The organism is Desulfovibrio fairfieldensis (genome assembly GCF_001553605.1).
Classification (GTDB): Bacteria; Desulfobacterota; Desulfovibrionia; order Desulfovibrionales; family Desulfovibrionaceae; genus Desulfovibrio; species Desulfovibrio fairfieldensis.
In genome coordinates this window covers 2,204,292-2,261,962 of the sequence record NZ_CP014229.1, presented here as the reverse complement: position 1 = coordinate 2,261,962, position 57,671 = coordinate 2,204,292, and the positions used below count along the sequence as shown (strand labels likewise).

At 57.5% G+C, this 57,671-nt stretch carries 42 protein-coding genes and 1 tRNA gene (2 of these 43 cut by a window edge); 30 read left to right on the top strand and 13 right to left on the bottom strand.

Annotated elements, in window-relative coordinates; genetic code table 11:
* A protein-coding gene (locus AXF13_RS09595) for a glycosyltransferase (protein ID WP_062252908.1) crosses the window boundary here: on the top strand, nt 1-158 show its end. Its footprint begins 1,090 nt before the window's first position; the window shows 158 of its 1,248 coding nt (coding positions 1,091-1,248); its start codon lies beyond the left edge, outside the window; its stop codon occupies nt 156-158.
* Between the two features lie 119 nt (nt 159-277).
* On the opposite strand, the gene AXF13_RS09590 is transcribed toward AXF13_RS09595, so the two are convergent.
* From AXF13_RS09590 to AXF13_RS09580, 3 genes are all read right to left on the bottom strand, one after another.
* A complete protein-coding gene (locus AXF13_RS09590) occupies nt 278-3,169 on the bottom strand; it encodes an EAL domain-containing protein (protein WP_062252906.1) in 2,892 nt (963 codons plus the stop codon).
* A gap of 69 nt (nt 3,170-3,238) precedes the next feature.
* The gene (locus tag AXF13_RS09585; protein WP_062252904.1) at nt 3,239-5,278 is read right to left on the bottom strand and encodes an HD domain-containing phosphohydrolase; all 2,040 of its coding nucleotides are present in this window, start codon (nt 5,276-5,278) and stop codon (nt 3,239-3,241) included.
* A gap of 7 nt (nt 5,279-5,285) precedes the next feature.
* The gene (locus AXF13_RS09580; protein ID WP_062252902.1) at nt 5,286-7,487 is read right to left on the bottom strand and encodes a CHASE2 domain-containing protein; all 2,202 of its coding nucleotides are present in this window, start codon (nt 7,485-7,487) and stop codon (nt 5,286-5,288) included.
* Nucleotides 7,488-7,882: 395 nt separating this feature from the next.
* Here AXF13_RS09580 and AXF13_RS09575 point away from each other — a divergent pair, with 395 nt between their 5' ends.
* Nucleotides 7,883-8,230, top strand: a complete 348-nt coding sequence (locus AXF13_RS09575; RefSeq protein WP_062252900.1) for a hypothetical protein — start codon at nt 7,883-7,885, stop codon at nt 8,228-8,230.
* Between the two features lie 178 nt (nt 8,231-8,408).
* On the opposite strand, the gene AXF13_RS09570 is transcribed toward AXF13_RS09575, so the two are convergent.
* The 4 genes from AXF13_RS09570 to AXF13_RS09555 form a co-directional block, all read right to left on the bottom strand.
* Nucleotides 8,409-9,755, bottom strand: coding sequence for a tetratricopeptide repeat protein (locus AXF13_RS09570; protein WP_062252898.1), 1,347 nt, complete (start codon nt 9,753-9,755; stop codon nt 8,409-8,411).
* Nucleotides 9,756-9,771: 16 nt separating this feature from the next.
* Nucleotides 9,772-11,163, bottom strand: a complete 1,392-nt coding sequence (locus tag AXF13_RS09565) for a FecR family protein (protein ID WP_062252897.1) — start codon at nt 11,161-11,163, stop codon at nt 9,772-9,774.
* A 441-nt stretch (nt 11,164-11,604) separates the two neighbouring features.
* Entirely contained in the window at nt 11,605-13,344 is a 1,740-nt protein-coding gene (locus AXF13_RS09560; protein WP_062252895.1) for a HAMP domain-containing methyl-accepting chemotaxis protein, read from the bottom strand.
* A gap of 457 nt (nt 13,345-13,801) precedes the next feature.
* A tRNA-Sec gene (locus tag AXF13_RS09555) sits at nt 13,802-13,895 on the bottom strand.
* A gap of 264 nt (nt 13,896-14,159) precedes the next feature.
* Between AXF13_RS09555 and ftsH the strand changes: the two genes are divergently transcribed.
* The 14 genes from ftsH (at nt 14,160) to AXF13_RS09490 (ending at nt 33,517) form a co-directional block, all read left to right on the top strand.
* Nucleotides 14,160-16,229 carry an ATP-dependent zinc metalloprotease FtsH gene (ftsH, locus tag AXF13_RS09550; protein ID WP_062252893.1) on the top strand — a complete coding sequence of 690 codons (2,070 nt, stop codon included), beginning with the start codon at nt 14,160-14,162 and terminating at the stop codon, nt 16,227-16,229.
* A complete protein-coding gene (gene folP / locus AXF13_RS09545) occupies nt 16,207-17,109 on the top strand; it encodes a dihydropteroate synthase (protein WP_062252891.1) in 903 nt (300 codons plus the stop codon). Before ftsH ends, folP begins: the two co-directional genes overlap by 23 nt.
* Before the next feature lie 10 nt (nt 17,110-17,119).
* Nucleotides 17,120-18,451 carry a sensor domain-containing diguanylate cyclase gene (locus AXF13_RS09540; protein WP_062252889.1) on the top strand — a complete coding sequence of 444 codons (1,332 nt, stop codon included), beginning with the start codon at nt 17,120-17,122 and terminating at the stop codon, nt 18,449-18,451.
* A 30-nt stretch (nt 18,452-18,481) separates the two neighbouring features.
* Nucleotides 18,482-19,216: a diadenylate cyclase CdaA gene (gene cdaA, locus AXF13_RS09535; RefSeq protein WP_008685170.1), complete on the top strand. Its 735-nt coding sequence runs from the start codon at nt 18,482-18,484 to the stop codon at nt 19,214-19,216.
* The gene (locus AXF13_RS09530) at nt 19,203-20,144 is read left to right on the top strand and encodes a CdaR family protein (protein ID WP_008685169.1); all 942 of its coding nucleotides are present in this window, start codon (nt 19,203-19,205) and stop codon (nt 20,142-20,144) included. The genes cdaA and AXF13_RS09530 overlap by 14 nt, the downstream gene beginning before the upstream one ends.
* A gap of 71 nt (nt 20,145-20,215) precedes the next feature.
* Nucleotides 20,216-21,568, top strand: a complete 1,353-nt coding sequence (glmM, locus tag AXF13_RS09525) for a phosphoglucosamine mutase (RefSeq protein WP_062252887.1) — start codon at nt 20,216-20,218, stop codon at nt 21,566-21,568.
* Between the two features lie 645 nt (nt 21,569-22,213).
* A complete protein-coding gene (gene galU, locus AXF13_RS09520) occupies nt 22,214-23,086 on the top strand; it encodes a UTP--glucose-1-phosphate uridylyltransferase GalU (RefSeq protein WP_008685167.1) in 873 nt (290 codons plus the stop codon).
* 273 nt (nt 23,087-23,359) lie between these two features.
* Nucleotides 23,360-25,729: a replication restart helicase PriA gene (gene priA, locus AXF13_RS09515; protein WP_062252885.1), complete on the top strand. Its 2,370-nt coding sequence runs from the start codon at nt 23,360-23,362 to the stop codon at nt 25,727-25,729.
* A 147-nt stretch (nt 25,730-25,876) separates the two neighbouring features.
* Nucleotides 25,877-27,163, top strand: a complete 1,287-nt coding sequence (locus AXF13_RS09510; protein ID WP_062252883.1) for an OmpP1/FadL family transporter — start codon at nt 25,877-25,879, stop codon at nt 27,161-27,163.
* Between the two features lie 271 nt (nt 27,164-27,434).
* Complete coding sequence (locus tag AXF13_RS09505; protein WP_009302178.1) at nt 27,435-28,112, top strand: outer membrane protein; 678 nt, start codon at nt 27,435-27,437, stop codon at nt 28,110-28,112.
* A gap of 232 nt (nt 28,113-28,344) precedes the next feature.
* The gene (locus AXF13_RS09500) at nt 28,345-29,004 is read left to right on the top strand and encodes an outer membrane protein (RefSeq protein ID WP_062252881.1); all 660 of its coding nucleotides are present in this window, start codon (nt 28,345-28,347) and stop codon (nt 29,002-29,004) included.
* Between the two features lie 599 nt (nt 29,005-29,603).
* Nucleotides 29,604-30,989: a DnaA ATPase domain-containing protein gene (locus AXF13_RS09495; RefSeq protein WP_062254818.1), complete on the top strand. Its 1,386-nt coding sequence runs from the start codon at nt 29,604-29,606 to the stop codon at nt 30,987-30,989.
* Between the two features lie 147 nt (nt 30,990-31,136).
* Entirely contained in the window at nt 31,137-31,370 is a 234-nt protein-coding gene (locus tag AXF13_RS16770) for a hypothetical protein (protein ID WP_150116146.1), read from the top strand.
* Nucleotides 31,371-31,417: 47 nt separating this feature from the next.
* Nucleotides 31,418-33,517: a sensor domain-containing protein gene (locus AXF13_RS09490; protein WP_062252879.1), complete on the top strand. Its 2,100-nt coding sequence runs from the start codon at nt 31,418-31,420 to the stop codon at nt 33,515-33,517.
* 149 nt (nt 33,518-33,666) lie between these two features.
* On the opposite strand, the gene AXF13_RS09485 is transcribed toward AXF13_RS09490, so the two are convergent.
* Nucleotides 33,667-35,730 carry an elongation factor G gene (locus AXF13_RS09485; RefSeq protein WP_062252877.1) on the bottom strand — a complete coding sequence of 688 codons (2,064 nt, stop codon included), beginning with the start codon at nt 35,728-35,730 and terminating at the stop codon, nt 33,667-33,669.
* Between the two features lie 264 nt (nt 35,731-35,994).
* On the opposite strand from AXF13_RS09485, the gene AXF13_RS09480 reads away from it, so the two are divergent.
* The gene (locus tag AXF13_RS09480; RefSeq protein WP_223299898.1) at nt 35,995-36,504 is read left to right on the top strand and encodes a translation initiation factor IF-2; all 510 of its coding nucleotides are present in this window, start codon (nt 35,995-35,997) and stop codon (nt 36,502-36,504) included.
* A 158-nt stretch (nt 36,505-36,662) separates the two neighbouring features.
* On the opposite strand, the gene AXF13_RS09475 is transcribed toward AXF13_RS09480, so the two are convergent.
* Nucleotides 36,663-37,889, bottom strand: coding sequence for an NAD(P)-dependent oxidoreductase (locus AXF13_RS09475; RefSeq protein WP_062252874.1), 1,227 nt, complete (start codon nt 37,887-37,889; stop codon nt 36,663-36,665).
* Nucleotides 37,890-38,114: 225 nt separating this feature from the next.
* Complete coding sequence (locus tag AXF13_RS09470) at nt 38,115-38,537, bottom strand: acyl-CoA thioesterase (RefSeq protein ID WP_035060645.1); 423 nt, start codon at nt 38,535-38,537, stop codon at nt 38,115-38,117.
* On the opposite strand from AXF13_RS09470, the gene AXF13_RS09465 reads away from it, so the two are divergent.
* Both AXF13_RS09465 and AXF13_RS09460 read left to right on the top strand, forming a co-directional pair.
* Nucleotides 38,532-39,713, top strand: a complete 1,182-nt coding sequence (locus AXF13_RS09465) for an MltA domain-containing protein (protein WP_223299897.1) — start codon at nt 38,532-38,534, stop codon at nt 39,711-39,713. The genes AXF13_RS09470 and AXF13_RS09465 overlap by 6 nt on opposite strands.
* A 247-nt stretch (nt 39,714-39,960) precedes the next feature.
* Complete coding sequence (locus AXF13_RS09460) at nt 39,961-41,508, top strand: helicase HerA-like domain-containing protein (protein WP_062252871.1); 1,548 nt, start codon at nt 39,961-39,963, stop codon at nt 41,506-41,508.
* Nucleotides 41,509-41,515: 7 nt separating this feature from the next.
* On the opposite strand, the gene AXF13_RS09455 is transcribed toward AXF13_RS09460, so the two are convergent.
* Nucleotides 41,516-43,540 carry an acyltransferase family protein gene (locus tag AXF13_RS09455; protein WP_062252870.1) on the bottom strand — a complete coding sequence of 675 codons (2,025 nt, stop codon included), beginning with the start codon at nt 43,538-43,540 and terminating at the stop codon, nt 41,516-41,518.
* A 160-nt stretch (nt 43,541-43,700) separates the two neighbouring features.
* Here AXF13_RS09455 and AXF13_RS09450 point away from each other — a divergent pair, with 160 nt between their 5' ends.
* The gene (locus AXF13_RS09450; protein WP_062252868.1) at nt 43,701-43,934 is read left to right on the top strand and encodes a helix-turn-helix domain-containing protein; all 234 of its coding nucleotides are present in this window, start codon (nt 43,701-43,703) and stop codon (nt 43,932-43,934) included.
* A gap of 130 nt (nt 43,935-44,064) precedes the next feature.
* Nucleotides 44,065-44,739: a TetR/AcrR family transcriptional regulator gene (locus tag AXF13_RS09445; protein WP_062252867.1), complete on the top strand. Its 675-nt coding sequence runs from the start codon at nt 44,065-44,067 to the stop codon at nt 44,737-44,739.
* Here AXF13_RS09445 and AXF13_RS09440 read toward each other — a convergent pair.
* Together AXF13_RS09440 and AXF13_RS09435 are read right to left on the bottom strand one after the other, a co-directional pair.
* The gene (locus AXF13_RS09440) at nt 44,707-46,215 is read right to left on the bottom strand and encodes a DHA2 family efflux MFS transporter permease subunit (RefSeq protein ID WP_083522058.1); all 1,509 of its coding nucleotides are present in this window, start codon (nt 46,213-46,215) and stop codon (nt 44,707-44,709) included. The genes AXF13_RS09445 and AXF13_RS09440 overlap by 33 nt on opposite strands.
* Nucleotides 46,212-47,456 carry an HlyD/EmrA/EmrK family protein gene (locus tag AXF13_RS09435; protein WP_083522057.1) on the bottom strand — a complete coding sequence of 415 codons (1,245 nt, stop codon included), beginning with the start codon at nt 47,454-47,456 and terminating at the stop codon, nt 46,212-46,214. The genes AXF13_RS09440 and AXF13_RS09435 overlap by 4 nt, the downstream gene beginning before the upstream one ends.
* Before the next feature lie 795 nt (nt 47,457-48,251).
* Between AXF13_RS09435 and AXF13_RS16095 the strand changes: the two genes are divergently transcribed.
* The 9 genes from AXF13_RS16095 to AXF13_RS16080 all read left to right on the top strand — a co-directional run.
* Nucleotides 48,252-49,088: a glycosyltransferase family 2 protein gene (locus AXF13_RS16095; RefSeq protein WP_083522056.1), complete on the top strand. Its 837-nt coding sequence runs from the start codon at nt 48,252-48,254 to the stop codon at nt 49,086-49,088.
* Nucleotides 49,085-50,299 (top strand): glycosyltransferase family 4 protein, encoded by a 1,215-nt coding sequence (locus tag AXF13_RS09430; protein ID WP_223299896.1) that lies wholly within the window; start codon nt 49,085-49,087, stop codon nt 50,297-50,299. The genes AXF13_RS16095 and AXF13_RS09430 overlap by 4 nt, the downstream gene beginning before the upstream one ends.
* A gap of 11 nt (nt 50,300-50,310) precedes the next feature.
* Nucleotides 50,311-51,432, top strand: a complete 1,122-nt coding sequence (locus AXF13_RS09425) for a nucleotidyltransferase family protein (protein ID WP_062254810.1) — start codon at nt 50,311-50,313, stop codon at nt 51,430-51,432.
* Nucleotides 51,422-52,537: a phosphoenolpyruvate carboxykinase (ATP) gene (locus tag AXF13_RS09420; RefSeq protein ID WP_062252865.1), complete on the top strand. Its 1,116-nt coding sequence runs from the start codon at nt 51,422-51,424 to the stop codon at nt 52,535-52,537. Before AXF13_RS09425 ends, AXF13_RS09420 begins: the two co-directional genes overlap by 11 nt.
* Before the next feature lie 43 nt (nt 52,538-52,580).
* Nucleotides 52,581-53,054, top strand: a complete 474-nt coding sequence (locus AXF13_RS09415) for a PqqD family peptide modification chaperone (protein ID WP_062252863.1) — start codon at nt 52,581-52,583, stop codon at nt 53,052-53,054.
* A gap of 103 nt (nt 53,055-53,157) precedes the next feature.
* A complete protein-coding gene (locus tag AXF13_RS16090; protein ID WP_083522055.1) occupies nt 53,158-55,365 on the top strand; it encodes a glycosyltransferase in 2,208 nt (735 codons plus the stop codon).
* Nucleotides 55,365-57,161 (top strand): asparagine synthase (glutamine-hydrolyzing), encoded by a 1,797-nt coding sequence (gene asnB, locus AXF13_RS09410; protein ID WP_062252861.1) that lies wholly within the window; start codon nt 55,365-55,367, stop codon nt 57,159-57,161. The genes AXF13_RS16090 and asnB overlap by 1 nt, the downstream gene beginning before the upstream one ends.
* A 1-nt stretch (nt 57,162) precedes the next feature.
* A complete protein-coding gene (locus AXF13_RS16085; RefSeq protein WP_190276340.1) occupies nt 57,163-57,432 on the top strand; it encodes a class I SAM-dependent methyltransferase in 270 nt (89 codons plus the stop codon).
* Between the two features lie 42 nt (nt 57,433-57,474).
* Nucleotides 57,475-57,671 carry the beginning of a methyltransferase domain-containing protein gene (locus AXF13_RS16080; RefSeq protein ID WP_083522053.1) on the top strand. The gene runs 280 nt beyond the window's last position, so 197 of the gene's 477 nt are visible here — the first part of the coding sequence; the start codon lies at nt 57,475-57,477; its stop codon lies beyond the right edge, outside the window.

The following is a 57,671-nucleotide window of genomic DNA, read 5'->3' as shown; positions in this document are numbered from 1 at the left end:
AAACCGTGGCCGGAGTGGCGGCTCGCGCCCCCCGGTTGGCCTTTATCGGACAGGAGGCGCGCAGCGCCGTACGGCGGGACTATGATGCCGCCGCCCAGGTGGAACGTCTGAGAAGCGTGGTTCTGGAAAGCATGGCCGCGCGGAACGGAACCGCCTGACGATCTTCTTTGCCCGAAAGCGTCCGCCTTGAAACGGAGAACCGCCCGGCACGGATTCAGAAAAATCCGTGCCGGGCGGCAATTTTCAGCATCCTGAGGCAAACCAGCTCAGAGGGGACTTACACCGGCAGCCGGGCCCCTTTTTGCAGAAGCTGTTCAAAATCCCGCCTGGGCATGGGTTTGGCGTAAAAAAAGCCCTGGGCGTTGCGGCAGCCCAGCTGGATGAGGATATCCGCCTGCTCCCCGGTTTCCACGCCTTCGCAAATGACCGACATGCCCAGTTCCGTAGCCATGCGGATGACGTTGCTGAGCACGATCTGTTCCCGCGCGCCGAGAATGTTGCGCTGGACAAAGCTGCGGTCCAACTTGAGCACGTCGGCCATGATCTGCTGGATCTGGCCCAGTGAGGAATAGCCGGAACCAAAGTCGTCGATGGCAATCAGGAAGCCGCGTTCCTTCAACTGCATGATCTGGGCGCAGGCGGATTCCGGGTTGCTCATGATGGAACTTTCGGTGATTTCCACTTCCAGCAGCGCGTGGGGCACTTCATAACGGGCGGCGATGTCCGCCAGTTGCCGTGGAAAATCCGCCCGGTCGAAATGCAGGCTGGAAAAATTGCAGGACACCGGGTGAACAGGCAGGCCCTGCTTGTTCCACTGGCTCAGAGCCTTGCAGACCTGTTCGAAAACATAGATGTCGATCTGGACCACCGCGCCGTTGCGCTCGAACAGGGGCATGAAGCGGCCAGGCATGAGCAGGCCGCGCGCCGGGTGATTCCAGCGCACCAGCGCCTCGCTGCCGATGATTTCGCCGCTGGGCATGTCCACCTTGGGCTGGAACCATGCCGTCAGTTCGCCCTGTTCCAGGGCATTTTCCAGGTGCCCGCTCAATTCCTGCTGCAACAGGGCGTCCTGGCGCATTTTTTCGTCATAGAGCACCAGAGGGCCGCGCATGGTCAGTTTGGCGTTTCTGCGGGCGTAGTTGGCCAGATCCAGCATGAGATGGATATTGTGCTTTTCCGTCTTGTTCACCAGATAAGCGCCGAAGGCCGTGCCTATTTTGTAGGGAAGGCCCTGGGCATAGCGCCAGACGTCCAGGGACTGGGCCATGTCTTTGGTGCGCGCCAGCAGTTGTTCCCAGCCTTGGTAGCGCAACAACAGGATGAAGTGGTCGGCGGAAACGCGCGCGCAACGCTCGCCCTGGCCGACGCTGTCCCGCAGAATGGCCGCGTAGGCGCGGAGCAGTTCGTCGCCCACGGCAAAACCGAAGTTGTCGTTGACGATCTTGAACTGGCTGATGTCGCCGTAGAGCAGGGCGTATTCGTTTTTGGAACCGGCCAGCAGCTGGTTGCATTCCACATAGAACTTGTCGATATTGTCCAGGCCGGTCAGCCGGTCCCTGTAGAGCAGGGATTGGATCTGCACATTGTGCCTGGATTTCATGGCCAGGCTGTATGCCAGCAAGAGGATGATCAGGCCGAATACGGCCACAATGCCGCTGATGACCTCCGCCGGGTGCTCGGCCACAAAATCACGCAGGCGGATGCTGCGGGGCTTGATGGTATTTTTCAGCACCAGGTCGTCCATCTCTTCCATGGAGGTGTACTGGACGCACTTGTCCAGAATGGCGAACAAACGGGGATCGGCATGGCGGGAAACGCCGATGCGCAACTGGCTGGTGTATCTGCCCAGGGGCGTCGCGTTCAGTGCGGCGTAACGCGGTTCGGCCCGCAGGTAGTTGACGATATGGGCATTGGCGTAGGTGACGTCGGCCTTGCCTTCCAGCAGGGCATCGAAACATTCTTTCACGGAATCGTAATACAGAATTTTTTTGCCGGGATTCTCCTCGGCGATGCTCTTGGAAAGCCAGTAGCCCTGCTGCAGGGCAATGGTTTTGATCTCTCCTCCCTGCCTCGGGCGGACCAGAAGGGCCGGGCTGCTCAGGTATTCGCCGGTGGTATTGAGGTTGTAGTGTTTATTCCAGAGGTAGTCTCCGGCCATGACACAGACCACATCAATCTCGCCCTTGGCGGCCATTTCCAGCCCCTTCAACTGGGGCAGCGGTATAAAGTCAAAGAGCAGGCCGCTCTCGCTCTCGATATGCTTGAAAAGGTCCGCCACCACGCCGATAAAGCGGCCTGTCGCGGGATCCGTATATTCCAGAGGCGCCCAGCTGGGATCATACGAGGCTTTGATAATCTTTTTCTTGGCGATGAACGCCTCTTCCTGCTCGGTAAAAACGGGCTTCTGCTCCGTGCTGACCGAGAAATACTTGGCGTGCAGGCGCATGGCGTAATAGGGATCGCGCAGGTCGATGATGTTCATGGCCTTGTTGATGCGGGCCAGCAGATCCGGCCGGTCCTTGGCCACGGCAATATACATGGGCTCCGGCGAAAACTGGGCCACGCTGCGGAAAATGCTGTTGCGGCCCAGGTGGGTGATGGCCACGCCGTCCAGGGTTTTGTCCGCCAGCGCGTCAAGCAGGCCGGCGGTTTCCGCATAGGGAACAATGATCAGGTCCAGGCCGTTGTCCCGGCAGTACTGGCGGAATTTTTCGCCGTCCTTGCTGTTGGCGATGATGCCCACCTTCATGCCCCGGAAGGAGGGAAAGTCCTCATAGGAGTAACGCCCGTCGTCCGCCCGGACGTTGAGCGTGGTGTACAGGCTCAGCATGGGCAGCTCGGAAAAAAGCATCTTCTTGGCCCGTTCCGGCGTGTAGTACACGGCGGGCAAGATGTCGATTTCGCCTTTTTCGAGCATCTCCAGGGTATGTTCCCAACTCACGCCGTCCACCACCTGGTAGGTCAGGCCGCTGAATTTGGAAATCTCCTGCAGATATTCAAAATTGAAGCCGACATACTCGCCGCTGTGAGTGCGGCGCATATAGTCGCCGTCTTCGTAATAGCCGACGCGGGCCGTTTCCGTGCCTTCCATGGCGCGCAAGGAGAGAGGAGCCGACAGAAAACAGATGGTCAGAAGCACGCTCAGAATGCGCGAAAAGGGAGACGTCATACGCTGGCTCTCTTCACGATGTTCTCTCTCTCTCTCTCTCTCTCTCTCTCTCTCTCTCTCTCTCGGTGTTCACGCGTCCTCCAGGTCAGGAAAGCGCTTGCAGATGGCGGTAATCACGTCGTGGATTTCCATAAAGACATCCACCAGTTCCGGGTCGAAATGGCTTCCCGAGTCGTTGCGCAGAATGTCCAGAGCGTCTTTTACATCCCAGGCTTCCTTGTAGCAACGCCGGGAAATAAGCGCGTCATAGACGTCGGCAATGGCCGTGATCCGGGCTTCCAGGGGGATGTCCGTACCGGACAGCAGGGGATGCTTGTCCGAACCGGTATAGCCCGAACCGTTCCATTTCTGGTGGTGGTGCAGGGCGATGGTATGGGCCAGCATGTCCACATCCTGAGTGGCGTTTTCAAACAGCCTGGCGCCCATGACCGCATGCTTTTCCATGATTCGGCGTTCCTCGGGCGTGAGGCGGCCGGGTTTTTTCAGGATGGCGTCGGGTATGCCCACCTTGCCCACGTCATGGAGCATGGCCGCCAAGCGCAAACGGCCCTTGGCCGCGCGGATTTCCTCGGCGCTCAGGCCGTGTTTTTCCGCCCAGCGGTGGTAGATTTCAGCGGCCATGGCCCCCACCCGGCGCACATGGCTGGCCGTCTCGCGCGGGTCACGCAACGAGGCCGTCCTGAGCATGCGCAGAATCAGGTCATTAGCCAGGCGCGCCCGTTCCAGGGAATTGCCGGCCAGCATCACCAGGCGGCCCACATAGCGTACCGTGTTGGGCGGGAAGGCCTGGATCCGGCCGTTTTTTACGCTGTTGATCAGTTGCAGGACGCCGAGAATCCTGTTCTGCACGTCCGTAAAGGGCACGGTGAGCATGGAAACCGTGCGATATCCCGTGGCAAGGTCAAAGGCGTCGTTGAAGGTATAGGGCTCGCTCCGGGGAATGGCGCGCACGTCCGGGATGTTCAGGACGCGGCCCGTGCAGGCCACGAAACCGGCGATGGAAGCGGTGTCCAGGGGCAGGCTGGCGTTAAGGTAGGCGTATTTATTGGCTTCCGAGCCTGGAAACAGCGTGTCGTTGGCCGCGTAGGAAAAAACCAGGCTGTTGTTTTCCAACAGGTAGATGGTTCCCGCATCGGCGTTGCTCAAGGCGCGGGCCTGATTCAGGACGCTGTCCAGAACAACGTTGGTGTCGGAAAAGTGTGAAATGCGATGGAAGAAATCGCAGAGTTTGCAGTTAATGGACTCCAGGCTTTCTTCCCGCTCTTCCGTTTCGCCGCCGTCAGCCGTGATCAGCATGCCCTGGCAGCCCAACTGGAGGGAAATCGGCAGGCGGCAGTTTTCACGCAGGGCGTCAAAAACCTTATCCAGCTCCCTGTCGCAGTAGGAAGGGTCGTAATGGGTGTAGATCAGGTGTTTGACGCCGCGTCCGGCCAGGAGCGCGGGCCACTGCTCCATGGCGCTGTGCCCCCACCCTTGGTGCAGGGGGTAGTCTTTGAGAAAATAATGCCCGTCCACCAGGGCCACATCCGCTCCGGCCATGAAATCCAGCAGGCGTTTCGTGGCCTTGCTGTCGCCCTTGTCGCCGCATTCGTGGTCGCCGGTAAAAACGAAGCTCCAGCCGTCGGCCTCAATGCGGTAGGCCGCGCAGGAACCGGGGTGGGCTGTGGGACAGGTTTTCACCGTCATGTCGTCCACCTGGAACTGCTCGCCGGGCGTGAATTCCAGGATGGGCCGCCGGGGCAGTTCCCGCCAGGGCACGGGAAAATGTTTTTCGTCAAAGATTTCCAGCAGGTTTTGGGAGAAAGGAACGTCTCCGGCAAGAACGGGGCCGCGCAGGCTCAGGTGCCAGTTGGGATTGTAAAGCGGCTTGAAATGGGGCAGGCCCTGAAGGTGGTCCCAATGGGCGTGGCTGAAACAGATGGTGCAATCCGTGGGGATTTCATGATCCATGCTGTCGCCCAGGGCGTGGATGCCGGTACCGGCATCCAGAATCAGGCGGCCGCCTGATTCGCTCCTGACTTCAATGCAGGTCGTGTCGCCCCCGTAACGCGTCATTTGCGGCGAGGACACGGGGACGGAACCTCGCGTCCCCCACAGCCGGATTTTCATGTCAATCTCATTTGCTGTTAAACGTCCAGATACCATCCCAATTTTCGGGCGGGTCCGCGCAAAGCGCCGCGCAACGGCCGCTGTATAATTCGTAAAGTACGTTACTCTCAGTGGAGGATTCGCGCAAGCGCCCGAATAGTCTTCCGGCGGCGGTAAAATTCCCCTGTATATAGCATTGCAGCGCGTCTCGCGCGGTGGCGAATTCCGCTTCGCGGCGCCGGGCTTCCTCCTGCTCATGCACGGAAAAGATGGCTACCGGCCTGGATTTGCCCTTGACCCGGATGCTGTCCAGGGCGCGGAAGTAAAAGGCCGCGCCGCAGCGCTCCGCCATGGCGCCGCTGACCACGACGCTCACCCCGTATTTGGCGCACATGCCCTCCAGGCGCGAGGCCAGATTGACCGTGTCGCCGATGCAGGTGTAGTCCAGCAGATCCTCGGACCCCATATTGCCCACGTAGACCGGCCCGCAGTGCAGGCCCGCGCCGATGCGCAGGCGCACGCCGAATTCCTTTTCCAACACGGGATTGAGCCCGCGCAGCAGGGCCTGCATGCGCACGGCGGCGGCCACGGCGCGCCGGGGATGGTCCGGCACGTCCAGGGGGGCGTTCCAGAAGGCCATGATGGCGTCGCCGATAAACTTGTCCAGCGTGCCGCCGCTGTCCCGCACACAGGCGGTCATGGGCGTGAAATAGCGGTTGAGCAGGGCCACCACCTGTTGTGGCTCCAGCTTTTCCGAGAGGCTGGTGAAGCCGCGTATGTCGGTAAACAGCACACTGACGTCGCGTTCCTCACCGGCGAAGATGTCGCCTTCGCGCGCGGCGATGCGGGCCACGACCTCCGGCGCCACATAGCGGCTGAAAGCCTGGCGCAGTACGCGCTTCTGTCTTTCCTCCTGCCAGAAGCGCACGGGCAGGATGCAGAGCCCCTGAGCCAGGATGGTCAGCACCACATAGAGCGGGGAAATGAACTGGCCCTGGGCGAAAAGATGGCCGGAGCCCCAGATCGCGCCACCGGCCAGGAGCAGGCAGGCCGGGCCGTAAATAAAGGCGCGGGTGAAGCTGAATACCAAAGCCGCGGTCAGTCCGGCCAGCAGGATCGCCAGGGCCTGGATGCCGGGCGTGGCATCCGGCTGTACGATGTGGTCCTGGTTCAGGATGGCGTCCACCACCGCGGCGTGCACTTCCACGCCGGGATAGACCGCGTCGAAGGGCGTGGCGCGAATATCCTGAAGCCCGGCCGCGGACGTGCCCACAAACACGACCCGCCCCTCCAGCTGCTCCGGCGGCACGCGTTTTTCCAGAATGTCCACGGCGCTGTAATAGGGGTAGACGCCGCGCGGACCCTTGAAGGGCACGCGCATCAGGCCCCGTGTCGAAACCGGGATGCGGTAGGGCCCCAGCCGGATTTCCGTGAGACCCTCGGGGCCGGAGCGCAGAATCATGGTTTTGACGTCCAGGCCGCGCATCAGGGCACGCAGGGAGAGGTTGGCGTAAATATTGTCGCCCAGGCGGTAGAGCAGGGGCACTTCGCGCACCACGCCGTCCGTGCCGGGGGCCACGTTGATGGCCCCTGTCGGCGCGGCCCGGCTGAAAACAGGCAGGGGCAGCAGGGCCGACGTGGCGCGCAGCACGGTATCGCGCGGCGGCGGCGCGCCCGCGGGCGTCTGCTCGGCCAGCCCCGTGGGGCGGGGCAGGGATGAGGGCGGGGCTTTATACGGGTCGAACTGCATGAATACGCCGAGCACCGCGGGACTGCGGGCCAGCGTCGCGGCCAGCATGGCGTCGTTGTCCGCCAGGCCGGGGGGCAGCTTTTGCAGATCAAGTTCCACCCCGAAATCCTTGCGCAGCCGCTGGCGCAGCAGATTGGGCGAACTGCGGTCCGGCTCGGCCAGCAGAATATCCAGAGCCACGGAGGCCGCGCCGTTTCGGGTCAGATTGTCGATAAGCCGGGCCACCAGGTAGCGGGGCCAGGGCCACTGGCCGTATGCGGCCAGGCTTTTTTCATCGATGTCCACCACCACGGGCGCATCCGAGGGCGGCGGCGCCCGCCGGGAAGTCAGAAAAAGATCGTATATTTCATTGTCGAGCTGCCGAAGCAGGGGCGGCTGCAACAGGTACAGCAACAGCATCAGGCCGCTGACGGCCAAGCCGGGCAACAGGGCCAGGGCCGCGCGCCGCAAGGCCGGATGTCGGGATAGTGGTCTGGACATGCTCCTCCGGCCCTCCTGGTGGCTGGTGCCTCACTCTGCCTCAAGGACGGCGAAGGTTCAAGGACGCGGTTCGGATACTCCTGAAGCCAAACTTGGGACGGGCGCGTAAAACTGGGGATAAAGGGTATGGAGCATTCTTGCACGCTGCTTCGAGCCGTGCGGAGATACCTGTTCCGATACGGCGCATGCGAATGCGCAGAGAGAAGCAGGCTCTTTGATGTGACAGGCAACGTTCCCTATGTGCAGTGCGTTATTAAGCGGCGGAGTCCTTTCTGCCCGGTGGTTCTGCCGGGATGCGGGATAGTTGACAGTTTTTGATTTGTTATTCTATAATTATACAAGATGTGCTACTAGGCTGTGATTATGTACTAAAATTTTGAAGTACGGAGGCCGCCATGGAAAATGCCCTGGAATTCAAACCGGCAAGTACGCGTTATGATACGGGCAGAAAATTTAACGGCCGCATCATCTGGGGGCAGGATTTTCATTGTCCCCGCCTGCCCGCCTTTGCGGAAGGCGGTTTCGCCCATGGCATTGACGATGCGTATTTTTTCTGCGGCGCATCCGGAATCGGGCTGAGTTCGGTCAATGGAGAAAGTTTCATTTTCCCCTTTGCCGCGCCCGCTGATGGTGAAAATGTGGGCCTTATCGCAACTCCTACCCATGTTTTTGTAACTGTGGGAAGAGATCGCTCGCGATATTCCGCCTGCATCAGTGTCTTTTTCGTCACCAAAGGCGACTGATGTCGGAGTGAAAACGTGTCTTTTATCGGCGTGACGGCATGTATCCTCATCACACGGGCGGGGCCTGCGGCTCCGCCTTTTTCTACCGGTGCGGCGCTGAATAACGCCGTACTGTTCCAGAGAGCGGACACGCGAGGTCGTCTCTGGTTTTCAGTGCGCCGCCTCCGCGCCGTCAGCCTCAGAACGTCCAGGCCAGGCCCATATTGAAGGTATACTGCCGGTAAGTATAGAGCGGGGAGGAGGAGCGGGTGTCCACATACTGCACGCCGGCCTCCGCCTGGAGGCTGGAGGTCAGGTTGTACAGGGCGAACAGCCCGGTACGGCAGACCGTGTCCCGGCGGTATTCCTGTTCCAGCACGGTGGCCGGGCCGTCATAGTTTTCGCGGCGCATGCTGGCAAAGGGCAACAGTTGGAACTTGTCCGTAACTTTGAGGCGCAGGCGCAGACTGGCCTCCAGGCCGTGGTAGCTGTAATCGGGGGTGTCCACGGCCGAACCCAGGGCGCGCATCCCCAGGGTCATCTCATGGCCGGACGAACCCAGCAGCACACGCATGTATTCCCCCACCCACCAATAGGTGCCGTCGCGGCCGATATCCAGGGTATAGGCACGCTTTTCCACGGCGGCGCGGGTGATCAGCTGCAGGTTGGGCAGCGCCGCCCAGACGAAAGTGCCCTCCGGCCCCAGCACGCTCACGCGCTGGTCCAGGCTCTGGTCGGCCATTTCTCCCTTGACGCGCAGTTCGGCGAGGGTTCTGGAGGACATATGCCGCAGCCCCAGCGCGGCCCGGCCCCAGGAAAAGTCGTTGTTGACGGGCAACTTGGGATTGCCGTTCCAGCGCTTGAAAAAAGCGATGTCCGAAACGAACCACCAGGCGCTGTCCTCTCCCAGCCGCCAGCCCGCGTCCAGCATGCCGTTGAGGTAGGAGCCCCAGCTGTCCACGGCCTTGACCCCGTGCACGGTCAGATTGTCGAAAAGCCCGAGGCTCATCTTGTCCGAAGCCGGACCCTGATTGGCGTTGGAGTCGTACATGACGCCGCCGCTGAGCCGGCCGTGGGCCTGAAAGCGGGACTGAACGCTTTCCAGGCTGTCCAGCACGCGAGCGATACGCTCTTCCGTAAGGGTCGGGTCGTACTGGCGGGCCAGATCCAGTTCGCGGCGGGCCGCGCCCCTGTCGCCCAGGCGCAGATAGACATCGGCCAGGGAGCGGCGCAGCTTGGCGTCCGCCGGGTAGCGGTCGATGAGTCGTTCAAAGGCCAGCATGGCCTGGGAATAGCGCCGGGTGCGGGCGGCGGCCAGAGCCAGGCCGTAATTGGTCTCGTCATTGTCCGGCTCTTCGCGTAGCAGGCGCATGTAGAGCTGATAGGCCTCCTCGTAGCGGCCTTTGTTGACGAGCGTTTTGGCCTGGGCGCGGCTTTGGTCCAAAGCCAGATCAAGGGCGGGCAACGACGCCGCCGTTGCCCGCAGGGGAAAAAGCAGCAGAAATAAAATAATCCACAGCAGACACGGATGCAGATAACGGAGCATGTTTCGTGTGGGCTGGTTAATGTGCCTTATGACCACAGCCGGTGTCGCCGCCGATGGAAACGCCGTGTTGCTGGGTGTTGACTTCCCACTGGTCAACGGTCAGAGATTCCTTGTCCGGCGACAGGCTGCCAGCAATATTGCCGGTAACATTTCTATCTTCGGGAAGGTTGCCGGTTTCAGTCATATGCTCGAAACCCAAGGTAAAGTCAGAACCGGTGAGCTGACCGCTGCCGTCTGTGCCCTCATACCGCGTGCCGCTGTGTTCTACATACATAGTGCCCTTGTCCAGCACGCCGCTGCCCAGATTCACATCGAAGCTAAATCCGCCGTGAAGATCTTCCGCGCTTCTCGAACCCAGCCCCCCCACATAGCTGGCGCTAAGCCCGCCAGGATTGTCACCCGCGCCGGGCGTGAGGTCGCCGCCGGGCATGGGGTCAGGAGTGAGATCACCGCCGGGCGTGGGATCAGGCGAGGAGCCGTCGGGGGCAGAACTATCGGCAAGATTACCTACGCCGTGCAGGGTTTCTTCATTGCTTTTGGGAGCTGTGGCGGCGACCTGGTTGACTGTAGTGTCGCCTTTGCCGGCCACGCTGTGCCCTCCGGAGGGATCTTCCACGCCGGACGCGCCCATGGAAGCGGGAGTACCCGTTGTTGCCGGGTTTTTGGCAGGAGTCGATGATTGCGCCTGAGGTCGGGCCGCCGTTGACGTACCCCGAGCCGCAGAATTGCCCGTAGCGACGGTTTGCGGGGCTTGGCGGGTCTGGCGCGTCACTGTCTGGACAGCGTTCATTTCAGCGGGCGTGGCCGGGCGCAGCACATTGCCGGCGGCTCCCGCTTCGGTGGTCAGGCCGGCTTTGGGCATTTCCGTGTTCTGGCCTGTGGCGGTATTGAGCACACTGACGGTGTGGCCCGCGCCCAATTGGCTGAGGATGAATTTGCTCTGGGAGGGACTGCGCACGTCGGCGGTCAGAATAGTGCCGCGAATGCCCACCGTGGCGTGTGGCGTGGTGACTTTGAAACCTTCGCGGTTTTGCTCCACCACCTTGCCGGTGACCACCCGGGCCAGGCCCCGGCCCACGCCCATGGCGAAGCTGGCCTTGGCCGGTCCGCCGAAGCTGAAATCAGCAATATTGACCATGCTGTCCGGCGCTACGGCCACCGTGGTGTCGTCGGCGAAAAGCAGTTGCAGCTTGCCGGTGGCGTCGGTGCTGACCTGGTCCTCTTTATACAGCGGGTCTTTCAGTTTGAGGGGCGCGCGCACATTTCCGCGCTGCACAAAGGCCCCCGGCGTCACGGCGATGACACGCGCGGCTTCGGCGGGCTGGGAGGACGCGGCAAAGCCCGGAGCGGCAAGAAGCAGACTGAGACAACAGAATGCTGCCCAGAAAAAGAGGCGCTGGATAAACATACATGCCTCCGCGAAGGAGAAAAGTGTGGAGCACGTTCGTTTCAAAGGAAGAAACGGCAATAATCCGACATTATTAGAGCAAGTCACGGTTGAAATGAGTGAATTGCTCCGGTGGCCGTGTAAGCGGACCCCCAAACCCAAGTGCAAACCGCGTTTTAGCGTTGCTGTCGGTATCCATATGGCTCGAAGACCCGCCAACGGCTAACGCTTCCACGGCACACGGACGGCATGGAGTTTGAAATATAACATTTCAAACGTAAAATGCTGTAAAGAGGGAATACCCGTAAGACTCCGTCGGCGCCACATGAGAGTACGGAAAGCACGGCCGCCAAGCCGGAACATACAGACTTTTTAGGGCCTATACCCGGAACAGAGCCGTGTCAAGGCGGCGTCCCGGACGACGGGAAATCGGGCTCCGGCCCGATCCCCCGCCGGGCGGCATCAGCTCTGCTTCATTTCCTGGATCAGAAGCGTGAGGCCCTGCGCCTGGGCGGCCAGGTCAGAAACGGCCTTGGCCGCCTCGGCCATGGCATCGGCGGTCTGCCGGGACATGTCGTTGACCTGGACGATGGAATGGTTGATTTCCTCGCTGGCCGCCGACTGCTCTTCACTGGCCGTGGCAATGGCGTTGACCTGGTCCGCCGTGCCCTCCACCGTGGAGACAATGGCTTCCAGGGCCTGGCCCGAGGCATTGGCGTATTCCGTGGCCTCTTCGATCCGGACCACGGCGTCGTCCACCGAGGCCGTGCTCTTGGCCGTGCTTGCCTGAATGGCGCTGATGGCGTTGCCCACATCCTGGGTGGAACTCATGGTCTTTTCGGCCAGTTTGCGCACTTCGTCGGCCACCACGGCAAAGCCGCGTCCGGCCTCGCCCGCGCGGGCCGCCTCAATAGCGGCATTCAGGGCCAGCAGGTTCGTCTGGTCCGCAATGTCGGAAATCACATTCATGATCCGGCTGATGGCCTGGGCGTGTTCGTTGAGCTGGACCATGTCTCCTTTGAGCTCCACGGAAACCTGGTGCACCTTGTTGATGCTCTGAAGGGATTTTTTCACAATGCGCGCGCCGTCCTCGGCCTTGGCCTTGGTTTTGGCGGAAGCGCCGGAAGCAGCGCCGGCGTTTCTGGCGACTTCCTGCACGGTGGCGTTCATTTCGTTCATGGCCGTGGCCGCTTCTGAGAGGCGCTGGGCGGATTCCGCCGCGCCCCGGTCGGACTGCTCGATCTGGGCGGAAAGCTCGGTGGAGGCCGAGGAAACCACGTTGGCCACTTCTTCCAGCCTGTCGGCGGCAATCAGCATGGCCTCGGTCTTGGCCTGGGCCTGCTCGCCGGCGGCCTCCGCGCGACGCATGGCCTCCTCGGCTTTACGGGACTGCTCCCTGGCGTTTTCCGATTCCCGGCGAGCGGTTTCGATATGGCCCTCCAAGGCTTTGACCATGGCCACGATGGAGCCGTACACGCCGATTTTGGGGCTGCCGTCGTCAATATTGTAGTCGCCGTGCTCCACGCGCATGGCGATGGAATTTAACGCGCCAGGGTCCTTGCCGAGTTGGCGGATGACGTTGCGCACGATCAGCACGATCAGCACGATTGCGGCAAGGATGGCCGCGATGGTCAGGCCGATGCCGATATTCCGGGCCTGCGCGTAGACCTCGTCTCCCTGGCGGTTGACCATGTCGGCGTTGTCCGTGGCGTAGGTCACCAGGGCATTGATGGTGTCGCAAAGCTCGAGATATTCCTTGTGCGATTCCCTGATCAGAAAATTCACGGCCTGCTCGTTTTTCTGTTCCCGCGACATGGTGAGCATTTTGTCCGAGCTGGCGAAGTAGTCCCGGCTTTCCTTCTTGACGTTGTCCAGCTTTTCCCTGCCTTCCGGGGTATGGATCAAGCCTTGCAAGGTGTTGAGATACGCGGAGAGCTTTTCCCGCCATTGGATGATTTCCTTGTCAATGCGGGCGATGATCGCCGGGTCCGTGGCGTAGACGTGCCGCACTTCGGCAATGCGGTGTTCCGACATGTCGTTGTTATATTGACCAGCCACACTGATGGTGGGAATGTTGCGGTGGGCCAGGGTGGTGACGAAATCGTTGACCTTATCCAGCTCCATCAGCAAAAATCCTGCCAGAATGGTCATCAGGACCGTCAGTACGGCCATGCTCAAACAGATTTTTGTCGACAGCTTCATGGCTGTTCCTCACTAGAGTATATTTTATTGGGATATAGTGTCTTTTCAGCCGGGAAAACGTGCGATTCCCGCTGCGCCTCTTCTCCATCGGTCGGAAACGGTTTTTTTTATTTGCGGTGTTCACAAATGGCCGCATGTCCCGCCCGGATATCAGAGCATTTATCGCTTGAAACGCTCCAAAAACAAAAAACACGGACGCATGGTCCGTGTTGTGCATGAATTTTCATAAAGACAAACAACCAGCCTCAGCCCGCCCCGGCGCTCGCCGCGCAAGGCTGTTCGCGCCGTTTTTTTCTTCGGCGTCTCTTGCTGGATACCACAGCGCCTACCGCAAGACAACGGCATCCCCTTGCGGCCGGTCCGCGCGTGGATTCCATAAAAAAACCCGCTGAAGTGAAACCTCAACGGGAAAATGTATCTATCGCGGGGAGCTGAAACCGGCGGGTCGGAGCATATCTGGCGGGGACGCATAGGAGTCGAACCTACCGCAGACCGTAAAGCCTGCCACCGGTTTTGAAGACCGGGCGCCACACCGGTGACGACACGTCCCCCCGCCGTAGGTCTACGGACCATAAGCGAAAAGCGTCCGCTCCGCAAGGGCCGTTGCGGGGAAGGGATGAAAAGCCGTCCGGAACCGGGCCATTGCCAAGCCTACAGGTAATATTATATCCTATAAGATAGGCACTGCCGGAACGGCCCCGGTTTATCTGATTTGACACCGGGCGCATGCAGGTAGTATTTTCCCGCCCCAGGCCGGACATGGAACCGGCTTTGGCCGCGCCGCTCGGCGCGTTGAAATCGTAACGGAGGCAGCGTTGAATCAGTTCAGTCGCAACCTGATGCTGTGGGCGATTATCGTCCTGGCGATGGTCATGCTTTTTAATATGTTCCAGCAACCGCAGGCCGGTCTGCAGCGGGTGCCCTACACGGAGTTCCTCAACAAGGTGGACGACGGGCAGGTACTATCCGTGACCATCCAGGGGCACACGCTCACGGGCAAGACCTCGGACAACAAGAGCATCCAGACCTATGCCCCGCAGGATTCGGGCCTGGTCAACCGGCTTATTGAGAAAAAGGTGGAAATCAAGGCCGAGCCGCCGGAAGAGTCCCCCTGGTATATGACCCTTCTGGTTTCCTGGTTCCCCATGCTGTTGCTCATCGGCGTCTGGATTTTCTTCATGCGCCAGATGCAGAGCGGCGGCGGCAAAGCCATGAGTTTCGGCCGTTCCAAGGCGCGTATGCTCAATCAGGACAGCACGCGCGTTACCTTTGCCGACGTGGCGGGCGTGGATGAGGCCAAGGAGGAACTTTCGGAAGTGGTGGAGTTCCTCTCCAATCCCAAAAAGTTCACCCGCCTGGGCGGGCGCATTCCCAAGGGCGTTCTGCTGGTGGGCCCTCCCGGCACGGGTAAAACCCTGCTGGCGCGCGCCGTGGCCGGTGAGGCCGGGGTGCCGTTCTTTTCCATTTCCGGCTCGGACTTTGTGGAAATGTTCGTGGGCGTGGGCGCTTCGCGCGTGCGCGACCTCTTTGTGCAGGGCAAGAAAAATGCGCCCTGCCTGATTTTTATTGACGAAATCGACGCCGTGGGCCGCCAGCGCGGCGCCGGGCTGGGCGGGGGCCATGACGAGCGCGAGCAGACCCTGAACCAGTTGCTGGTGGAAATGGACGGTTTTGAAAGCAATGAGGGCGTCATCCTCATCGCGGCCACCAACCGTCCGGACGTGCTGGACCCGGCCCTGCTGCGGCCCGGCCGTTTCGACCGCCAGGTGGTGGTGCCCACGCCGGATCTGCGCGGCCGCCGTCGCATTCTTGAAGTGCACACCAAGCGCACGCCCCTGGATTCGGACGTGGACCTGGAAGTGCTGGCGCGCGGCACGCCGGGCTTTTCCGGCGCGGATCTGGAAAACCTGGTCAACGAGGCGGCCCTGCAGGCGGCCAAGCTGAACCAGGACAAGCTGGATATGCGCGATTTTGAATTTGCCAAGGACAAGGTGCTCATGGGCCGTGAGCGGCGCAGCCTGATCCTCTCGGACGAGGAGAAGCGGATCACCGCTTACCATGAAGGCGGCCACGCCCTGGCCGCCCGGTTGCTGCCCGGTTCCGACCCGGTGCACAAGGTCACCATTATCCCGCGCGGCCGCGCTTTGGGCGTGACCATGCAGCTGCCCGAGGAAGACCGCCACGGTTATTCCCGCAGCTATCTGAAAAACAACCTGGTGGTCCTGTTGGGCGGCCGCGTGGCCGAGGAACTGATCTTCGACGACATCACCACCGGCGCGTCCAACGACATTGAGCGCGTCACCCGTATGGCCCGCAAGATGGTCTGCGAGTGGGGCATGAGCGAAGCTGTGGGCACGCTGTCCATCGGCGAGACCGGCGAAGAGGTCTTTATCGGCCGCGAATGGGTGCAGAACAAAAACTTCAGCGAAGACACGGCCCGTCTGGTGGACGCCGAGGTCAAGCGCATCGTGGAAGAAGCCCACAGCCGTTGCCGCAAGCTCCTCCAGGATAATGAAGAAATCCTGCACCGCATTGCGCGCGCCCTGCTGGATCGGGAGACAATCACCGGCGACGAGCTGGATCTTCTGATGGACAACAAGGAACTGCCGCCCCTGGACGTCAACGGCAAGCCTCTGAAAAATTCCCCGCCCGACGCTCCGAAAAGCCGGGACAAGGGTGGCGATTTCGTCCTGGAACCGGATACCGAGGCAACGGAGGCTCCCGGCGACACGGCGGAAGCCGACAAAAAAGCTACGGCCTTGCCGTCGGATGGTCAGACGCGCCCGGAAGAAGACGCATCGACCGCCCAGACTAATCAGCCTGATCAGGCAGGGCAGGCGGGGCAGGAAGGTCCTGCCGACCATGCGGATCGGAACAAGCAGTAATGAGCGGGGCGCGTCCGGCACGGGCGCGCCCTGGCTGCTGAGCGGGGGCAGGGCGCTGACGGCGTCCGCCCCTTTCGGCGTCATGGGCATTGTCAACCTGACGCCGGACTCCTTTTATGACGGCGGCCTGCATGCCGCCCCCCATGCGGGCTTGGCGCACGCCCTGCGTCTGCATGCCCAGGGCGCGGACATTCTGGATCTGGGCGCGGAATCCTCCCGCCCCGGAGCGGCGGAGTTGAGCCCCGCTGAGGAACTGGCCCGCCTTTTGCCCGTGCTGGCCGGTCTGCGGCAACGCGCGCCCGGCGCGGTCGTTTCCGTGGATACCTATCACGCGGCTACCGCTGTTGCGGCTTTGGAGCAGGGGGCCGTGATCATCAACGACATTTCGGCCTGCGCCTTTGATCCGGAGCTGCTGGACGTGCTGGTCCAGTACAAGCCGGGCTATGTGCTGATGCACAGCCGGGGCCGTCCGGAAAATATGCAGCGCGACCCGCGCTATGACGACGTGCGTCGCGACGTGCTGGAATTTTTTGAACGTCAACTGGCCCGCCTGACCGCCGCCGGGCTGCCGGAAAACCGCATCGTGCTGGACCCCGGCATTGGTTTCGGCAAGACGCTGGAACATAATCTGGCCCTGCTGTCCCATCCGGAGGACTGGCTGGTTTTCGGCAGGCCGGTGCTCATGGGCCTGTCCATGAAATCCGTGTTCGGCGGCCTGCTGGGGCTGCCGCCGTCAGCGCGGGGCACGGCCACTCAGACTGCCACGGCCCTGCTCTGGAGCCGGGGCGTGTTCTGGCACCGGGTCCACGATGTGGCCGCCGCCCGCCAAAGCCTGACGGTGGCAGCCGCGTTTTCTCCCGAGAGCTGCCCGATTGAATAAAGGATTCCATGTGTTCAAAAGTAGCGGAATATCCAAACGGGCCGCCGTCACCTTCGTCACCCTGCTGATTCTGTGCGGTCTTGCCGTGTATTTTCTGGTGGAACGGAAATACCAGATTGAATACATCAAGATGGAGAGGGTCATCCTCAATCAGAGCAACAAGCTCACCGCTGTTCTCACAAAACTGTTTTATAAAACCCAGGCGCTTTCCGCTCTGGTGATCCAGCATAACGGCAAGGTGGAAAACTTCGAAAAAGTGGCCTCCACCCTGGTGGACGATCCGGCCATTCTCAATGTGCTGGTGGCGCCGGGCGGCGTGGTGAGCGACGTCTACCCCCGCAAGGGCAATGAAGCCGTGCTGGGCCTGAATTTTTTCGCCAGGGGCGCGGGCAATCAGGAGGCTGTGGAGGCCAGGGACGCGGGGCATCTGATTCTGGGCGGTCCCTTCCCCCTGGTGCAGGGGGGGCAGGCCCTGGTGGGACGCCTGCCTGTGTACATGGATGACGGCAAGGGCGGAAAGTTGTTCTGGGGGCTGGTCTCCGTCACCCTGAAATTCCCGCAGGCCCTGAACGGCGCTGAACTGGACAAACTGGCCGAGCTGGGCCTGGCCTATGAAATCTGGCGGATCAGCCCGGATACCAACAAAAAGCAGATTATCGCGCGTAGCGACTATGCGTACAACAAGGACGCGCCTTATCTGGAAATGCCGCTCGACATTCTCAACGCCCACTGGTTTTTCCGCCTTTCGCCCGTCAAACTCTGGTACCAGTATCCCGAATCCTGGCTGTACATCTCGCTTGGCGTGTTGGTCAGTTTCCTGCTGGCCACGCTTGCCCAGCATAACCATGATTTACGCCGCATCCGTGGGCAACTGGAAAACATGGCCTACCAGGATGCCCTGACCGGCCTGCTCAATCGGCGCGGCCTGTTTGAAAAACTGGCCGAACTTATCAAGGGGAACGGCGGTTTCTGCCTTTATTATCTGGATCTGAACGAATTTAAACTCTTCAATGATACCTACGGGCACAATGTGGGCGACCGCGTCTTGCAGGTTTTTGCGGAAGAGGTCCAGAACCACATGAGTTTCCGGCATATTTTCGCCCGCGTCGGCGGCGACGAATTCATCATCATTGCTCAGGGCTCGGAACGCGAGGAAAAGACCGAAAAATTCCTCGGTGACATCCGCGCGGCCCTGCGAAGCCGGGCTGTTGTGGACGGCGATGACATCCGCATTTCCTTCAGCGTGGGCCAGGCCGTCTATCCCCGCGACGGAAAAGACGTCGATGCGCTGATCGCCCATGCGGACGGGGGCATGTACAAAGAGAAACGCGCCCGGACCTGAACCGGCGCGTTTGCAAAAGGAAGCCATACGGTGTTCGAGCATTTTGTTTTCGACTGGCGCGACCTGCTGGATATTGCTCTGGTCAGCGCGCTGCTTTACCAGGTCATCCAGCTTCTGCGCGGCTCCCGCGCTCTGGCCGTGCTTACCGGCCTGGGCTTGCTGACTCTGCTGTATTTCATGTCCAGGACCATGGGCCTGTATACGCTCACCTGGCTTTTGCAGCACATCTTCAGCTCACTGTTTATCCTCATCGTGGTCATTTTTCAGGCCGACATCCGCCAGGCTCTGGGCGAAATGGGCGCGCACCGGCTGTTCCGTCGGCGCGAGCTCAAGCAGGGCGGCGTGGAGGAAGTGGTCATGGCCTGCGTGGAAATGGCCCGCCTGCGCGTGGGCGCGCTTATCGTCATTGAGCGCAGCATGCGCCTCGGGGACATGATCAAACGCGAAGGCGTACGGGTGGACGCCCAGCTCTCCCGTCAGCTGCTCATGAATATTTTTTATCCCAAAGCGCCGTTGCACGACGGCGCGGTGGTCATCAGCCGCGGACGGATCATGGCGGCGGCCTGCATTCTGCCGCTGGCCGTTGCCAAAGGCCAGAATTTCGGCACCCGCCACCGGGCGGCTCTGGGCATCACCCAGGAAAGCGACGCCGTGGCCGTTGTCGTGTCCGAAGAGCGCGGCGAGATTTCCGTGGCCATGAAAGGGGAGCTGGTGCGCTCCCTGGACGCGACGCGTTTAAGGCAGGTGCTCAATGAAATCCTCTGAGAACAACGGCAGTCTGCGCCGCGCGCCGCATCTGCTTTCGCTGCTGGTGGCCGTGCTGGCCGCCGTGGGCATGTGGTACGTGGTCAGCGTACGCGACCGCCTGGAAGCCCAGGTGGAAGTGAATATCGACTATTACGGCATTCCGCCCAATCTGGTGGTCACTGATGGCCTGATCAGCAAGATCACAGTGCGTCTGCGCGGACCGGAAACCTTGCTGCGTTCCATTCCCCAGCAGCGTCTGACTCAGGCCGTGGACCTTTCGGACATCAAGAAGGGCGTCACTGTGGTGCCCTTGGGCGGCGACAATCTGGGGCCTACCTTCCGGGCTTTTGAGCTGGTGGACATCCAGCCGCCGCGTATCGTCATCAAGGCCGATACACTCATGGAACGCAGCGTGCCGTTGCGCACCATTGTGGATTCACCCCTGCGCGGCGGGGCGCTGACCGTGGAAAACGTCAGCGTGTCGCCGGCCACCGTGGTGTTGCGCGGGCCCGAGGACGTGGTCTCGGATATTTCCAGCGTGCCGCTGACCATTATGCTTGATCCCAAGGCGGCGGGCACCACCGTGCACCAGACAATCACCCTGGACACGCCCAGTCTGGTCACCGCCAATCCGCCTTCGGTGCGCGTGCAGTACACCATCACCAGCGGCCGCACCGTGGTTTCGCGACGCTGCAAGGTTGAGCTGGCCGGGGAAAACCGCCGCCAGTACACGGTGGAACCCGAGGAAGTGACTGTACTGGTGGAGGTGCCCGAGGCCCTGGCCAAGAGCGCCCGCTATCTGGGGCAGCTGGAGGTCAGCGTCACGCCGCCCGCCCTGGAGCCGGAACAGAGCAAAAAGGTCGAGCTGCGCTTCCGCCTGCCCGAGGGCATGACGCTCTTGAATCCGGCCACTGAAGAAGTTACGGTTTCCCGCAAGAAAAAATAGCCTGCGGCTTCGCACGGAACATGTATATGTCGGCAATGCGCCGATGCTCCGGGAGCACAAAAGGAGTTTTCATGGCTGAACGTCTTTTCGGCACGGACGGCTTGCGCGGCACGGTGAACAACGCGCCCATGACCGTGGATGTGGCCCTGCGCCTGGGGCTGGCCGCCGGGGTGCGCTTCCGGCGCGGCCCGCACCAACACAAGGTGGTCATCGGCAAGGACACGCGGCTTTCCGGCTATATGTTCGAATCCGCGCTCACGGCCGGGCTGTGCGCTGCGGGCATGCACGTGATCATGACCGGGCCGCTGCCCACGCCCGCCATCTCCTTTCTGACGCGCAGCATGCGGGCTGATCTGGGCGTGGTGATTTCGGCCTCGCACAATCCTTTTTCCGACAACGGCATCAAGTTTTTCGACGCCGACGGCTATAAGCTGCCGGACCAGACCGAAAACGAAATCGCGGAAATGGTCCTTAATCCGGATATGTCCTGGCCTTATCCGGACCCGCGCCAGGTGGGCCGGGCCACCAAGATCGAGGATGCCGGGGGCCGCTACATCGTCTACACCAAGAGCTGCTTCCCAACCCAGTTGACCCTCTCCGGCCTGCGCATCGTGGTGGATTGCGCCAACGGCGCCAGCTACAAAGTGGCTCCGCTGGCTCTGGAGGAACTGGGGGCCGAGGTCTTCCGCCTGAGTACCGCGCCCGACGGCACGAATATTAATGACCACTGCGGCTCGCTCTACCCCGAAGTGGTGGCGGCCAAGGTACGCGAGGTGCGCGCCGACGTGGGGCTGGCCCTGGACGGCGATGCCGACCGCCTGATCGTGGTGGATGAGCACGGCAACGTCCTGGACGGCGACCAGCTCATGGCCCTCTGCGCCCAGTCCATGATGGCGCGCGGCGAACTGCCGGGCAACATGCTGGTGGCCACGGTCATGAGCAACCTGGCCTTGGAGATCTTCATGCGCGAGCACGGCGGCACGCTGCTGCGCACCAAGGTGGGCGACCGCTACGTGGTGGAGGCCATGCGCCGCGAGGGAGCCATGCTCGGCGGCGAGCAGTCCGGGCATCTGATTTTCCGGGGCTACAGCACCACGGGCGACGGGCTGCTGGCTGCCCTCCAGATCCTGCGGATCATGCGCGAAAAGGAAAAGCCGCTCTCCGAACTGGCGGGCCTGCTCACGCCCTTCCCCCAGAAGCTCGTCAACGTGCGGGTGGAAAAGCGCCTGCCCTTTGAAGAGCGGCCGGCCATCGGCGAAGCCGTGGCCAAGGTGGAAAAGGAACTGGCCGGGCGGGGCCGGGTGCTGCTGCGCTACTCGGGCACCGAGGCCCTCTGCCGGATCATGGTGGAAGGCGAGGATGAGGACAAGGTCAGGGCCTTTGCCGCGGATCTGGCGGATGTGGTTGCCCGTGAACTGCGTTGAGGGGGGACCGCCGACAAGTTTTTGGAGCAGTTCACATTTGAGATGAGTGAATTGCTCTGTAAGGATTTGTCTGCAACTCCTTGCAACGAAATACGAGTGGCCGGTCTTTGCTCGCCGTAAACGAGCATCTCAAGTGTAAATGTTCTAAAAAGCGGTCACGGTCCGGGGCGGCATGGAGCGGCCGTCTTGGGCCGTGACTATTTTTTATCTTCTCACTTACGCCGCAACTCGCCGGAGAGCCCCCGCTTTTTTCGGAATGTTGAGGCGTTTCCTCTGAAATTCCCAGGCTGCAGGCGTCGTTTATTCGGGCAGGAATGTTTTTATTCCGGCCAGTGCAGACGGCCATATCGCGGCCGCAACAGTTCTCGGGCCTTGTCGGGAGACGACATACAGCTTTCAAGAGACGTTCCGCGCCCGCGCGGCCGGGAAAATGCGTTTTTCTCTTGCGCTTGTCGGGCTTTTGGCGGAGTATGAACTTGAGGCATATCCGGCGCGCCGTGGAATAATCGGGATTTTTTATAGCGGAGCGCCGCCCGGCCGGAGTTCAACGTCAGGGGGCCGTCAAGGGGCGTCGGCTTTTGGCCGTGACCCCGCCCACCTGAGGCTCCGACGCTGTTTTGCACTTATACATGAGCGGAGGCGCGCATGAAGGATATTCGCAAGGTGATCATTCCGGTGGCCGGTTGGGGTACGCGTTCCTTGCCCGCGACCAAGAACATTCCCAAGGAAATGCTGCCCATCTACAACAAGCCCGTCATCCAGTATGTGGTGGAAGAGGCTCAGCGCGCGAAAATCCAGGACGTGATCTTTGTGACCAACCGCGACAAGAGCGTCATTGAAGATCACTTCGACTACAACCTTCAGTTGGAGGGGGTGCTCGAACGCGCGGGCAAGCTGGATAAGCTCAGGGAAGTGCGGCAGGTGGCCGAAATGGTCAACATCATGTCCGTGCGCCAGAAAAAGCAGCTCGGCCTTGGGCATGCGGTGCTCTGCGCCCGCGAACTGGTGCGCGACGATCCCTTTGCGATCATGGTGGGCGACGACTTGATGTTCGGCGGCGTGCCGGGCATCGGACAGCTCATTGAAGTTGCCATGGCCGAAAAAATGCCGGTCATCGGCGTCATGGAAGTGCCTTGGGAAAAGGTCAGCCGTTACGGCATTATTGACGGCGAGGAAGTGGCCCCCGGCGTTTTCCGGGTGCGCAACATGGTGGAAAAACCCAAGCGCGAGGCCGCGCCTTCGCGGATGGCGATTGTGGGCCGCTATGTGCTCACGCCGGAGATTTTCGACTATCTGGAAAAGGCGCAGCCGGGCCACGGCGGCGAAATCCAGCTCACCGACGCCCTGCAGGCCATGGCCCAGGATCGCGGCATGATGGCCGTGCGCATGTCGGGCATGCGTTTTGACGCCGGTGACTGGGCCGAATTTCTGACGGCCAATATTTACTTCGCCCTGCAGGACGAGGAACTGCGTTACGAATTGCTGGGATTGCTCAAGAATTTCGTCCAGTTCCAGTAGAAACAGCCCCTGGGGCTTGCCCCCAAAAGCGTTTTTTCTCCCTGGCTGCGCCAGGAGCCCATTGCGGCCCAGGTCTGTACCGGAAACGTACTGTCCTTGGCTTGCAATGGGCTCCTTTCTTGCCGGAGAACAAAAATATTCATGGCTCAGTGCTTCCCAAAATTCATTTTTTGAGAGACAAGCCCTTGGGGTTTGAACGTCTGTTCTTGTTCCGAATCTTCAGAACGCCATATCGGGCGCCATATCGGGAAATGGTGAGGTCACGGTTTTTTCATGTACGCCAGCGTCGCCCTGTTAAGCCCTCCCTATGCCTGCCTGACCTATGCGCTGCCGCCGGAATTCCCGGCGGCATTCTGGCAAACCGGTCTGCGTCTGGCCGTGCCCCTGGGCAGGGGAGAGCAGGGGGCTCTGCGGGCGGCGGTCTTGTTGCGCGTGAGCCCCACAACGGATCTGCCGGAAAATGTGGCTTGCAAGACGGTCTGCTGGCCTCTGGAAAATGAAGCCCTGCTGCCGCCGGACCTGCTGGCTTTGGCGCTGGACCTGGCCCGCCGCCAGGGCGTGGAGCCGGGGCATATCCTGGGCCATGTGCTGCCGCAGGGACTGCGCAGCACGCGCGTCCGCCTGCACCGCCTGGAAGCGGGCCGCGCCTCGGCGCTGAGCCTGCGGCAGATCCGCGAGATTCAGCCGGAAGAACGCCGTGAACTGGCCCAAGCGCTCTGTGTGGGCGCGGCCCGTATGCTGGCTCCCGGCGCGGACGCGGCCAGCGAAGAATTTTGCCTCTTGCGCGCGGACCCGCCCTGGCCGGTGCGCCCCTCGGCGGCGCGGCAGATTGAAGTTCTGGAATATCTGCATGAACACGGGGCCGTGAGCCGCCGCCGTTTGCTGCAAAACCTGGGACAGGCTGTGGCTCCGGCTCTGCAAAGCCTGCTCAAGGCCGGACATCTGGCGCTGACGCGCGAGGACAGTGGGGAAGAAGATGAGCAGGCCCTGCTGCCGCCCCCGCCGACGCCTTTCTGCCTCAATGCGGACCAGGAAGCGGCCCTGGCCGGTCTGCGCGCGGCTCTGGGCGAGGAGGAGCCAGCCTCCCGCCTGCTCTACGGCGTTACGGGCAGCGGCAAGACCGCCGTGTACCTGGAACTGGCAAAAATGTGCCTGGCTCAGGGGAAAAGCCTCTTGCTGCTGGCTCCGGAAGTGGCGCTGGCCCATAAGTTGCGCCGTGACGCGGCCTGTTCCCTGCCGGACGCGCCGCTCTTTTTTTACCACGGTTATCAGTCTCCGGCCCGGCGTGAGGCCACCTTCCGCGCTCTGGCCGCCCGGCGTGAACCCTGTCTGGTGGTGGGCACGCGCTCGGCTCTTTTTCTGCCCGTGCCCCGGCTGGGCTGCGTGGTGCTGGATGAAGAGCACGACGGCTCCTTCAAACAGGATGAAAGCCTTTCCTACCAAGCCAAGGAAGTGGCCTGGTTCCGCATGGCCCAGACGCGCGGTCTGCTGCTGCTGGGCTCGGCCACGCCGGACGTTAAAACCTTTTACGCGGCGGAAAATGGCCATCTGCCCCTCCTGCGTCTGCCGAGCCGGGTGGGCGGCAAGCCTTTGCCGCCGGTGGAACTGATCGATATCAGCACGGTGTCCCCGGTCGTCTCCGCGATGGACGGGGACGGCCTGCTGGCCCCGCAGAGTGAAGCGGCCCTGCGCGAAACCCTGGACAGGGGCGAGCAGGCCGTGGTCCTGCTTAACCGGCGCGGCTACGCGCCTCTGATGTACTGTCTGGACTGCAACAGCACCCTGCGCTGCCCGCAGTGCGAGATCGGGCTCACCTACCATAAGGGGCGGGAAAAGCTGGTTTGCCACTATTGCGGCTATACCCGGCCCTTTCCTTCGCCCTGCCCGCAGTGCAAGGGCATGAACTTTCTGCCCCTGGGCGAGGGCACCGAGCGCCTGGCCGAGCGTCTGAGCGTGCTGGCCGGGCGGCCCGTGCTGCGTCTGGACCGCGACAGCACTCGCCGTCCGGGCCGCATGGAGGAAATCCTGGCCGCCTTTGCCCGGCAGGAAGCGCCCATCCTGGTGGGCACGCAAATGCTCTCCAAAGGTCATCATTTCCCGCAGGTGACCCTGGTCGTGGTGGCCGACGGCGATCTGGGCCTGAATCTGCCCGACTACCGCGCGGCCGAGCGTACCTTTCAGCTCCTGGTCCAGTCCGCGGGCCGGGCCGGGCGGGGCGAAAAGCCGGGCCGGGTGCTGATCCAGACCCGGGACGTCAGCCATTATTGCTGGCAGTACGTGCAAACGGGCGATTATGAGGGCTTTTACGCGGCGGAACTGGCGCGGCGCCGCCTGCGGCGCTATCCGCCCTTTGTGCGCCTGGCTTTGATCCGCATGTCCTTCGGCGTGGAGGAAAAAAACGGGCCCGCGGCCCTGAACGAACTGGCCACCGCCCTGCGCGCTCGGGCGCGTGAACTCGACGTCCAGATGCTGGGCCCCGCGCCCGCTCCCTTGGCCCTGTTGCGGGGGCGGCGGCGTTTTCACTGCCTGCTCAAGGCCGGGGACTGGCAGGCCCTGCGTCGACTCTATTTTTTCGCCAGAAGCCGGAAAGCCTCCGCGCTGTTGCGACTTTTCCTTGACCTTGATCCTGTTAATATGCTGTGATTGCAGACATACTTTTTGAGGAGCGGGTGACGCCATCCGCTCCGCGCCGTCTGCGCCGCGCGGAAAGAGCCTGGGGGGCTTTTTCCGCAATGGGGGAGTGCGCGCGGCGTTTGTCCGACTTGTGGTGTTAAATGCTCTGGGGGAAAAATGAGGGTTCTGCGCGTTTCCTGTCTCTTGCTCGCCCTTCTGGCGGGCACGGCGTCAACGGTTCTGGCCGAGGGTTTCGCCCTCAATGAATGGAGCGCCAGGGGCGTTTCCCTGGCGGGCGGCATGGTGGGCCGCGCCGACGACGTCTCGGCCCTGGCCTATAATGCGGCGGGCATCACCCAGTTGCCGGGCACGCATGTCATGGGCGGTCTGGCATTCATCGCCCCGCTGGGCACCATCGGCACCGAGCACGCCACGGGCATGCAGTACACCACCACCAAACCGTCGGTCTGGCTGGCCCCGCACGGTTATGCCAGCTATCAGCTCAACGACAATGTCTGGCTGGGCATGGGCGTGTTTTCGCGCTTCGGCCTGGGCAACAGCTACTCCGGCAACTGGACCGGCAGGTACAATCTCTATGACGTGGGCGTGCAGACCATCTCCTTTGTGCCCACCCTGGCCTACAAGATCAACGATATCTTTTCCGTGTCCGTGGGCGTGGAGGCTCTCTACGCCAGCATGTACATGGGCAACAAAATTCCCACGATGACCGCCGCCACTGTTCCGAAAAGTTTTGACAACGACCTCCAACTGGAGGGCACGGGCTGGGGCGTGGGAGCGCATCTGGGCCTGCACATGCGCTTCAACGAGCAATGGTCCGTGGGTCTGGCCTACAAGAGCCAGGTGACGGTCAACATCTACGGCGATGTGGAATTCGGCTCTCACGAGCAGAATCTGCTCAGAGCGTATCAAAAATTGCCCGAAGCCATGGACTGCAACGCCCATACCACCCTGCAACTGCCGGACTCCCTGGCGCTGGGCGTGGCCTACAAGCCGCTGGACAATCTGAGCTTCGAGGCCGGGACGGTCTGGACGCGCTGGTCCACCTACAACGCCTTGAACATCTATATGGACAACGGCTACGATTCCATCAGCAACAAGGAATGGCGCGACGGCTGGAATTTCAACGCCAGCGTGGAGTACAAGCCTCTGGACTGGTGGAGCCTGCGGGCGGGCCTGGCCTACGAAACGGCGGTGGTCAATGAAAAGCATGCGGATTTTTTCGTGCCCTCCAGCGGACGCACCATCCTCAGCCTGGGCACGGGCGTGGAGTGGAACAACTGGACCGTGGATTTCGCCTATTCCCACCTCTGGATCAATCCTGTCAGCTATGACGAGACCGACGCCGCGGGCATTCGCGGCAACGCCATAACGGGGGTCACCGGCGGCAAGTCGGAAAATGTGGTGGCCAATATCTATATGTTTTCCATCGGCTATACCTTTTAAGCCGGATTCTCCGGGCTTCGGCCCGTTGCATGGAACCGGGAGGCGTTAGCGGGCGCTTCCCGGTTTTTTCCATGGCATATGATTTGCATTCTTATCAGGCGTCCGGCAAAGAATTGGCGCCCGCAAAAGGGAAGGAGCGGCGTGCCGGATTCCGCCGGGCGTGGGAGAAAGTCAAGAATGTTTATAGAAATGCTATTGACAATTTCCAGATTTTGCCCAACTCTCAAAACTCCCTGCGAGCAGAAGGGGAAAAGCATTCAGGAGGACTGTCATGAAACGTATTATTGCCGCTTTGGCGCTTGTGCTGACGCTTGCCCTGCCCGGTCTGGCCGCGGCGGAAGGCACCGGCATGTACCTGGCTCCCAAGTTCCTGATGAGCATTCAGGACACTGGCCGGGTGGAACGTTCGTCCGCTTTGGCCGGTACGGGCGTGGACGACTACAGCCAGTTTACCCTGGGCGGCGCGCTGGCCCTGGGGTATGACTTCTGGCCGCAGCAGATGCTGCCCCTGCGCGCGGAAATTGAATTCGCCATGCGCGGCAACAGCGAAAAGACCTGGAGCGACGGCGGCGTCAATGTGCGCGACGTCAAGGGCACCTGGAACAACTCCACGCTCTTTGCCAACCTGTTCTGGGACTTCCACAACGACAGTGCCTTTACGCCCTATATCGGCGCCGGTCTGGGCTTGGCCTTCAATTACACGGGGTATGATTTTACCACCAATAGTGGCGACAAGTTTTCCGCGGACGACCGTTTCACCAACTTCGCCTGGAACGTGGGCGTGGGCGCGTCGTACAGCTTTAATGAAAATCTCGCCATTGACGCTTCCTACCGTTTCGTCGGCTTGGGCTACAACGAAGTCACGGCTCATGCGGGTAGCAGCAAGTATGAGATCGGCAGCGATCCCTACAACAACGAATTCATGCTGGGTCTGCGTTTCGCTTTCTAAATCCGGTTAAGCCGAACTGATTTTACGGTAAGCGCCCTTTCGTTTACAGCGGAAGGGCGTTTTGTTATTAGTTCCTGAAACGTACGCTGTGCGTGAAGAAGCAGGCAACCACCCGCCATGCGGATGGCCTGGATTGGAGGGATTGCGTTTTTCGCATAAAAGCATTGACGCTGCATGGGAAGAATGCAAAGCTCAATTTCAGAGAACCTATTTTATTTTTGGAGGAAGCGATATGAAACGTATTTTGGCGACACTGGCCCTTGTGGTGGCCCTGGCTCTGCCCGGACTGGCCCAGGCCGAAGTGAACGGTGTGTATTTTGCCCCCAAATTCCTGATGTCCATTCAGGACACGGGCAATATTTCCCGCCCCTCTAGTGCCTTGTCGGACGAGAGCTACAGCCAGTTCACCCTGGGCGGCGCGCTGGCCGTGGGCTATGACTTCTACCCCCAGCAGCAGATCCCCCTGCGCGCGGAAATTGAATTCGCCCTGCGCGGCAACAGCGAAAAGAGCTGGGATGGCGTGTGGGATGGGACTAACTTCAGCACCAAGGGCCTCTGGAACACTTCCACCCTGTTCCTGAACCTCTACTATGACATCCAGACCGGCACGCCCTTTGTGCCCTATATCGGCGCGGGCGCGGGTCTGGCCTTCAATTATGTGGAATACACGGTGCATGGTGGCGGCGATGGTGTCAGCGCCAGCGACAATTTCACCAACTTCGCCTGGAACGTGGGCGCGGGCGTGGCCTACAACTTTAACGAAAACTTCGCCGTGGACCTGGGCTACCGCTTCATGATGATGGGCTACAACGAGGTTTCCATAGGCGGAAGCAACATCAGCAACCAGCCCTACAACAACGAATTCATGCTGGGCCTGCGCTTTACCTTCTAAAGCCTGTCCCGCGAATGCATCCCAAAAAACCCGCCTTATGGCGGGTTTTTTGGTTTCCGATAGACGGCCTGCCGGCTTATTAGAGCATGCGCCACGTGAACTGCTCTGAAATGTATGGCCAGCCTGGAATTTTTCCCGAGACGGCCGGTACGCCAGTGACGCCGTGAAAGCGGTTTCCTATACGACGTGATAACAATTTCTGTTATCGCGGGTAGTTAGAAGAGATTTTCTAGAGAAAAAACCCGGCGTGGGGCTCAAAAAACTTTTTTTCCCTCTTGACAATCCGTCCGGCCTTATAGTTCGGAAGCTGTATGGATATGACGAAAAAAACAGCGTATAATTGAGAAAAACAGAGTAAATTTTATGTTTAGTTGTGGAAAAAATATTTCTTATATTGTGTATTATTTTGTGGAACGAAGCGAAAGCCTTGACCCATAAGGCTTTCGCGGCAGCCCCCGTTCTCCGCGAAATTGAAAAATTGATATGTATTTCAAATAATTATTGAGGAAAGTCTTTGGGGAAAGCAAAAGAGGCCACTGGCCCAGAGGGCTGGTAATCCTCCATTGCCCGAGTTCGCGCTTTCAGGCTACAAGGCCCCCATGCGAGATCAATGGGCCGAAATTTCTGAAAATCTCAAGAAAATGCTGGATTCCGGCGTTTTTAAAGTCTGGATCGCCCCTTTGCGCGCCAGGCTGGAGGACGGGGCGTTGTGTCTTGCCGCGCCCAATGCCTTCATGGCCGGTTGGCTGGAAAGCCGGATGCTTTGCACTCTGCGCGAGGCCGCGGCCCCGGTGCTGGGTCTGGCGCCCGAAGCCGTGGACCTGCGCATTGAGATTGCCGGAAATGACCGGAATGCCGCCTCGGAGGCTGCCTCCTCAGCGGATCTCGCCGCGCGGGTTCTGCCGCGGCGGCAGGCCAGCCTGCCCATGCCCGCCGTTGCGCCGGCTTTCCGGCGGGAAGCGGCCTGGCGCTATCGTTTCGAAGATTTTGTGGTGGGGCCCAGCAACAGCGTGGCCGTAGCCGCCGCGCAGGACGTCTGCCGTAGCGGCGGCGACGTGCGGACGCTGTTTGTGAACTCCGCCTCGGGCCTCGGCAAGACGCATCTGGCCCAGGCCGTGGGCCAGAGCCTCAGCCGGAACAGCAGCGGCGCGCGCGTGGCCTATCTTACGGCCGAGGAATTCGCCTCGCGTTTTGTGGCCGCCTTGCGCAGCCATGACGTGGAGGCTTTTAAAGGCCGTCTGAGGGAACTGGATGTCCTGCTGCTGGAAGACGTGCATTTTTTCCAGGGTAAGGAGAAAATGCAGGATATGGCCTTGGCTGTGGTTAAAAATCTGCAGGCCAGGGGAGGCCGGGTCATTTTCACCTCCTCGTTTTCGCCGCGCGAGCTCCAGCGCGTGGACAGCCAGCTTGTCTCGCATTTCTGCTCCGGCATTCTGACCAATATGGGACGCCCCGACGAGGAGATGCGCCGCCATATCCTCACCCGCAAGGCCAGGAGCTTTCAGGTGCTCTTGCCCGATCCGGTCTGCGATCTGCTGGCCAGCCGTCTGCGCGGCGATGTGCGCCAGATGGAATCCTGTCTGAACAGCCTTATTTTCAAGGCCCGCCTGCTCAATTGCGGCCTGAACCTGGATCTGGCCCTGGAAGTGCTCAACCAGTACGCCGGAGTGGACTGCGGGCCGGATCTGCCCACCATCATCCGCCTGGTTTGCGAAAGCTACGGCCTGGAAGAGCGTCAGCTCTGTTCCCGCTCGCGCCGCCGGGAATGCGTGCTGGGCCGTAATACCGTCTACTATCTGGCGCGCAAGCATACCGAGCTCTCTCTGGAAGAAATCGGCGGAACCTTCAATCGCCGCCATTCCACGGTCATCAAGGGCATTACCTCCGTGGAGCGCGAGCTCTCCAAGGAATCGAGCCTGGGCCGCCAGATCGCCAGGGCCGTGGATCTCATTGAGCGCAACGCGGGCCTGAGCGTGGCCCAATAGCGTCTCTCTCTCTCTCTCTCTCTCTCTCTCTCTCTCTCTCTCTCTCTCTCTCTCTTGCATAGCTACTTACATTTTGTCGTACTATTGTTAATTTCCATTGACATTCAGACATATTGCGGCATTTAATTTCGTTGTTATCATAACATGATGAAATATCGTCTTTTTTTGAGAAAAGACAATTATCGTTTGGCAGAAAAATATATGCCGGGTGATGTTTGTTTCTTTTTTGTCTTTTTTCGTAAAAAGGAAATTTTTATTGCTCTGAAAGTAAAACAAGGTAAAATAAGTAAAAATATGTGTGGAAAACTACCAATGGCTGAATACGGAAAGCTGTGTCGGCAAAACCGTATCAGCTGCATTGTTATGATTTTTCGCGCATAATTTTCCCTTCGCCCTTGAGGAAGGAGGGCGCAGGGAGAAGGCCCGCCATGGAAAACCAGAAAAAAATCTTCGTTGAAAATTCCGTCAGCCAGAGCAACGAATACAACATGCTGATGAATCTCTCGCGCTTGAGCGTGAGCAAGCATCTGGTAGATGAACATTTTACGCTTGTCTGGGCTAATGAGTATTATTACGAACTGATCGGCTACCCCAAAGAAGAATACGAACGGCTTTTCGAGAACCGCCCTGACAAATTTTACCAGAACGACCCGGAGAACTGGAAGATTCTGGTCGCAAAAGTGGCGGACGCGATTGCCAAAGGCGGCTACCAGTTTATAGGCCGGATGCGGCACAAAAGCGGCAGGATGATGTGGGTCAGACTGTCGTCCATCTTCACGGATGAAATGATCAACGGCTATCGTGTGTCCTACACGGTAATGGCGGATGTCAGCGAACCGCAGCAGACCTTGCTTGAGCAGAGCATCACCTACAATAATATTCCCGGTTTTATCGCCAAGTTCCGGGTGGTGGAAAAGGGCTTCGAGTTCGTTGAGGCCAATGAAAAATTTACACGGCTTTTCGGGCGGTCCGACTATTCGCTGGACAGTCCGATCTCAGCCAGAAACCCGGCTGTGCTCAATGACAACTATGAAGCCATGCGCCGGGGGGAACCGGTCAATTTCGTTCTCCAGGCCAGGGAGCTGGACGGAAACAACATCTGGTTGCAGGTCTCCGGCGAATGTATGGACTGGGAGGGCGATAATCCTGTTTATTTGTGTGTGTATATTGACATCAGCGAGCTGCTGGAACAGCGGGAGCTGCAGAAGCAAACCAATCAGCGCCTGGAGCAACTGGCCTTTATGGACCCGGTGACCAGCGGGCGCAACCGCACCAGCTTCGAGATCGACGCGGGCGGCGCTGTGCGCGCCGCCTTGCCCGGTACATATGTGCTGGTCTGGCTGGACATCCAGAAATTCAAGGTAATTAACGACTTTTTCGGCGTTGAAATGGGCGACAGGGTTTTGCGGCATTGCTATGAAACCGTGGAGGCCCATCTTGAGAACGGCGAGTATGTGGCCCGTCTGGCGGCGGACGGTTTCAATCTTCTGCTTCGGGCAGCCGGGGAAAAGGAGCTGGAAGCCCGGCTGAACCGCATAGCCGAAGACGCCAACAATTTTGAACCGTTCCGCGAACGCAATTATCTGCTTTCTTTCTCCGCCGGCATTTATCCCATTGATGATCCCACCCTGCCGCTGGTCAAGATCCAGGACAGGGCCAACATCGCCCGCAAAAAGAGCGGCGGCTCGGAAGAGTACTGCCTCTGCACCTGTCTGTTTTACAGCGAGCAGGACCGCCTGCGCTCCCTGCGTGAAAAGGAGATGGAAAACCGGATGCACGATGCCCTGGAACGGGGCGAATTCGTGGTCTATCTCCAGCCCAAGCAATCCCTGAAAAAAAACGCCATTGCCGGTGCCGAGGCTCTGGTGCGCTGGCGTGCCCCGGAGGGGCTGATTCCGCCCAATGACTTTATCCCGCTGTTTGAGCAGAACGGTTTTATTGTGGACCTTGATCTCCATGTTTTTGAAAAGGTCTGCGCCATGCTGCGCAAATGGCTGGACAACGGCGTCACGCCGATGCCGGTTTCAGTGAACATGTCCCGCGCGCATCTGGCGGATCCGCAGTTTCTGGAGCGTTACGAAAACATTCGCCGCACCTATGACGTGCCTCCGGAACTGCTGGAGATTGAGCTCACGGAAAGCCTGGTTTTCGAAAATCCGCATTTGTTGGTCCAATTCATTGAGCGGATCCGCGCCCACGGCTACCATTGTTCCATTGACGATTTCGGCAGCGGCTATTCCTCTCTGAATCTTCTCAAGGACATGAACGTCAATGTCCTTAAACTGGACAGGGTCTTTTTCGCCTCGCAGGAGGCGGACAACGCCCGCGAGCGGACCGTGATCGTCTCGGTCATCGACCTGGCCAAGAAGCTCAGCATGGGTACCGTGGCCGAGGGCGTGGAGACGCCCCGGCAGGTGGAATTTCTGCAACAGGCTGACTGCGACATGGTCCAGGGCTATGTTTTTTCCCGGCCCGTGCCCCTGGCGGAATTTGAGCAAATGGCCTTCGGCCGGGAAATCGCCGCCTGAGAACCCCACAATTGGTAAAAGTTTTTTGGGAGACGTGAGAGAGGCCCTTTTTTTAAAGGGGCCTCTCTTGCAAAAATGATCTTCCCAAGAAAAAAGACGCCCCGCGAGGGGCGTCTTTTTGTCAGCATATGTCTTGCGGGCCGCGTGTTTTATTCGGCGGCCTTGGCCGCCTGGTGCTCGGCAATAACTTTTTCAGCCACAGGTTGCGGCGCTTCCTCATAATGGTCGAATTCCATGGTGAAGAAGCCCTGGCCGCCGGTCATGGAGCGCAGGTCCGGCGCGTAGCGCAGCACTTCGCTCATGGGCACATGGGCCTTGATTTCAGTGATGCCCGCCTGGGAGTCCGAGCCCAGCACCTTGCCCCGGCGGGAAGAAAGGTCGCCGATCACGTCGCCCATGCTCTCGTCCGGGATAGACACGGTCAGCAGCACAATGGGTTCCAGCAGCACGGGCTTGAGGCCTTCCATGGCTTTTTTGAAAGCCAGGGAACCGGCCACCTTGAAGGCCATTTCCGAGGAGTCCACAGTGTGGTAGCTGCCGTCGTAGACCTTGACGCGGAAGTCCACCACCTGGCAACCGGCCAGGAAACCGCGCGCCGCCGCTTCCTGAACGCCCTTGTCGATGGCCGGAATGTACTGGCGCGGAATGACGCCGCCCACAATGGCGTCCTCAAAGACATAACCGGAACCGCGCGGCAGGCCTTCCATTTCGATCCAGCAGTCGCCGAACTGGCCGCGCCCGCCGGATTGCTTTTTGTGGCGGCCCTGCACCTGGCATTTGCCGCGCACTGTCTCGCGATAGGGCACTTTGGGCGTCTTGAGCACGATGTCGATCTTGAAGCGGCGCTTGGCCTTTTCCACGGAAAGCTCGATATGCAGCTGACCCATGCCGGAGAGCAGAATGTCTCCGTTTTCCTCGTCGCGGCCCAGCTTGAGGGTGATGTCCTCGTCCAGCAGGCGCTGGATGGCCGCGTAGACCTTGTCTTCCTCGCCCTTTTCCTTGGGGGCCAGGGCGTAAGTGATCAACTGCGGCGGCAATTCGGGCATGGGCAGGGCAAAGGGCGCTTTTTCGTCGCAGAGGGTGTCGCCGGTGCGCGTGTTTTTGAGTTTTGCCACGGCCACAATGGCGCCCGGTCCCACGGGCTCCTTGCAGGGCGTCTGGTTTTTGCCCACCAGGTAAAGCAGGCTGCCCAGACGTTCGGTATCCTCGCTGCGCATGTTCTTGAGCGTGGCGTCGCCGTTGATGGTGCCGGAAAGCACCCGCAGAATGGAAAGCTGCCCGGCAAAGGGATCGGCCAGGGTCTTGAACACAAAGCAGGCCACCGGGCCGTCCGGATCAGGCGCGCGCTCGGCCCCGGCTGCGTCCACAAAGGCCGGGCGCTCCAGAGGCGAGGGCAGCAGGGCTTCCACCGCGTCCAGAACAGCTTTGCCGCCCTTGTTTTCCAGGGCGGAGCAGACCATCACCGGGGTCAGTTCGCCGCTGAGCACGCCCTTACGCAGGCCAAATTGCAGATCTTCCAGGGAAAGGCTGCCTTCCTCCAGATATTTTTCCATCAACACTTCATCGCTTTCCGCGATGTTTTCCACGGTCACGTCGCGCAGCAGGCTCACGTCGTCCGTGAGGTCGGCGGGAATTTCAGCCTCGCTGCTGCCGCCGTTTTCGGTGAACATCCGGGCTTTTCCGGTCAACACGTCCACCACGCCCACAAAGGCTTCGCCCTGGCGGATGGGCACCTGCAAGGCCACGGGTTTGACGCCCAGAGCGGCCAGACCGTCAAAGGCCATGTGGAAGTCGGCCCGGTCGCGGTCCAGCTTGTTGATGATGATCATGGCGGGCAGATTTTCCGCGCGGACCATGCTCCAGAATTTTTTGCTCAAGGGGCGTACGCCGTCCACGGCGTCCAGTACGAACAGCACGCTGTCCACGCCCTTGAGCAGGCATTCCATATCGCCGGTAAAGTTGCCGTCGCCGGGGATGTCCAGCAGGAAATGGCGGTTCTTGTTCCAGAGGTAGGCAGCGCAGGCGGGCTGCACCGAACCGCGGCGGCGCACTTCCTCGGGTTCGTAGTCCAGGCTGGTGGTGCCGTCTTCAATGGCGCCCATACGGGTGACGGCCCCGGCGTTGAACAGCAGCATTTCGGCCAGCGAAGTTTTGCCGCAGCCGCCGGTGCCGACGAGAGCGAAAGTGCGTTGCATTTCCAGAGGGGTTGGCATGGTTTTCTCCCTTAGTAAGCGATATGGCGGCGCGAAACGAGGGCGCGCAAGCCGGGTGAACGAAACCAGGGAAGGCCCGCGCGCGGGCCGCGCGGTCAATCAGGATAAACGATACAGTCTTGCCGGAAAAAAGGGAAGAGCCCCGCCCTTGGCCGCGGAGCCCGTTGTGCAGTGGCGGCGCATGGTGCGGGAGATGCGGGACGGTATGCGTCGCGCTTGACAGAGGCCTGCGCAATGGTGAAATTACCCGTAAAAGCGGAGGCCATGTCGATGATTCTGGAATGGGCCGCCGCCGGGGCGGTAATCCTGGCTGGCCTGATTTTCTGCGTGCGCATCATGCGGCGCGGCATCACCACCCTGGACGAGGACCGGGTCCAGTATCTGGAGCGCATCCATGCCGAAGAGCGGCAACTGGATGAGGACAGGAAAAATATTTCCCTGGACGAGCATCTTCATGTACTGCACGCGGCGGTCGCGGATTTGTTGCGCTTGGCGGGCAATCCGCCCGGTCACGCTCTGACGGGGCATGGTTCGACCCTGGTGCTGCGCACCCCGGAGGGCGAGTGGCGCATTGAGCTGATCATGCGCGAACGCACCCTGCGCCGTACCCACAAGGTGCTGCACGGGCGCAGCCGCTGGCTGTTGAGCGGCTTCGGCCGCAATGAGCATTTTGAAGATCTGGCGGGCCTGATGTGCAACCTCAATGCCTATCTGCACGGCGACAAGCTGGTGCCGCCCGAGCCCGCGCATCTGGCGCGCCGTCTCAGCCATTAATAATGTACGCCGTCTTGTCCTGACCGGGCAAGGCGGCGTTTTCGCAACATTTTAATAAGGGCTGAGCCTGGAGCGTTTCAACTTTGAAAAGTTGGAATGCGAGGCGGCGAGTAGATCGAATTCGCCTTGAAACGTGCACATTTCAAAGTGGATATAGTCTAGGAACGCGGCAGACTCCGCATATACCGGTCCATGGCGTCGGCCACGGTTTTGGAGCAGTGCACGGCCTCCACCACGGTTTTGGCGCCCCGCACCACGTCGCCCGAGGCGAAGATGCCCGGATGGGTGGTGGCCCCCTGCGCGTCTGTTTTCACTAGGCCGCGCTCGTTGATCTCTATGCCCGTGGACGTGGACACGATCTTGTCCTTGGGGCCCTGGCCGATGGCGATGACCACGGAATCCGAGGGTTCCAGAAAATCCTCGCCTTCCACTTCGCCGGCATGGCCTTCCGCATCGTAGGCCAGGCGGCGGAACACCGCTCCTTCCGGGCGGATTTCCACGGGCCGCACGCAATTGTGAAAGTCCACGCCGTCCACCTTGGCGTACTCCACCTCGCGCGGGCTGGCGGCCAGCACGGGTTTGCGGGCGTAAATGGTGACCTTGCGCGCGCCGTGCCGCAGAATGGTGCGGGCCGCGTCAATGGCCGCGTTGCCCGCGCCGATCACACTGACCGTTTCGCCCAGATTGTAGACCGCCGGATTGCAGAGATAGTCGATGGCAAAATGGACGTTCCCCAGGCTTTCACCCTTGATGCCCAGACTGTTGGGCCGCCAGACGCCCGTGCCGATGAACACGGCGCTGTAGCCGTCCCGGAACAGGTCGTCCATGCGCAGCGCGCCGCCGATGGTGGTGTTGGGGCGGATGCGCACGCCCAGTTCCAGCAGGCACTGCTGATAGCGGTCCAGGATGCTCTTGGGTAGGCGGAAGGCGGGAATGCCGTAGCGCAGGACGCCGCCGATGCGGTCGTGGGATTCGAAAATGGTCACGGCATAGCCGCGCTGGGCCAGAATGATGGCAATGGTCAGTCCGGCCGGGCCCGAGCCGATGATGGCGGCGGCCAAGCCATTCTGGGGCGGCCGGGGCGGATGGTGGGCGGCCAGGAAGCGCTCGGAGATATAGTTCTCGATGCTGCTGATGTGCACGGGACTGCCTTTTTTACCCAGAATGCAATGTCCCTCGCACTGTTTTTCATGGTCGCAGACCAGGGAACAGACAATGGAGAGGGGATTGTTGTCAAAAAGCATCTGCCCGGCTTCGTCGATATTCCCGTTCAGAAACTGCTCGATCATTACCGGAATATTGGTGTTGATGGGGCAGCCCGTGCGGCAGAGCGGCTTTTTGCAGTGCAGGCAGCGCCGGGCTTCGTTGATGACATGCAGCGCCATGGATTCTCCTTATATATGAAGTCCCAGGGGGCGTCGCCCCCTGAGGCCAGGCTCAAGCCCTCAGTAAACCACCTGCTGCAAAGCAGTCTTTTTCCGTACAGCGGCGTTGCCAAGGAAAAATTGACCTCGCAGTATGTAGATACAGCTTCACCCAATTTCCCCTTGGCGCCTTGCTGTCCGAAAAAATACAGCTTTTCGCGGGCGGCGGGTTAATGAGGGCTGACCCTAGCCTTTTTCAGGCGCGCACAACTGCCGGAACCAGTCCGGCACGGGCACGGGCCGCCCCTGGGGATTGACCAGGGCGTGCTGGGTCATGCCTTCGGCCAGCAGGCGCGTCTTGTCCTCGTTCCATATCTCATATACAAAACGCAGTGAGGCCCGGCCCCATTCGCTGATGCCCGCGCGCACCTGCACAAGATCGTCGTAATGCGCCGGCGCGCGGTAGCGGCACTGGGCCTCGCGCACGGGCAGAATGATGCCTTTTTTTTCCACGTCCGCGTAGCTCATGCCGCACTGGCGGATATAGGCGCTGCGGGCGCGTTCGAACAAATGCAGATATTCGGCGTAATACAAGACTCCCATGGTGTCCGTTTCTCCGTAGGACACACGATGGGGCAACCATACCTCGGGGGTGGGGAAATCATGCACGGGCAAGCTCCTTGTTTCGGCGCGGGCTGTACGCGGCGCGCGTCCGTAAGGGCCGGGGGCGCGTCGCGTCCGGCCTTGATTGTGGTTTTGCTGGCGAGTCTTGTGCTCTCCGCCTGCGCCGGCAAGAAACCGCAGTCCGAAGATCTGCCGCCGTTGGGGCCGCCGGTGGCCGTGCAGGAAAGCCCGGAATTTTTCGTCGCCAATCTGGCCCCCCGCAACCAGGATCTGACCAGTTGGAAGGACATGGCCCCTACCGTGCGCAAGTCTCTGCGCTATGTCAACAGCAAGCCGCAGGGCGCGGCGGCCGTCAAGCGGCCGGGCCTGACCGTGACCTGGGGGGATCTTTCCCGCAGCCTGACCCGTTTGCGGGAACTGCTGCCGCGCCTGGATGCGGAGCCGGACCTGCTGCTGGCCAATTTTCGCTGGGTGGAAGTGCCGGGCGGCATCAATTATTCCGGCTACTATGAGCCGCAGGTGCGGGCCAGCCGTACGCGCAAGCCCGGCTATACCCAGGCCATCTACGGCCTGCCGCCGGACCTGAAGCGGGTGCGGGCCAAACGCGGCCGCTATCATGACCGCCGCGCCATTGAGGAAAAACAGGTGCTGGCCAACCGGGGCCTGGAACTGGCCTGGGCCGCGGACCCGGTGGACGTCTTTTTTCTGGAAATCCAGGGCTCGGGCCGCCTGATTTTTGACGACGGCACCCAGGCCTATGTCAACTATGCCGGGCAGAACGGCCACAAATACAAAAGCTCGGGCCGGATCATGCGCGAGAAGGGCCTGCTCAAGCGCGGCGATATTTTTGAACAGCGCGAGTGGTTCAGGAACAATCCCGGGCGGGTGCGCGAAATCCTCAATGAAAATCCCAGCTACGTCTTTTTCAAGTTCGGCGGCAGGGGACCCACCGGGGCCATGGGCCATGAGGTGGACGACTGGCTTTCCCTGGCCACGGACCGTTCCTATATTCCCCTGGGCTCCCTTGTGGCCTACGGGGTCAATGCCCCGGACGAGCGGCGCGGCAGCGTGCCCCTGCGCGGCATCGGTTTTGCCCAGGATGTGGGCGGGGCCATCAAGCGCAACCGTATCGACATTTTCTGCGGCGGCGATGCGCGGGCCAATTACGTGGCCAGCCATCTGGACGCCAAGGGCCCGGCCTGGGTGCTGCTGGCCCGCTGACCGCGCATGCAGCAAATCCTTGCCGTGAAATGCGAGTAGACGGGCTTTGCTCGCCGTAAACGAGCATTTCAAGTGTTAACTGCTCTAGGGTCTGTTAACACTATAGAATTTTTGTTCGCCTGCAAGGAAGATAAACCTGCTTTGAGGGAGTGTACTCTTCTGGTACTCGACCTAAAAAGCAGGTGAAATCTGACGCGGCAGGAGGGCAAAAAGGCATAGCGTTAACAGGCCCTAAAGGAGATCTGCCGTGCTGGACAATGACCATCAGGCGCTCATGGCCCGCGCCGGGGAAAGGGATACCTGCATCCTGCCCGCCATGGGCAATCGCCACGGCTTGATCACCGGGGCCACGGGCACGGGCAAGACCGTGACCCTGCAAAGCCTGGCCGAAACCTTCAGCGCCCTGGGCGTGCCGGTCTTTCTGGCCGACGTCAAGGGCGACCTTTCGGGTCTGGCCAAGGCAGGCGCGCCCACGGGAAAAGTGGCCGAGCGCATTGCCCGACTGGGCCTTGCGGCGCGCGGTTATCTCAATCAGGCGTTCCCGGTCTGCTTCTGGGATGTGTTCGGCAAAAGCGGCCACCCTCTGCGCGCCACGGTGAGCGAAATGGGGCCCTTGCTGCTCTCCCGCCTGCTCAACCTCAACGAGGTGCAGAGCGGGGTGCTCCATCTGGTCTTCCGCATTGCCGACGACGCGGGTCTGCTGCTTCTGGACATGAAGGATCTGCGCAGCATGGTGCAGCATGTGGGCGATGCGCGCGATCAATACAGGACAGCCTACGGGCAGATTTCCACGGCCAGCGTGGGTGCCATCCAGCGCGGCCTGCTGCGTATGGAGGAAGAGGGTGGGGACCGCTTTTTCGGTGAACCGGCCCTGGACATCATGGATCTGCTCCAGACTGATAGTCAGGGCCGGGGCGTGGTCAACATCCTGGCCGCCGACGCGCTGATGAACGCGCCGCGTCTTTATTCCAGCGTATTGCTCTGGCTGTTGTCCGAGCTGTTTGAACGTCTGCCCGAAGTGGGCGATACTGACAAGCCGCGTCTGGTCTTCTTTTTCGACGAGGCCCATTTGCTCTTTGACGGAGCGCCGCCCGTGCTGCTGCAAAAGATCGAGCAGGTGACGCGTTTGATTCGCTCGCGCGGGGTGGGGGTCTATTTTGTGAGCCAGAACCCGGCGGACATGCCGGACAGCGTGCTGGGCCAGCTCGGCAATCGCGTGCAGCACGCCCTGCGGGCCTTTACCCCCGGAGAACAGAAGGCCGTGCGCGCCGCGGCCCGGGCTTTCCGGCCCAATCCGGCTTTCAATACCGAGGATGTCATCGGCCAGCTGGCCGTGGGCGAGGCTCTGGTGTCTTTTCTGGACGCCGACGGCGCGCCCCGGATAGTGGAGCGGGCGCTGATCGTGCCGCCGCAGAGCCAGGTGGGGCCCATCACGCCCGAAGAGCGCGCTGTGGTCATGCGGAATTCGCTGGTGGCGGGAGCGTACGAGCGGGCCGTGGACCGCGAGTCGGCCTATGAAATCCTGACCGCGCGCGCCGCCCGCCGACAGGAGGCCGCAGACGATGAGGCCCGGCGCAAGGCCGAAGCTCTGGCTGAAAAGGAACGCCTGCGGCAGGAGGCTGCGGTCCGGCGCGAAGAGACGCGCGCCCGGAGAAGCGGCGGCGGTGACGGCTTGGGAGATATTCTGGGCTCAGTAGCCAAACAGACGACCCGTACCATCGGCACCACCGTGGGTCGGGAGATCGGGCGCACGGTGGTCCGGGGATTGCTGGGCGGCCTGTTCGGCAAGCGCTGAGGCCATCTTATCGAGGCTGGGCGACAAGATAAGGCCTGAGAATATGTTCGGCCTGAAACACGCTGCCCGCAAAGGATAAATGGTCGTCATCATAGTACAGGGGCAGGCCGTCATCTGAAAACGCCGTACATTTGTCTGTGGGGCAGAATCCTTCAATGGTTCCAACGATTGTTGCATTTTTGATGCCGGAAAGAATAGCCAGATAAGGCTGTTGGCGATGAATGATGTCGGTCTTATATAGGTCTGGAAAACTATTTTTTCCCTGCATTACTTTTGAGTTGCGATTGATATAGTCCCGAGTGTCTGCCGGAAGCTCCGGATTTTCAGTTATAATGAACACCTCTTTCCCCGCGGCGTGCAGCATTGCAACAAATTTTTGCAAAGATTCTCTGAACAGTTTTTCCCCGACAGGAGGGTTTTGAAAAACCCCATCACGGTCTCCTGCATTGTGTGTGGCGGTGATATAACACATGCCGCGTGTGCAGATAAAGACTTTCCTGATGTCTTTTTTCTTTTTCAGAATTTCAAGAAGCGGTCTCGTCTCTTTCCGGGCCAGTCCAGGATTCCAGACTTCACCGCCGGGAATCCACCAGCCGAGCAGAAGCGTATTATATCCCGCCTTCCGGCCCAATTGCGCAATACCGTGGTAGGCCGACTGCGCGTGGCTGTCGCCGACGACGGCCACTGTCGTGTCCGCTCTGGCGTCCGTATATCTGCAATATGTCAACGCGTCTTTTGCGATCCCCGCATATCTGACGCCCGCTTCATCGGTCAGGAGCGGCCGCTCCAGCTGCTTCAGTGTGGCGGCAATTTCTTTGAATCGCGCTCTTTCCGGCAGTCCGTCCAGTAGCTTTACGCTCAGACCTGCACCTGCCAACAGCAGCATGGCGGCAATTAGGGCATACAGCTTGCCGGTGCGCGCCCGTGCGCCGAACCGTATGGGTTTTTCCACCAAAAAATAGGTACCCACGGCCAGCACAAAGGCCAGACCGACTAGCCCCACGCGCAGAAACCGCGTACCAGAATCCAGCCCGCCGTTGAGGATGAAGGCATATGATAAGAACGGCCAATGCCACAGATAAAAAGGGTATGAAATTTTGCCTACAAAAACGGCAAAACGGTTGCAGAGCAGATATCTGCTGATGCCGTTCAGCGGCCCGGCGGCGATGAACGCAAGGGTTCCGGCAACGGGAAAAACGGCGTACCAGCCGGGCCAAGGCTTGTCCTGCCGTGACAGCAGCAGACCCATACCGAGCAGAATGGAGCCAAGGGCGGCAAGGACGAGGCTCAGGCTGCGCCCGTCGTTGTCCGGGGCTTTCTTGTAGAGCAACCTTGCGCAAAGAGTGTCGATTTTCAGATATGCCTTGCGTGTCGAAGCCTGCCGCATGACGGCACAAAGGGCCGCTCCCGCCAGCAGTTCCCAGATTCTGGGCAGAGGAGAATAAAAATCGGCTGTGCCGTCTATCCTGTGCAGGTAAATATTGTCCATAAAAGACAACAGACCAAGTATGAGGATGATGCCTGCCGCCCGGAAATGCCGTTTTGCACTGAGCCAGAGAAGCAAGGGGAAAACGATGTAAAACTGTTCCTCAATGCCGAGGCTCCAGAGATGGAGCAAGGGCTTGGCTTTTGCGGCCGCGTCGAAATAGCCCGTTTCTCTCCAGAGTAGGATATTATCCATGAAGGCGGTTCCGCCAAGAACGTGTTTCCCCAATGTCTTGTATTCATCCGGCAGAAGAATGAACCAGCCCGTGACCAACACTGTTGCCAGAACCAGCAGCAGAGCCGGGAAGATGCGGAGGATTCTGCGGGCGTAAAAATTTGAAAAAGAGAACGCCTCCTGTTCCAGATCTTTTAAGATTATCCAACAAATCAGATAGCCGGAGATGACAAAGAAAATATCCACGCCCATAAAGCCGCCCTGCACCCTGGTCGGAAACGCATGAAAAGCCACCACAAGTAAAACGGCAACAGCGCGGAGGCCATCAATGTCAGGGCGGTATGCAATGCTCTGGCTGTTCGCGTTGTCCATAATGCCTCTTTTTTTTCAAGGGTTGACATGGCAGGTACGTTTGCTGGTGAAGAGGCATTGTCAGCCTTCAATTTTAAGCGATAGGTTATTTTTAACCAATAGCTTAATTTCTAAGCCATAGCTTAAATTATTCGCCAGCGCAATCGGCTATCATCATGAAATGTTCAAAAAAAATTCAGATGCGTTTGGCCCGGTATTGCGACAGTTCCGTGTGAAAAAGGGGCTCACGCAGGACAGACTCAGTGAGATGGTGGGTATCGCTTCGGCGTTTATCAGTATGCTGGAAAGCGGCCACAAATATCCCAACCTTGAAATGCTTTTCAAGCTGGCTCACGCCTTGGGCGTTCGTCCTGGGGCTTTGCTGGATGAGATGGAGCGGCGGTTGCGACCGTAAGCAAACGAGCTCATCTCTTTGGCGTTATCGCATTGAAAGAGGGCGATCATGGAAGTATAAGACATCAAAAGCATGGCAATGTGGCGGTCGTGCGCTATTCAACGATACTCCGCTCCAGAAGGAAAAGAACATGAACGACCCCGAAGACCCGCGGGTTCCGGTTCCCGCTCCGTCCGAATGCCGCCGGGAAAAATGCGCCGCGCGGCGGACCGCCATCCTGGATGCGGCTCTGGAAGAGTTCAGCCGCCAGGGCTTCGCCGCGGCCCGCATGGAAGACATCGCCCGGCGGGCGCGGGTTTCCAAGGGCAGCCTCTACCTTTACTTCCCCACTAAAAAAGCCCTCTTTCAGGGGGTCATTGAAGAGGGCTTCCGGCCTTTTTTCGAGCACAAGCAGGCTCTCTTGCGGGATACTTCCCTGAGCCCGCGCGATAAGCTGCTGCGGATGTACGCGCCCCTGATCACGGGCGGTCCCGACTCGTCCCTGCGGCGTTGCGTGCGTCTGGCATTCAGCGAGGGTCTGCATGATCCGGAGCTGATGGGCGGTTTTTACGAGAGTTTTCTCGCTCCCAATACAGCCCGCTTGCGCGAGGAATTTTTGCCCGCGGCCCGCGCGCCCAATGTGCACGCCGCCCTGGACCGCTTTCCCCTGCTGTTGATGGCGCCCTTGCTTTTCGGGGTGCTCCGCGACGATCTTTTTGCCAGCGCCGTGCCCCAGGATTTGCTGGGCCTGTTCAGCGCGCATCTGGATATTCTTTTTCCCGATGCCCCCGTCTCATCCCCTTCGGGCCAGCCAGACCAGGCCTGAAAGCAGCACAAAAAGCACGCCGCCCAGCCAGAACAGTTCATCAAAACTCAGGATGAATCCCTGCCGGGTGATTTCATTGGCGATCCAGGCCTTGGCCTGGGGGCCGGTCATGCCGAGCTGTTCCAGGGCGCGCAGGGCCGTGTCCCAGACCGGGTTGTAGTCGTTGATGCCCTCTGTCAGCCGGGCATGGTGCAGGGCTTCGCGCCGCTCCCACATGGTCGTGACCAGGGATGAGCCGATGGAACCGGCCAGCACCCGCACGCAGTTGGACAGGCTGGAGGCGGCGGCCAGATCGCTGTTGGGCAGGCCGGAAAGAATGATGGTCGTGAGCGGCATGAAAAAGAGGGCCACGCCGATGCCCAGGATCAACTGGGGCAGGGCCACGGAAAAGAAATCCATGCCCGGCGTGGAACCGGCGCGCCAGAAAAAGCAGCCTGCAAAGACCAGAAAGCTCAGGCAGGCCATCAGGCGCATGTCCAGACGGCGGGCCTGCTTGCCCAGAATGGGCGAGATGATCAGCGGAAACACGCCCACCGGGGCCAGGGAAAAACCGGCCCACATGGCCGTGTAGGACAGGCGCGCCTGGAGCATCAAAGGCAGCAGCACCACGGAGGCGAAGTAGAGCAGAAAGCCCAGGCTGATGCAGATGGTTCCCACCGTGAAATTGCGGTGCCGGAACAGGGAAAGGTTGACCACCGGATGTTTTTCCGTGAGCTCCCAGGCGATGAAAAAGGCGATGCCCACCACGGCCGCGACGCCCAGCGTCACGATATAGCCTGAGGCGAACCAGTCGTTATCCTTGCCCTCGTCAAGCATGAGCTGCAGGCAGCCGATGCCCACGACCAGCAGCACCAGGCCGACCACGTCGATGGGCGCTTTGCCGGTGGGAGTTTCCCGCCCGTGCAGGGGCGCGCGCAGAAGCAGCAGGCCCAGGGCGCCCACCGGCACATTGACGAAGAAAATCCAGCCCCAGTGGTAATTGTCGCAGATCCAGCCGCCCAGGATGGGCCCCAGAATGGGAGCCAGCACCACCACCATGGCCCAGAGCGAGAGGGCCAGACCGCGTTTTTCCGGGGGATAGCAGGCCAGCAACAGGCTTTGGGAAAGCGGCAGAATGGGCCCGGCCGAGACGCCCTGCACCAGACGGAAAAAAATCAGCATGCCGAGGCTGCTGGAAATGCCGCATAAGAAGGAAGAAAGCACGAACAGCGCGCTGGCGGCAAAGTAAAGCCGCACCTCGCCCAACCGCCGGGCCAGCCAGCCGGTGAGCGGGATGGCCACGGCGTTGGCCACGCCGAAAAAGGTGATCACCCAAGTGCCCTGGGAGACGGCCACGCCCAGATTGCCCGCGATGGTCGAAAGAGCCACGTTGGCAATGGTCGAATCCAGCACGGTCATGGCCGTGAGCACGGCAATGCCCACGGTGGCCGTCACCAGCGGGCCGCCGCGCAGCGGCGTGAGCGCGATCTCGCTCATAGTCCGGCCTGGTGCGAAGAGGCGGACGCGGCCTGGATATTGGCCGCGATGATCGCGTTGATACGTTCATCCACCGGCGCGAAATCCACGGGCGGGGTCTGGGCGGCCAGGCTGGCCGGGGGGTCGGGCCGGGGAGCGGTGAGCAGCATGGGGCCGTCCTGATTCCTGGTATCGACCTCCACAGTGACGGAAAGGCCCACCAGCAAAGGGTGCTCCCGCAGCTCATCTTCTTGGAGGGCGATGCGCACCGGCACGCGCTGGACCACCTTGATCCAGTTGCCCGTGGCGTTCTGGGGCGGCAACAGCGAAAAAACGCTGCCCGTGCCCGCCGCGAAACCCTGGACCGTGCCGTGATAGGTCACGGAACCGCCGTACATGTCGGCCGTAATCAGGGCGGGCTGGCCGATGCGCATGCGCTTGAGCTGGCTTTCCTTGAAATTGGCGTCCACCCAGAGACTGTCCAGCGGCACCACGGCCAGCAGGGCCTTGCCGGGCGTGACGTACTCGCCCACCTGCACGGCGCGTCGGGCCACCTGGCCGCGCACCGGGCTGCGTACGGTAGCGCGCTGCAAATCCAGCCAGCGCTCGCGCACGGCCGAGGCCGCTTCCCTGACGGCGGGCTGTTCGGCCACCGGCGTGTCCAGCAGCACGGCGGTCAGGGCGTTGCGCTGGGCTTCGGCCACGGACAGGGCGTGACGGGCCGTGGCCACGTCTTCGATGCTGTGGATGAATTCCTCCTTGCGCACGGCCTTGTCCTTGATCAGTTGCTGGCGTCGCTCCAGGTTGCCCTGTTGGCGCTGCAGGTCGATCTTGCGCATGGCGATGTTGGCTTCGCTCTGGCGCAATTCGGCTTCAAGCTTGCAGGTTTCGCGCACGGCTGAGGCCAGGCTGACCAGGGCGTGCTCATAAGCCAGGCGGGCGTCCACCGGATCAATGGGCACCAGGGCCTGTCCGGCTTCCACCCGGTCCGTGTCATCGGCCAGCACCGCCGTGACCCGGCCCGCCACCTGGGGCATGACCGTGACTGTATTGCCCGAAACATAGGCGTCGTCCGTGTTTTCCTCGTAGCGCAGCACCAAGGCCCACCAGATGCCCCAGGCCACGCCCGCGGCCAGAAAAAAGCCCGTGAGCAGGAGCAGAATGCGCGCCCGGCGGCCGGCCCGCAGTGTATCGAAATCCGGCAGACGGCGTTGCTGCCGCGCTTGCGTTTGTGCTTCCGGCTGATTTTGCGCGTCGTCCATAAGACTCCCTTTTTTCATATTTATCTGAACAGAACTGACCGGTCAGTACTATAACCGGAGAAAACGGCTGTCAACGTGGTTGCAGACATCATAAAAAATCTGAACGGTATGTCCCACGGAAAGTACACCGAGGTTTGCCAAGAAATCCCTGTAGCCTATGTGGCTTCTGCGCAAAGGCACGACGCAAAAATTTAAAACTGCCATTATAGAGGGGCTTCATACTGTGTGGATACGGGAAGTTTTTGTCCGTCATCCTGATTCCAGACAGAATTTCTGAAATTATACAACTGTCCATTGGAGGAGAGCCTTTTGTCACTAGAATGGACGCGAGTGAAGAATCATGCATAAATTTTATTATGCATGGAAGTCATAAATGATCTATTTATTATGCGCGCCAACGTACACTATAATTTGTATTGAGAATAATACTTGACAACACCAACAAAAAAAAATATTTTTCTAAAAAATAATGTTCTTAAAAAGTAGCGGTTAGCCATTTTTTCAATATTACGCTTCTTCATGATGATAAGTAATCATGTAGAGCCACATAGATACAATAAAGAAGGATTGTAAATGTACACACACACACACACTCTCTCTCTCTCTCTCTCTCTCTCTCTCTCTCTCTCTCTAGTCAGCATAAATTTTTTAACTGTTAAGCGCCCGTACTGATTGTTGTCAGTGCGGGCGCTTTTATGTTTTGGCGTATCTATATTGAACTATGTAAATTATATTTTTCTAATTTTAAAAAATTTTTAATTTATATTAAAGAATTATGTATAGAGAGAATGCTTTATGTTTTCCATTATAGTTATTTCAATAAATAGAATTTATCTTGTTGAAAGATTGTTTTTGAGTTTGTGTAGGCAGATAAATAAAAACTTTGAAATCGTTTTTATTTATGGTCCATCGATTAACAAGGATGATGTTGATGCATTATGTAATTTATTTTCAAATCTGACTATCAGGACTTTTCAATCTCAAGATAATTGTCTCTCCAGATCAAGAAACTTGGCTTTATCAAAGATACGTGGCGATTTTTTTGCGATTCCGGATGATGATTGTGTGTACGAGCCGAGCACTCTCGAAATGGCGAGGGAGCTTTTTGAAAAGTATCCTCTTATCTCTGCGATAATGGGGAAACACATGGGGCTTGACGAGAGCTGTGAAAGAAAAAATACAGCTCCCGTTTTTTTGACTCGCTATGCAGTTTTTAAAAATTGTCCAAGCTATATTCAATTTTACAGGTCCAGTATACTGCCCGATGTGGGCTTTTTTGACGAGAATCTTGGAGTTGGCAGCCATACGCCGTATCAGTCTGGAGAGGAGACCGATTTTGCGTTGCGAACGATGCAGGCAGGTTTTGCCATAGCGCGTACACAATCTGTTCTAGTTCATCATCCTTATGAAAATTTACAAAATCCTTCTCTAAGACGAAAAGTGCACGCCTATGCTGCTGGGAGAATGTATCTTTTGCGTAAACATCATTTTTCATTTGTCTTTATGATTATAAATGTTTTCTATCCACTTGTTATATTGCCATATGAATGTCTTAAAGAGTGTATTTATAAAGCGAGATATAGAGTTACGATGTTTTTTTACAGATTGCTTAATATTACAGGGACAAAGTGAACATTGCCATTGTGACTCGTGAAGTGTCCGAGCTGACGAAAAACGGCGGGATAGGTACGGCGATGCGCTATCTCTGCGAATACCTCACGCTTTGTGGAAAACATAATATTGCTATTTATTACACAGGTCGTCCAGATATTGCGATGCCGCTGTTTTCAGGAAAGATGCAGAAACGCGGTATTAATTTTTATCCGATTATATCCTGGTTTGGTTTGTTGTTGCGTGATCAGGCGAAGAGAGCACGGCAAACGTATGAAGTATTATCTAAGACAGAGCATGATATCTATCTTTTTCATGATTTTATGGCGGACAGCTTTTATTGCATGCAATCTAAAATGCGAGGAATCGCATTTACAGGCCGTCCTCTGGGCATAATTACTCATGGACCGTCTCTTTGGGTGGATGAAGGGAATAGGCATATGGCTGAAAATGGAAAAAGAAAACATCTTTATGAAATGGAGCAGGCCTGTTGCGAACAGGCGGACTTTCTTGTCAGCCCAAGTCGCTATCTTCTGAACTGGATGCGCGAGCGTGGGTGGCGTTTGCCAGAGAGTTCCTGCTGTATTCCCAATTTTACATCCATGCCCGGCAACCTGCCGTCATGGTCCGCCAAGAAGCTACCCCACCTGGATTCCGACTCTCTTCGGGAGATTGTTTTCTTCGGTCGTTTGGAAACGCGCAAAGGAATACGGATTTTTTGTGATGCGCTCCTGTCCCTGCCGGTTGGGTTGCTGAACGGACGATGTGTCACCTTTTTGGGAAAGGAAGCGGATTTTCGCGTTCGGGATATCCGAAGCACATTGACCCCGTTGGAACAGCACGGCATCAAAATCGTTTTTTTGACGAACTACAACACGCTGGAAGCGCGCCGTTATCTATGTGGCAACGGTATCTTGGCGATTATGCCCTCCTTGCAGGAGAATTCGCCTTGCACCGTCAGCGAATGTCTTGAGCATCGTGTCCCCTTTCTCACCTCTTCCGTTGGAGGAGGCAAAGAGCTTGTCCACGAGGAAGATAGGGCTTTCGCCATATTTGATCCTCGCCCTTCCTGTCTCGCGGAGCGCCTGCGAGACATTCTGGGAGGGCAGGGCATTATTGCGGCTCGACCTTCGCAATCATCGGATGCCCTGTTGCAGCAATGGCAAAACATCTTGCAGCGCCTTACGCCTTCTGCGGCCAATGGGCGGACTTCAAAATTTTTCAGATACTGAGGAGGATGCATGTGACTTGCACACCTGTATTACGGCATCTTGTGAACAAACTGTACAGCAAGTATGTTCGGGGGGATGATCAAGAATTTTTAAGTTTTATATTTGCGAAAAATCCAACGCAGGAAAGTTTGGATCATTGCCTTTCCGTGTGTGATATTGAAGCATTGGGGGCGGGAAAATGCATTCTGCTTTCCTACTTGATTCATAATAATCCAAAGCTTAAGCTTTCAAAATATGCTGGCCCGCGTATTAATGGGCTTATTACCTACTATCGCTTTGCAAATATGAAAACCTTGTCGCATTTTTCGAGGATAGGCAAGGCGTATAACGCGGCAGGCATTTCCATGCTGTTATTCAAGGGGGGGGCCATGAAGGTCTTGCGCCCGGAACTGCCGCGCCCCATGGGAGATGTGGATATTCTTATTCCCGCTAATCGCATTGAGGAGGCAACGCGCATCGGCGAGGGGCTCGGCTATCTGCATTATAAAGAAGAATCAAAGCATGCTGTGGATTTCCATACGGAAACAGAAAGTGCCGTTGACGTGCATCATTCCATCTTCGATCCCGGCAAGGATTTGAAGCAGTTCCACGATGGCCTGTTCGCGCGCGCAACACCGCGTCGTGCTTTTGGCGTGGATTTCCTGTTGCCGTGCCATGAGGATCTCTGCTTTCTTGTCATGTCAAACCTCACCAAGAACCTGCGTGAGCATACCTCGCTCGGCAATCTGTATTATGCGCTCTGCGATTGCCAGTATCTGCAAAAAGCGCCTTCTTTTGATTGGGGGCTCGTCTGGAAGGATGCCGTCGTCTGCGGGCAGGAGCTTGAGATACGTTTTGCCGCCGAATTCATGAATGCCATCGTCGCGGACACCATTCCCGATCTGGACAAATATTTTCCAGCTGATCCCGCCATGGAAGCCTTTTGCAATCAGGTCATCTTTGATGAGGACTATTTTCTGCCACGCCAAAAGGAATGCCAGGCCATCCGGGTGGTGGAGCTCAAGAACAATCCCTGGACGTTCGGCACGTTCATCGCGAAATTTTTGCTGATGAAAAAACTGCGCAATCAGCCCGCTTTTGTGCGCTGGTATTTAAAACGCAAAGAAACGCAGGGGACGGTTCATGCACATTGATAATCCTACCACAGCGCAACTGGAAAAAATCTTTGCCGCCTTGGATCAGCGCGCCGCCCGCAGGGGCGGGCCCGTCTTCGTCAAATATCTTGCGCTCGGCTCGTGCGTCGTCCGTCTAGTCAATTATTCCGACGGATTCACGCCGCATGTGGAGGCGCAACTGACCTATATCCTGCGGGACGACGCGCCGCATTACGACGCCACGCTGATTGTCTGGCAGGAAAACATTTTCAAGCAGCTTGTGGAGTATGCCATCATCTGCGACAAAAATTCGCAGCACTATCGCCAGATGCGCCTGAACAGGCTGTTCGGCGGCAGCTCCGGCGACATGGAGACTGCGACCATCGTCCTTGAAGACGTGCATCACCGGCAGCCTGTGGTGGAAATCAGTTCGCAGAATAGTTCTCTTTCCGCCTGGAATCCGCGGACAAACACATATTATTATGCTGTGGACAAGCTGGAGCCAGAAGAATTTATCAAGCGCGGGCATTTGTTTGTCCACGCGCTCGGCCGTATCATCAAAAGCCCGACAAGCAATCTGGCGCACGGGGCCGTCGTCGGCCTCAATGGTCAGGGGGTTTTGCTGTGCGGCATGGGCTATCGCGGTAAATCGACTTTTTCGGTCAATGCCATGCTGCACGGCTTTGAGTATGTTTCGGACGATTATCTTATTTTGGAAAAGGATGAAATGGCTCTGCGCGCTTGGCCCATTTATTCCATTATAACCCTCTCGCCGACTATTTATCAAAAAATGGCGTCTCGGCTCGATGCCAAGTTCGTTTCCAATAATGGGCGGAAAGACAAGTACGTCTTTAATATTGCCAAGTATCATGATCGGTTTGTTTGTGCTTATCCCATAAAGCTTTGCATGTTTCCACGATTCGTAAAATTTGCGGAGCCCAGTATCGAGCTTGGTAGTAAAGATATGGCGATGGATGAACTCGTCTATTCCACAGTTATGCAGACAGGGGAAACGCAGGATATGCGACTGATCGCTAAATTATGCTCTTTTGTGGAGAAACTGCCGTTTTACCGCATCAATCTTACGCAAGATATCGACAAAAATACACAATGCCTCAAAATATTTTTGGAGCGGCTCGGGTAACCATTCAAATTTTAAAACCGTCATTTCAGGAGGAAAATCCCCAATGTCTACGTTTGTGTTGAATGAAGAAAAAATGTTCAGTGATATTGCTGATGGTGTGGCTATCATCATTAATTCTGAGACCGGCGTTTATTATGGTATGAACAGTTTCGGAACAGCCGTGTTCGAAAATATTCTTACCGGTGTTTCCATTGAAGATATTCTGGTCGCCGCCAAGAATATGCCCGGCGCGCCCGATGACATGGACGCCCGCATGCAGACTTTTGTTAATGAACTCAAGGGATTTGAAATTGTGCTGGAAGGAATGACGGGGGGCGGCGTGATTAATCTGGATGCCGCTGTCGCGCAGGCAGACGATTTTACTTTGACCGTACAGGAGTATAGCGACGCGCAGGAATTGCTGTTGGCCGACCCCATCCATGAAGTGAAAAACGACACCGGCTGGCAGCCTGATAAGTCTGCGCTGGAAACGGATGAGGAAGTTGTCAGGTCAAAGCTCAAAAAAGCAGAACAATAGTCTGTTATAAGCTCTTCGGAGTGACTTGCCATCCATAATTTTTGATAATTCGGAAAAGTCAGTTCGAAGAGCTTGTTTCAATATAATTTATCTAGGGAGAATTATGCTTCGTATTTCCGTTATTGTCCCTGTTTATAATACTTGCTCGTATCTTAGCAAGTGTTTAGAGAGTCTTTTCAACCAGACTATGCGTGATATTGAAATCATATGTGTAGACGACGGTTCAACGGACGGGTCCTCCGATGTTTTGCGTGATTTTGCCCAGAAAGATTCTCGTCTGAAAGTGCTCAAGCATGAGCGCAATAAAGGAGCCGCCGCAGCACGTAATACAGGTTTAGCCGTTGCAAAGGGAGAATATCTCGGTTTTGTGGATTCTGATGACTATGTCTCTAATGACTATTTTGAAAAACTGTACATAGTCGCTAAGGAAAATACCGCAGATATAGCTAAAGCAAGATATTTTTATGAAAAAAAAGATGATATTCAAAAAGAAGACAAATATAATATATCTATAGAAGAGAATAAATATAATTTTTCTATAAATTTTACGACTGCAATTTATAGATACTCAATTATAAAAAATAATAAGATAAGATTTTTAGATGGAATTACAAATTATGAAGATGTTGTTTTTCTTATTATGTGCGTTTGTTGTGCAAATAAAATAAAAACGATAGATTCTGTATATTACCATTATATAAAAAGGCCTTGCTCATCTACTAGCAAAGATTACAAAAAAATATTTGATATGACACTACAGGCTTGCTTTGAGATAGTTTCCATTCTCAATAAAGCCAAAATTCCTCATAATAATTATAATAAATTATTTAGACAATGTATAAATGTATTATTATCAATTTCAGTAACGCCGTCAGATGTTTCTGAAAATTCTGCGTATAAAGTAATCAAACTTTTGGAAAGCTACAAATTTTTACCGCAAAAAATAAAAAAAAGTAAACTTCCATATACAAAACGGTCAGTAATTGAGGTTTTTTGGGACATAAAACGAATATCTGCAGCTCCATTTTTCCCAAAAAATGATCAAAAATTTATTTATACTTTGTATAAAATGTCACATTTTATTTCCGTTTGTCTTTTTATAAGTACACTTGCGCCGGGTGGTGCTGAACGCCAGATTGTAACTTTGGCAAAAGCTTTAGCGCGGAAAGGTGTTGTTGTATATTTAGTTTATTATGAGTCAAAAGGGAATTATGGACATTATTTAGGTATGTTGAAAAATACGTATGTTATACATTTTTCATATGCATTAAATAATACTGTTGTATTGGGAAGTTTTTTTTGCAGAAAATATCAAGATCTATATCATGAAATTCGCACAATGGGACTTCCTCCATTGTCGGTATTGGCATTAACTGGAGCTTTAACATTCATTTCTCCAGATATCTTGCATTGCTATCTTGATGGAAACAATATTTTGGGTGGAAGTGTGGGGATTTTGGGGAAAGTTCCTGGTATTGTGCTTTCTTTTCGAAGTGTTGACCCTGCTACTGCTCAAGAAATTTATACAGATATGGCATTAAAATATTATACATTCTTACTTCGCTATAATAATGTTGCTCTTGAATCTAATTCAAGTTATGGCGCTTATAGTTATGCACACTGGCTACGTATTGATCACAATCGTATTGCTGTTAATCCTAATGGCATTGATTCAAGCCTTTTAAATAGAGGAAAATTTTCTTCTCAACAGATTGCACGGCGCTCTCTTGAGATTGATGAATCGACACCCGTAGTCTTATTTCTCGGTCGTTATCATGCTTGTAAATGCCCAGATGTCTTGCTCTCTGTGGCAGATGAATTGCGGAAAAAAATTCCTGATGTTCTTTTTTTAGTGGCCGGGGATGGTATGCAATATGACGAAGAAATCGGATTTTTGCTACAAAAATATAAGCTTACTGACACTATTCAGCTTCTTGGGCCACGAAAAGATGTTTTAAACTTGCTGACTGCAACCGATGTATTGCTGATGACATCACGGATTGAAGGTTTTCCAAATGTTATAATGGAAGCTATGTCAGCAGGGCGACCGGTCGTTGCGACAAGAGTCGGTGCTGTTCCTGAGCTTGTTCGCGAAGGAAAAGATGGTTTTTTGCACAGTGTTGGTAATGTTGCTGGCTTATGCGAAAGTCTTCAATTTTTGTTGTCCGATTCAAAAACTCGACATCGGATGGGACAAAGTGCCAAACAAAGAATTTTAGAAAATTTTACATCTGATAAATTGGCTCAGCGCGCGCTGTTGCAATATTCCTCTCTTCTGGGGCAATGCCAAGATGAAAAGGAGCAAGTATAATGTGCGGCATTTGTGGTTTTTTTTCATGTAATGCAGCTGGTCTGAACCCTGGAGAGGCCCAAAAAATTCTTGAAAATATGACGATGTGCCTTTCGCATCGCGGACCTGATGGTCATGGAGAATGGTTGGATGCTGATGCAGGTATAGCGCTCGGCCATAGACGACTTTCCATACGGGATATTTCGCCTGCAGGTGCGCAGCCTATGCATTCCCATTGTGGACGCTATGTGCTGACTTACAATGGTGAAATTTACAATAATGAAGAGCTGCGCCATTATATTCTTAAGGTAAAGGAGCAGGAACCGTGCTGGCAGGGACATTCCGACACGGAAGTCTTTTTGGAAGCTTGTGCAACTCTGGGGATTCACCGAACATTGGAATTATGTATTGGAATGTTCTCCTTTGCTCTTTGGGATAAAAAAGAACATAGGCTTATTCTTGGTCGTGATAGATTTGGAGTCAAACCTTTATACTGGACAGTACAAAACAATACTCTAATTTTTTCTTCTGAAGTGAAATCCTTACGCCGTTATCCATATTTCAATCCCGAAATTGATAGAAATAGGCTGGCCGCTTTTTTCCGTTGTAACTATTTACCCGATCCGCTGACTATCTTTGCAGATGTCCGCAAATTACGCCCTGGATATGTGCTCATTGCCGACGGCATGGAGGTTCCTCGCGAAGAGCAATGGTGGAGTGCGCGGGAAGTGGCTCTGGCGGGTGTTGCAAATCGCATTGACTGCCACAAGGAAGCGTTGGACGAACTGCATCACTTAATTCAGGACGCCGTCAGCAGGCGTATGGTTGCCGATGTCGCGATAGGAGCATTTTTGTCTGGCGGCGTGGATTCGTCACTTGTCGTCGCGGTGATGCAGGAAGCTGCCTCGCGCCCAATCAATACCTATAGTATCGGCTTTGAGGAGGTTGACTACAACGAGGCGCCCTACGCAAAGGCTATTGCCGCCGTTTTGGGAACTCAACACACGGAACTTTATATTACCTCAAAGGATGCTGCGGAGCTGATTCCCCAATTGCCGCAAATATATGATGATCTTTTTGCGGATTCGTCTCAGATCCCCACTTACTTCCTGTCTCGGTTGGCCCGCAAGGATGTGATGGTGGCGCTGTCCGGCGATGGCGGTGACGAATTTTTTGCTGGCTATGCGCAACATAGTCTCAAAATCCCCTTTTATCGTAATTTGCCTACTAGCCGGTCTCACTTGTATCAGCGAATGCATTTGGGACGCTGGAGAGGCATGGATGTCGTTCCTGGGGGCAGGGTCCCCTCTTCCTACTTTGTACAAGGTATAGATGACGACATGTTTCTTGATGACGGTGAATTGGCCCAATTTATTGATACCGTTCACTATCTACCTGGCGATATTTTGCACAAGGTGGACCGCGCTTCCATGGCTGTTTCGTTGGAGGTGAGACCGCCTTTGTTGGATCATCGTATCTACGCGCTGGCGTGGCGCATGCCCCCCCATTTACGGCGAGCTTGTGGCAAAGCTAAGTGGCCGTTACGGCATCTACTGAATCACTATGTCTCGCCGGAGCTGACGGAAAGGCCCAAGCAAGGTTTTGCCCTTCCTTTGCTTTCTTGGGTTCGTGGTCCATTGCGAGACTGGGCGGAGTCACTGCTGGATCCTGCACGTCTGCGCCGTGAGGCCTGGTTGTCTCCCGAGGTTGTGGCGCGCATGTGGAAGGAGGCGCTAGAAGGGCGACAAAATATGGAACAAATCTGGGCCGTCTTGATGTTTCAGTCTTGGTTGGAAATGTTTGTTAAGGAGAAATGAAGTGGACTACCATGAGCAGCATCAACGCGGAAAGAATGCCGTGAAGGCAATTCGATATATTAAATATATATTAAAACTATGTAAAAAACATGGAAAAAATGTAACGAAAGATATGAAGATCCTTGATTTTGGTTGTGGATCAGGGGAGGCTACTTATTTTCTTGTGAAAATGGGTTATAATGCATATGGTTATGACTTGTATTATAATTTATCTGACTGTTCTAAAAAATATTCAGAACGTTTTTCATTTTATGATAATGATAAAAATTAGACAGATTTAGCAAACTATGCAGTTGATCTCGGTGATTTTCGTTTGCCCTATGATGACTGTAGTTTTGATATTGTCATAACTTCTCAAGTTTTTGAACATATTTTCAATCATGAAAAAGTCATAAGAGAATTTAGGCGTGTTATGCGTGACGATGGAATTTCTATAAATACCTTCCCACCTAAATATGTTCTAATTGATGCGCATATAAAAATATTTTGGGGACAAATTATAAAGTTTCG

Excerpts from the sequence above, each read along its gene's own strand:
- AXF13_RS09590 (WP_062252906.1), bottom strand. The coding sequence starts at position 3,169 with ATGACGTCTCCCTTTTCGCGCATTCTGAGCGTGCTTCTGACCATCTGT.
- AXF13_RS09585 (WP_062252904.1), bottom strand. The coding sequence starts at position 5,278 with ATGAAAATCCGGCTGTGGGGGACGCGAGGTTCCGTCCCCGTGTCCTCG.
- AXF13_RS09580 (WP_062252902.1), bottom strand. The coding sequence starts at position 7,487 with ATGTCCAGACCACTATCCCGACATCCGGCCTTGCGGCGCGCGGCCCTG.
- AXF13_RS09575 (WP_062252900.1), top strand. The coding sequence starts at position 7,883 with ATGGAAAATGCCCTGGAATTCAAACCGGCAAGTACGCGTTATGATACG.
- AXF13_RS09570 (WP_062252898.1), bottom strand. The coding sequence starts at position 9,755 with ATGCTCCGTTATCTGCATCCGTGTCTGCTGTGGATTATTTTATTTCTG.
- AXF13_RS09565 (WP_062252897.1), bottom strand. The coding sequence starts at position 11,163 with ATGTTTATCCAGCGCCTCTTTTTCTGGGCAGCATTCTGTTGTCTCAGT.
- AXF13_RS09560 (WP_062252895.1), bottom strand. The coding sequence starts at position 13,344 with ATGAAGCTGTCGACAAAAATCTGTTTGAGCATGGCCGTACTGACGGTC.
- folP (WP_062252891.1), top strand. The coding sequence starts at position 16,207 with ATGCGGATCGGAACAAGCAGTAATGAGCGGGGCGCGTCCGGCACGGGC.
- AXF13_RS09530 (WP_008685169.1), top strand. The coding sequence starts at position 19,203 with ATGAAATCCTCTGAGAACAACGGCAGTCTGCGCCGCGCGCCGCATCTG.
- glmM (WP_062252887.1), top strand. The coding sequence starts at position 20,216 with ATGGCTGAACGTCTTTTCGGCACGGACGGCTTGCGCGGCACGGTGAAC.
- galU (WP_008685167.1), top strand. The coding sequence starts at position 22,214 with ATGAAGGATATTCGCAAGGTGATCATTCCGGTGGCCGGTTGGGGTACG.
- priA (WP_062252885.1), top strand. The coding sequence starts at position 23,360 with ATGTACGCCAGCGTCGCCCTGTTAAGCCCTCCCTATGCCTGCCTGACC.
- AXF13_RS09510 (WP_062252883.1), top strand. The coding sequence starts at position 25,877 with ATGAGGGTTCTGCGCGTTTCCTGTCTCTTGCTCGCCCTTCTGGCGGGC.
- AXF13_RS09505 (WP_009302178.1), top strand. The coding sequence starts at position 27,435 with ATGAAACGTATTATTGCCGCTTTGGCGCTTGTGCTGACGCTTGCCCTG.
- AXF13_RS09500 (WP_062252881.1), top strand. The coding sequence starts at position 28,345 with ATGAAACGTATTTTGGCGACACTGGCCCTTGTGGTGGCCCTGGCTCTG.
- AXF13_RS09495 (WP_062254818.1), top strand. The coding sequence starts at position 29,604 with ATGCGAGATCAATGGGCCGAAATTTCTGAAAATCTCAAGAAAATGCTG.
- AXF13_RS16770 (WP_150116146.1), top strand. The coding sequence starts at position 31,137 with ATGAAATATCGTCTTTTTTTGAGAAAAGACAATTATCGTTTGGCAGAA.
- AXF13_RS09490 (WP_062252879.1), top strand. The coding sequence starts at position 31,418 with ATGGAAAACCAGAAAAAAATCTTCGTTGAAAATTCCGTCAGCCAGAGC.
- AXF13_RS09485 (WP_062252877.1), bottom strand. The coding sequence starts at position 35,730 with ATGCCAACCCCTCTGGAAATGCAACGCACTTTCGCTCTCGTCGGCACC.
- AXF13_RS09480 (WP_223299898.1), top strand. The coding sequence starts at position 35,995 with ATGTCGATGATTCTGGAATGGGCCGCCGCCGGGGCGGTAATCCTGGCT.
- AXF13_RS09475 (WP_062252874.1), bottom strand. The coding sequence starts at position 37,889 with ATGGCGCTGCATGTCATCAACGAAGCCCGGCGCTGCCTGCACTGCAAA.
- AXF13_RS09465 (WP_223299897.1), top strand. The coding sequence starts at position 38,532 with ATGCACGGGCAAGCTCCTTGTTTCGGCGCGGGCTGTACGCGGCGCGCG.
- AXF13_RS09455 (WP_062252870.1), bottom strand. The coding sequence starts at position 43,540 with ATGGACAACGCGAACAGCCAGAGCATTGCATACCGCCCTGACATTGAT.
- AXF13_RS09450 (WP_062252868.1), top strand. The coding sequence starts at position 43,701 with ATGTTCAAAAAAAATTCAGATGCGTTTGGCCCGGTATTGCGACAGTTC.
- AXF13_RS09445 (WP_062252867.1), top strand. The coding sequence starts at position 44,065 with ATGAACGACCCCGAAGACCCGCGGGTTCCGGTTCCCGCTCCGTCCGAA.
- AXF13_RS09440 (WP_083522058.1), bottom strand. The coding sequence starts at position 46,215 with ATGAGCGAGATCGCGCTCACGCCGCTGCGCGGCGGCCCGCTGGTGACG.
- AXF13_RS09435 (WP_083522057.1), bottom strand. The coding sequence starts at position 47,456 with ATGGACGACGCGCAAAATCAGCCGGAAGCACAAACGCAAGCGCGGCAG.
- AXF13_RS16095 (WP_083522056.1), top strand. The coding sequence starts at position 48,252 with ATGTTTTCCATTATAGTTATTTCAATAAATAGAATTTATCTTGTTGAA.
- AXF13_RS09420 (WP_062252865.1), top strand. The coding sequence starts at position 51,422 with ATGCACATTGATAATCCTACCACAGCGCAACTGGAAAAAATCTTTGCC.
- AXF13_RS09415 (WP_062252863.1), top strand. The coding sequence starts at position 52,581 with ATGTCTACGTTTGTGTTGAATGAAGAAAAAATGTTCAGTGATATTGCT.
- AXF13_RS16090 (WP_083522055.1), top strand. The coding sequence starts at position 53,158 with ATGCTTCGTATTTCCGTTATTGTCCCTGTTTATAATACTTGCTCGTAT.
- asnB (WP_062252861.1), top strand. The coding sequence starts at position 55,365 with ATGTGCGGCATTTGTGGTTTTTTTTCATGTAATGCAGCTGGTCTGAAC.